General features: G+C 56.4%; 48 protein-coding genes (1 of these 48 running past the window's edge). 30 read left to right on the top strand and 18 right to left on the bottom strand.

The features are described 5' to 3' along the window. From FHW16_RS14985 to FHW16_RS14965, 5 genes are all read left to right on the top strand, one after another. Positions 1-513 carry the 3' portion of an outer membrane protein gene (locus FHW16_RS14985; protein ID WP_182550025.1) on the top strand. It extends 201 nt beyond the left edge of the window, so only the last 513 of its 714 coding nucleotides appear in the window; its start codon lies beyond the left edge, outside the window; the stop codon is at positions 511-513. Positions 514-573: 60 nt separating this feature from the next. After that, positions 574-1,758: a Hint domain-containing protein gene (locus tag FHW16_RS14980; protein WP_182550024.1), complete on the top strand. Its 1,185-nt coding sequence runs from the start codon at positions 574-576 to the stop codon at positions 1,756-1,758. A 158-nt stretch (positions 1,759-1,916) separates the two neighbouring features. Continuing rightward, positions 1,917-4,238 carry a glycosyltransferase family 4 protein gene (locus tag FHW16_RS14975; protein ID WP_182550023.1) on the top strand — a complete coding sequence of 774 codons (2,322 nt, stop codon included), beginning with the start codon at positions 1,917-1,919 and terminating at the stop codon, positions 4,236-4,238. A 154-nt stretch (positions 4,239-4,392) separates the two neighbouring features. After that, the gene (locus FHW16_RS14970; RefSeq protein ID WP_246711789.1) at positions 4,393-5,193 is read left to right on the top strand and encodes a hypothetical protein; all 801 of its coding nucleotides are present in this window, start codon (positions 4,393-4,395) and stop codon (positions 5,191-5,193) included. Then, positions 5,190-6,026, top strand: coding sequence for a tetratricopeptide repeat protein (locus FHW16_RS14965; protein ID WP_182550021.1), 837 nt, complete (start codon positions 5,190-5,192; stop codon positions 6,024-6,026). The genes FHW16_RS14970 and FHW16_RS14965 overlap by 4 nt, the downstream gene beginning before the upstream one ends. 35 nt (positions 6,027-6,061) lie before the next feature. On the opposite strand, the gene FHW16_RS14960 is transcribed toward FHW16_RS14965, so the two are convergent. Further along, positions 6,062-7,117 carry a capsule biosynthesis protein gene (locus FHW16_RS14960; RefSeq protein ID WP_182550020.1) on the bottom strand — a complete coding sequence of 352 codons (1,056 nt, stop codon included), beginning with the start codon at positions 7,115-7,117 and terminating at the stop codon, positions 6,062-6,064. A gap of 282 nt (positions 7,118-7,399) precedes the next feature. Here FHW16_RS14960 and FHW16_RS14955 point away from each other — a divergent pair, with 282 nt between their 5' ends. Both FHW16_RS14955 and FHW16_RS14950 read left to right on the top strand, forming a co-directional pair. Further along, positions 7,400-8,209: an ABC transporter permease gene (locus tag FHW16_RS14955; RefSeq protein WP_182550019.1), complete on the top strand. Its 810-nt coding sequence runs from the start codon at positions 7,400-7,402 to the stop codon at positions 8,207-8,209. Between the two features lie 56 nt (positions 8,210-8,265). Continuing rightward, positions 8,266-9,024 carry a class I SAM-dependent methyltransferase gene (locus FHW16_RS14950; protein ID WP_182550018.1) on the top strand — a complete coding sequence of 253 codons (759 nt, stop codon included), beginning with the start codon at positions 8,266-8,268 and terminating at the stop codon, positions 9,022-9,024. Positions 9,025-9,043: 19 nt separating this feature from the next. Here FHW16_RS14950 and FHW16_RS14945 read toward each other — a convergent pair whose 3' ends face one another. Then, the gene (locus tag FHW16_RS14945) at positions 9,044-9,790 is read right to left on the bottom strand and encodes an ABC transporter ATP-binding protein (RefSeq protein ID WP_182550017.1); all 747 of its coding nucleotides are present in this window, start codon (positions 9,788-9,790) and stop codon (positions 9,044-9,046) included. Next, positions 9,787-10,989, bottom strand: coding sequence for a Wzz/FepE/Etk N-terminal domain-containing protein (locus tag FHW16_RS14940; RefSeq protein WP_182550016.1), 1,203 nt, complete (start codon positions 10,987-10,989; stop codon positions 9,787-9,789). Before FHW16_RS14940 ends, FHW16_RS14945 begins: the two co-directional genes overlap by 4 nt. A 464-nt stretch (positions 10,990-11,453) precedes the next feature. Between FHW16_RS14940 and FHW16_RS14935 the strand changes: the two genes are divergently transcribed. The 5 genes from FHW16_RS14935 to fae all read left to right on the top strand — a co-directional run bounded on the left by FHW16_RS14935 (position 11,454) and on the right by fae (position 17,787). Further along, on the top strand, positions 11,454-12,779 hold the full coding sequence (locus FHW16_RS14935) for a capsular biosynthesis protein (protein ID WP_246711788.1): 1,326 nt from the start codon (positions 11,454-11,456) through the stop codon (positions 12,777-12,779). 5 nt (positions 12,780-12,784) lie between these two features. Further along, on the top strand, positions 12,785-14,905 hold the full coding sequence (locus FHW16_RS14930; protein WP_182550014.1) for a capsular polysaccharide biosynthesis protein: 2,121 nt from the start codon (positions 12,785-12,787) through the stop codon (positions 14,903-14,905). After that, positions 14,902-16,170 (top strand): glycosyltransferase family 4 protein, encoded by a 1,269-nt coding sequence (locus FHW16_RS14925; protein ID WP_182550013.1) that lies wholly within the window; start codon positions 14,902-14,904, stop codon positions 16,168-16,170. Before FHW16_RS14930 ends, FHW16_RS14925 begins: the two co-directional genes overlap by 4 nt. A gap of 54 nt (positions 16,171-16,224) precedes the next feature. Beyond that, a complete protein-coding gene (locus FHW16_RS14920; RefSeq protein WP_182550012.1) occupies positions 16,225-17,232 on the top strand; it encodes an FkbM family methyltransferase in 1,008 nt (335 codons plus the stop codon). 72 nt (positions 17,233-17,304) lie between these two features. Further along, positions 17,305-17,787: a formaldehyde-activating enzyme gene (gene fae / locus FHW16_RS14915; RefSeq protein ID WP_182550011.1), complete on the top strand. Its 483-nt coding sequence runs from the start codon at positions 17,305-17,307 to the stop codon at positions 17,785-17,787. A 20-nt stretch (positions 17,788-17,807) separates the two neighbouring features. On the opposite strand, the gene FHW16_RS14910 is transcribed toward fae, so the two are convergent. The 4 genes from FHW16_RS14910 to FHW16_RS14895 form a co-directional block, all read right to left on the bottom strand. Beyond that, complete coding sequence (locus FHW16_RS14910; protein ID WP_182550010.1) at positions 17,808-18,920, bottom strand: (5-formylfuran-3-yl)methyl phosphate synthase; 1,113 nt, start codon at positions 18,918-18,920, stop codon at positions 17,808-17,810. Between the two features lie 102 nt (positions 18,921-19,022). Further along, on the bottom strand, positions 19,023-20,060 hold the full coding sequence (gene tdh / locus FHW16_RS14905) for an L-threonine 3-dehydrogenase (RefSeq protein WP_182550009.1): 1,038 nt from the start codon (positions 20,058-20,060) through the stop codon (positions 19,023-19,025). 10 nt (positions 20,061-20,070) lie between these two features. Next, positions 20,071-21,261 (bottom strand): glycine C-acetyltransferase, encoded by a 1,191-nt coding sequence (locus FHW16_RS14900; RefSeq protein WP_182550008.1) that lies wholly within the window; start codon positions 21,259-21,261, stop codon positions 20,071-20,073. Between the two features lie 80 nt (positions 21,262-21,341). Next, the gene (locus FHW16_RS14895) at positions 21,342-22,520 is read right to left on the bottom strand and encodes an ROK family transcriptional regulator (RefSeq protein WP_182550007.1); all 1,179 of its coding nucleotides are present in this window, start codon (positions 22,518-22,520) and stop codon (positions 21,342-21,344) included. A gap of 122 nt (positions 22,521-22,642) precedes the next feature. Between FHW16_RS14895 and FHW16_RS14890 the strand changes: the two genes are divergently transcribed. From FHW16_RS14890 to FHW16_RS14880, 3 genes are read left to right on the top strand one after another with little or no spacing between them, the layout of a single operon-like run. After that, positions 22,643-23,380 carry a glucosamine-6-phosphate deaminase gene (locus FHW16_RS14890; protein ID WP_182550006.1) on the top strand — a complete coding sequence of 246 codons (738 nt, stop codon included), beginning with the start codon at positions 22,643-22,645 and terminating at the stop codon, positions 23,378-23,380. Further along, complete coding sequence (locus FHW16_RS14885) at positions 23,377-24,396, top strand: N-acetylglucosamine-6-phosphate deacetylase (protein WP_182550005.1); 1,020 nt, start codon at positions 23,377-23,379, stop codon at positions 24,394-24,396. The genes FHW16_RS14890 and FHW16_RS14885 overlap by 4 nt, the downstream gene beginning before the upstream one ends. 30 nt (positions 24,397-24,426) lie before the next feature. Then, positions 24,427-25,623 (top strand): extracellular solute-binding protein, encoded by a 1,197-nt coding sequence (locus tag FHW16_RS14880; protein ID WP_182550004.1) that lies wholly within the window; start codon positions 24,427-24,429, stop codon positions 25,621-25,623. 5 nt (positions 25,624-25,628) lie between these two features. Here the strand turns inward: FHW16_RS14880 and FHW16_RS14875 are convergent, their stop codons facing one another. Both FHW16_RS14875 and FHW16_RS14870 read right to left on the bottom strand, forming a co-directional pair. Beyond that, complete coding sequence (locus FHW16_RS14875; RefSeq protein WP_182550003.1) at positions 25,629-27,479, bottom strand: ABC transporter ATP-binding protein; 1,851 nt, start codon at positions 27,477-27,479, stop codon at positions 25,629-25,631. Positions 27,480-27,519: 40 nt separating this feature from the next. Beyond that, a complete protein-coding gene (locus tag FHW16_RS14870; protein WP_182550002.1) occupies positions 27,520-28,731 on the bottom strand; it encodes an aminotransferase class V-fold PLP-dependent enzyme in 1,212 nt (403 codons plus the stop codon). 134 nt (positions 28,732-28,865) lie between these two features. Here FHW16_RS14870 and FHW16_RS14865 point away from each other — a divergent pair, with 134 nt between their 5' ends. Continuing rightward, on the top strand, positions 28,866-29,678 hold the full coding sequence (locus FHW16_RS14865; protein WP_182550242.1) for an IclR family transcriptional regulator: 813 nt from the start codon (positions 28,866-28,868) through the stop codon (positions 29,676-29,678). Positions 29,679-29,680: 2 nt separating this feature from the next. Here the strand turns inward: FHW16_RS14865 and FHW16_RS14860 are convergent, their stop codons facing one another. From FHW16_RS14860 to FHW16_RS14830, 7 genes are all read right to left on the bottom strand, one after another. Further along, positions 29,681-30,178, bottom strand: coding sequence for an Atu1372/SO_1960 family protein (locus tag FHW16_RS14860; protein WP_182550001.1), 498 nt, complete (start codon positions 30,176-30,178; stop codon positions 29,681-29,683). A gap of 9 nt (positions 30,179-30,187) precedes the next feature. After that, entirely contained in the window at positions 30,188-31,399 is a 1,212-nt protein-coding gene (locus FHW16_RS14855; RefSeq protein WP_182550000.1) for an amidohydrolase/deacetylase family metallohydrolase, read from the bottom strand. Positions 31,400-31,401: 2 nt separating this feature from the next. Continuing rightward, complete coding sequence (locus FHW16_RS14850) at positions 31,402-32,271, bottom strand: ABC transporter permease (RefSeq protein WP_182549999.1); 870 nt, start codon at positions 32,269-32,271, stop codon at positions 31,402-31,404. Continuing rightward, positions 32,271-33,212 (bottom strand): ABC transporter permease, encoded by a 942-nt coding sequence (locus tag FHW16_RS14845; RefSeq protein WP_182549998.1) that lies wholly within the window; start codon positions 33,210-33,212, stop codon positions 32,271-32,273. The genes FHW16_RS14850 and FHW16_RS14845 overlap by 1 nt, the downstream gene beginning before the upstream one ends. Positions 33,213-33,294: 82 nt before the next feature. Next, positions 33,295-34,824 carry an ABC transporter substrate-binding protein gene (locus tag FHW16_RS14840; RefSeq protein WP_182549997.1) on the bottom strand — a complete coding sequence of 510 codons (1,530 nt, stop codon included), beginning with the start codon at positions 34,822-34,824 and terminating at the stop codon, positions 33,295-33,297. A gap of 145 nt (positions 34,825-34,969) precedes the next feature. Then, on the bottom strand, positions 34,970-36,262 hold the full coding sequence (gene rhaI, locus FHW16_RS14835; protein WP_182549996.1) for an L-rhamnose catabolism isomerase: 1,293 nt from the start codon (positions 36,260-36,262) through the stop codon (positions 34,970-34,972). Between the two features lie 62 nt (positions 36,263-36,324). After that, positions 36,325-38,415: a bifunctional rhamnulose-1-phosphate aldolase/short-chain dehydrogenase gene (locus FHW16_RS14830; protein ID WP_182549995.1), complete on the bottom strand. Its 2,091-nt coding sequence runs from the start codon at positions 38,413-38,415 to the stop codon at positions 36,325-36,327. 215 nt (positions 38,416-38,630) lie between these two features. On the opposite strand from FHW16_RS14830, the gene FHW16_RS14825 reads away from it, so the two are divergent. The 7 genes from FHW16_RS14825 to FHW16_RS14795 all read left to right on the top strand — a co-directional run bounded on the left by FHW16_RS14825 (position 38,631) and on the right by FHW16_RS14795 (position 45,769). Further along, positions 38,631-39,443: a DeoR/GlpR family DNA-binding transcription regulator gene (locus tag FHW16_RS14825; RefSeq protein ID WP_182549994.1), complete on the top strand. Its 813-nt coding sequence runs from the start codon at positions 38,631-38,633 to the stop codon at positions 39,441-39,443. A 46-nt stretch (positions 39,444-39,489) separates the two neighbouring features. Beyond that, positions 39,490-40,485: a rhamnose ABC transporter substrate-binding protein gene (gene rhaS / locus FHW16_RS14820; RefSeq protein ID WP_182549993.1), complete on the top strand. Its 996-nt coding sequence runs from the start codon at positions 39,490-39,492 to the stop codon at positions 40,483-40,485. A 70-nt stretch (positions 40,486-40,555) separates the two neighbouring features. Further along, positions 40,556-42,073 (top strand): sugar ABC transporter ATP-binding protein, encoded by a 1,518-nt coding sequence (locus FHW16_RS14815; protein WP_432652036.1) that lies wholly within the window; start codon positions 40,556-40,558, stop codon positions 42,071-42,073. A gap of 8 nt (positions 42,074-42,081) precedes the next feature. After that, a complete protein-coding gene (locus FHW16_RS14810) occupies positions 42,082-43,083 on the top strand; it encodes an ABC transporter permease (protein ID WP_210278145.1) in 1,002 nt (333 codons plus the stop codon). Then, on the top strand, positions 43,080-44,081 hold the full coding sequence (locus tag FHW16_RS14805; RefSeq protein ID WP_182549991.1) for an ABC transporter permease: 1,002 nt from the start codon (positions 43,080-43,082) through the stop codon (positions 44,079-44,081). The genes FHW16_RS14810 and FHW16_RS14805 overlap by 4 nt, the downstream gene beginning before the upstream one ends. Further along, positions 44,078-44,401, top strand: coding sequence for an L-rhamnose mutarotase (rhaM, locus tag FHW16_RS14800; protein WP_182549990.1), 324 nt, complete (start codon positions 44,078-44,080; stop codon positions 44,399-44,401). The genes FHW16_RS14805 and rhaM overlap by 4 nt, the downstream gene beginning before the upstream one ends. Before the next feature lie 6 nt (positions 44,402-44,407). After that, positions 44,408-45,769: an FGGY-family carbohydrate kinase gene (locus FHW16_RS14795; RefSeq protein ID WP_182549989.1), complete on the top strand. Its 1,362-nt coding sequence runs from the start codon at positions 44,408-44,410 to the stop codon at positions 45,767-45,769. A gap of 47 nt (positions 45,770-45,816) precedes the next feature. Here the strand turns inward: FHW16_RS14795 and FHW16_RS14790 are convergent, their stop codons facing one another. Continuing rightward, the gene (locus FHW16_RS14790) at positions 45,817-47,142 is read right to left on the bottom strand and encodes a dicarboxylate/amino acid:cation symporter (protein WP_182549988.1); all 1,326 of its coding nucleotides are present in this window, start codon (positions 47,140-47,142) and stop codon (positions 45,817-45,819) included. Between the two features lie 244 nt (positions 47,143-47,386). On the opposite strand from FHW16_RS14790, the gene FHW16_RS14785 reads away from it, so the two are divergent. Then, positions 47,387-49,243, top strand: a complete 1,857-nt coding sequence (locus tag FHW16_RS14785; protein WP_246711786.1) for a sensor histidine kinase — start codon at positions 47,387-47,389, stop codon at positions 49,241-49,243. Between the two features lie 2 nt (positions 49,244-49,245). Continuing rightward, a complete protein-coding gene (locus FHW16_RS14780; RefSeq protein ID WP_182549987.1) occupies positions 49,246-50,613 on the top strand; it encodes a sigma-54-dependent transcriptional regulator in 1,368 nt (455 codons plus the stop codon). Here FHW16_RS14780 and FHW16_RS14775 read toward each other — a convergent pair. Next, positions 50,582-51,733, bottom strand: a complete 1,152-nt coding sequence (locus FHW16_RS14775) for a LacI family DNA-binding transcriptional regulator (protein WP_246711785.1) — start codon at positions 51,731-51,733, stop codon at positions 50,582-50,584. The two genes, FHW16_RS14780 and FHW16_RS14775, sit on opposite strands and share 32 nt — an antisense overlap. 174 nt (positions 51,734-51,907) lie before the next feature. Here FHW16_RS14775 and FHW16_RS14770 point away from each other — a divergent pair, with 174 nt between their 5' ends. From FHW16_RS14770 to FHW16_RS14750, 5 genes are all read left to right on the top strand, one after another. After that, positions 51,908-52,888 (top strand): ABC transporter substrate-binding protein, encoded by a 981-nt coding sequence (locus FHW16_RS14770; RefSeq protein WP_182549986.1) that lies wholly within the window; start codon positions 51,908-51,910, stop codon positions 52,886-52,888. A 103-nt stretch (positions 52,889-52,991) separates the two neighbouring features. Continuing rightward, on the top strand, positions 52,992-54,530 hold the full coding sequence (locus FHW16_RS14765; RefSeq protein ID WP_246711784.1) for a sugar ABC transporter ATP-binding protein: 1,539 nt from the start codon (positions 52,992-52,994) through the stop codon (positions 54,528-54,530). After that, positions 54,527-55,525 carry an ABC transporter permease gene (locus FHW16_RS14760; RefSeq protein ID WP_182549985.1) on the top strand — a complete coding sequence of 333 codons (999 nt, stop codon included), beginning with the start codon at positions 54,527-54,529 and terminating at the stop codon, positions 55,523-55,525. The genes FHW16_RS14765 and FHW16_RS14760 overlap by 4 nt, the downstream gene beginning before the upstream one ends. Further along, the gene (locus tag FHW16_RS14755; RefSeq protein WP_182549984.1) at positions 55,522-56,499 is read left to right on the top strand and encodes an ABC transporter permease; all 978 of its coding nucleotides are present in this window, start codon (positions 55,522-55,524) and stop codon (positions 56,497-56,499) included. Before FHW16_RS14760 ends, FHW16_RS14755 begins: the two co-directional genes overlap by 4 nt. 2 nt (positions 56,500-56,501) lie before the next feature. Then, the gene (locus tag FHW16_RS14750; protein ID WP_348643896.1) at positions 56,502-57,524 is read left to right on the top strand and encodes an aldose epimerase family protein; all 1,023 of its coding nucleotides are present in this window, start codon (positions 56,502-56,504) and stop codon (positions 57,522-57,524) included. Positions 57,525-57,671 lie beyond the last annotated feature (147 nt).

The following is a 57,671-nucleotide window of genomic DNA, read 5'->3' as shown; positions in this document are numbered from 1 at the left end:
CAGTATTTGGGCGATGTCGATAAGTTGGAAAACAGTGGCTTCTTCGGCGGTGCGCAGGTCGGCTATAACTATCAGATGAACAATTTCGTTCTGGGTCTGGAAGCAGACTTCCAGGGTGGCGACGTCAATGATGACTTCACAACCCGCTTCACCAGTTTAGGTCAAAGTGCTGATGTGCATGCCAGTTCCAAAATCAATTGGTTTGGTACAGTCCGCCCCCGCCTCGGTTATGCATGGGATCGTACGTTGATCTACGGCACAGGCGGTCTGGCATTTGGCAATGTTAAATACAAAGTGGATGTTGACGGTGCCAATTTCATTGACGAAAGCAAGACCCGTGCAGGCTGGGTCGCCGGCGCTGGTGTGGAACATGCATTCACGGACCATCTGACTGCCAAGCTTGAATACCAGTACATCAATCTGGGCAGCCGCACTATTGGAGACGATGTCCTCACAACCGAGGCAACATCTGACTTTCACAGTGTACGCATCGGTCTGAACTACAAGTTCTGATCCGATCATTCTGAGAATACAAGAAACGAACACTCAGCTCTTAACAGAGAGGGATTGGCTATGGCTGTCTTAAATATTCAACTACTTCAAAACACCAACACAACACTCAATTCTACAAATGCAACTAACGGAGATACAGTAAATCTCGGTCTGGTCTCAAACGCCACTTTGACCGTCGACGGCGTTAATGTCACTGTCACGAATTTTACGGGCATTACTGCAGCAACGACGACGACTCTTAACGTGATAAATGGTGCCAGTCTGACAGTTAGTGCTCAGCTTGCGGGCGCCGGTGCTGGTTCCACGTTCAACTACAATATAGGCGCGGGCAGTAATCTGACAATCAACCAGGCAGCGCTCAGTGTAGAAGTGCTGAATACCACCACAGTTGACTTTGCTAATGCAGCTGGCAGTGGACATTTCACTTATCTGCCGTCGACTTTGCTCAGTGTTCCTCTAACGTCGATCCCAACCATTGTGAATGTGCAGAACGGCGACCAGGTTACGATTACAGGCTCGACCAGTGTTACCCAGTCGGGCAATGTCGTTACATTCCATGGCGTGGGTCTTTTGGGACTTTCCACGGTATCCTACACCATTCCTGTCGGCGCGACATACTCTTACAGCAACGCTACCGATACCCTTACCTTCCTCACACCATGTTTTGTTCGTGGTACCATGATTGCCACACCAGACGGCGAAGTGCCTGTGGAGTATCTGAAAGAAGGCGATCTTGTTCTCAGCCTCAACAACGGTGCGGTGAGCGTGAAATGGGTTGGCAATCGCACGGTTGATCCAAAGGCTATGGACAAGCCGCGTGATGAACTTCCCATTCGCATCCATGCTGGAGCAATCGCGGAAAATGTTCCACATCGCGATCTCCTTGTTTCTCCTGATCATTGCATGTTCATCGAAGGCTCGCTCATTCCAGCAAAACTTTTGATCAATGGTACAACCGTCACGCAGCCAATCATCCTGAGCGCGGTGGACTATTTCCATATCGAGCTTGAAGAGCACGATGTGATCTGGGCTGAAGGCGCTCAAGCAGAAACCTATCTGGATCTGGGCAATAGAGATGTATTTTTGGAGCCGGGTGTTCTCCAGTTTACGTCGCCTGAAGCAAAACAGGCCAAGGCTTGCTATCCTCTCGCATACTGGGGACCTGCAGTAGACAAGGCACGTGCGCTTCTCGCCGACCGCGAAGTAGCCCTCGGCTACGGTAAAAACGAAGCGAAAGCGTCTTAATATTGAAACAAAGTATAGGCCGCACCTGGATATCCGGGCGCGGCCTATAATTTTAACCATTCATAATAATAAACTCTCGTTGAGATAATATATATCCCATTTACAAATCATTCTTTTCAGTATGAAATCATTTCGATAGATGCTTTGGAGAGCAGTGAATGCGTAGTGAACTATTGGTTTCACCTTATACGCTCGATGAAAACAAGAATGACTTGAAAAGTTTGCTTGGAAAATTCGCTGGCAAACGCATTTTTTTTGATGGTGTTTTCAAGGGTGACTACAGCCTGGCCATCGTCAACCGTTGTCTTGCACAAGCACTGATCGCCACCGGCGTTGAAATTGTCTGCCACACGCCAGAGTCTCACTGGCAAACGGACGCACGTCTTGATGCCATGCCGGAAGTGAAACGCCGTATTGTCGCTCAGTATCCGGCCGGTGAAATGTTCGACGTCCATCTGCGCAATACATGGCCTCCAGCAACACATGATATGCTCGGGAAATTCAACGCCTACGTCAATTTCGCCTGGGAGGAGCTTGAAGTTCCGCAATATCTGGTTTCGCGTTTCAACCGCGATCTTGATCTTGTGATGGTCACATCAAACTTCGTCAAACAGGCCTTTGTTCAATCGGGCCTGACAATTCCTGTCGAAGTGGTCGGCAATGGAACAGACCACATAAAACCCCATGCCGGTCTTGCGGCCGATTCATCTTTGCCATCCAATGGTAAAGCACGGATTCTTCATGTCTCATCGTGCTTTCCGCGCAAGGGCGTGGATGCGCTTGTCGAGGCATATGCCCGTACCTTCGAGAAGGATGAAGCGGTCGAGCTGGTCATCAAGACCTTTCCCAACCCTGATAATATCCTCTCGTCGGTCATGGCCAGATTCGAGGAGCAGTTAAAAAGCGCGCCGCCGGTCATTCTCATCGAGGATTATTGCAATCCCGAGCAATTGCTTGGCCTGTATAGGACAGCGTCGCTTGTTGTCGCTCCCAGCAGGGGCGAAGGTTTCGGGTTACCACTAGCCGAGGCAATGCGTCTGGGAATACCTGTGGTAACGACTGGATTCAGCGGTCAGATAGACTTCTGCACACCGGAAACCGCGTGGCTGGTCGACTATCACATGGCCCCATCTGTGGCACATGTATCCGGATCATTAAGCCTGTGGGCCGAGCCGTCTGTTGCCCATCTTGGCACACAAATGCGCGCAGCACTTACGAATGAGGAGGAGGCACGCATGCGCAGCAAAAATGCGCAAAAATTTCTGGATGAGCACACCGGGTGGAACTCGGTTGCCGGCAGGGTTCTCGCGGCTATAGCCAAACCTGTAAAGCAGATGGTCGCTTCCAAGCGGCCCTGGACAATTGATCTTGTCTCATCGTGGCAGCAACAGTGCGGTCTTGCGACCTATTCCGAGCATCTGTACTCAACCCCGGCGCTGGCGGGCCGTTTCTCGCATATTTATGCACGCCGTATCGTTGACGACGCTTTGCCGGAAAGCGCCGCTGGTCATGCTGGCGAGACAGCAGATATTCTGACACGGCCGTGGGGTTATGATCTCTCCTCGCTGACGCGTTTCATAGCAGAAATGGAGAACGCGCGCGGTGACGTTCTGTGGATTCAACATCATCCGGGACATTTTTCCACGCCCGACATGGAATTGCTGCTGAAGACACTTCAACAGACCAGTCACAAGCTCCGTGTCATTACCATGCACAGCGTCAAGGAAACGCTTCGCGGTGGAAATCTTGAATGGACGAAAGCCTTTGACGTTGTTTTCGTTCATTCGGCCGAAGACGCCGGGCTCCTGGCCAAAGCAGGTCACACAAACCCGGTTGTCGTGCCGCATGGAGTGCGCGAAGCGCAAGACAATGCGCTGCGGCCGGATCCATCGACATTCACAATAGGCTCATTCGGCTTTTTGATGCCACACAAGAACGTTGACGTTCTCGTGCAGGGTTTTGCAAAAGCCCGTCTTTTCGAGCCGCGTCTGCGTCTCAAACTCCTCAATTGCATGGTTCCCAACGATGAATCACGCGCATCGCGCGTCCTGATTGAAAATCTTCTGAGCCATTTTGATTTGCATGATGTTGCTACCGCCAGATTTGATTTCATCGACGAAACTGAGCTGGGCAGCGAACTTTCCCGCTGTGATCTGCTTGCCTTCCTCTATGGTGCATCGACCGAGACAGCAACCGGCGCGGCGCGTGTTGCCATGACTGCCGATCGCCCTCTCCTGTGCTCGCGTTCACAGGTACTGCGGGATATGTGGCCAATCAGCCATGTCGTACGTTCAGTGGACGTCGATTGCGTTGCGGAGGCGCTCGTAAGTCTTGCGCAAAATACTGACCTTCTTGGTTTACGCGACGTCGATCGCCGTCAGGCAGCACAATGGAATTCTTATCCGCGCGTTGCTGCGCGACATGTTGTGATTATCGAACAGATGTTAGGGCGCAAGTATGACAATCGCCGAGCTGCATAAAATTCCTCTTCAGGCGCTACCAAAGGACGTTTTTTCTTTGCCGGCAGACGCGTTTGTCGAAGCGTGGGCGTCCGCATTCAATCTCGCCGATTCGGATCTAAGCGCCGATCAACGCAACAATCTGGCGCAAGCGATCCGGAATGGAACCAGCAGAATGAAGATCATTGATGCTTTGCGGGCTGCATCGCCTGAAACAAATGGTAAGATTGGTGACTTTTCCGCGCAGGTCGTGCGACGCCCTGCCGATCAGTTCGCGTTGCTTGAGAATTTTACCCGTTTTGCCCCTGACAGTGATGTCGCATTTCTCCGTTATAGTTTCTCCAAAATTCTTGGCCGCGAGCCAACGGATAAGGAACGCCTTGCGTTCGAATTCGATCTGAGGCGCGGCACGCGAACACGCGAAGAGGCTGTGAAGCAGATCGTCGGTATTGCGCGTCGTGACGGCGGTGTCTCACTTTGGGACACACTCACGGAAACAGGTGACTTGCCGGGTAAAGCCGACAACAGTGAAGCGCGCACGCTGCCTGCCGGCCTTTCCTATGATCTGAATGGTCAGGAGACCTTGATCTTCGTTCGGGAAGCTCCCGGTTCGGGCTGGATGATCGGTCCCGATTTGCTGCGCCAGCCGGTCAACGTTGTCGACGACGGCTGGAGAGTGAGCCCGGGCTGGCTTCTGGTCGGACCCAAACGCAGCCTGCAAGCGGGATCATGGCGTGTCCAGATTGATCTTGTTCAGGAAATGAACGCAAAACTCGCAATACAACTTGTTGCCAATTCGGGCCTGGATGTATTGCAGGAGGTGACCATAGCAGGGTCATTCGTTGGCAATCTTTCAACAGAGATCGGTACGGAACACCGGTTTATCGAGCTGCGTGTGAAAGTCATCGAGACAGGCAACGAAACCTCCTGGGTCCGTCTTCGTGACATATCAATGGTTCGCGAGGGACAATCATGATCCGGCTGCCATTTTCCGGACAGGCGGCAAGGCGCGCGATCAAATTGTCCGATAGCGACGCACCACCGGTAGAGATGACCCGGACAGCCGTTGCTCAGGCGGATGCGGCGCGTAATCGGGGTGATTGGCAGACTGCCGCCACGTTTTACCGGCGTGCTATCGCGGACAATCCCGCCAGAACGGATCTTCTGGTGCAACTTGGACATAGCGAAAAAGAGCTGGGGAACTATGATCAGGCTGAAACTGCCTATCGTAAGTATCAGGGGCTCCATCCGCGCGACGTCGACATACACGTGCAACTCGGCCATCTGTTCAATCGGAAGGGCGATTTGAAGACAGCATTCACCTGGTATGAAAAGGCCCTCAAGCTTTCACCTGATAATCTTGAGATCGCCCGGCATGTAAGCATCGCGCGCAACGGCTCCAGCCGACCCGGACTCGAACAGAACCGTCGTGACGCCATGCGCCTTGTCGAAGAGAATAATTGGCCCAGTGCCCGGGCGGCTTTGCGGGAACTTGTCGTTGAGAATGGTCAAGTTGACATGATCGCTGTCTATGCCAACGTGACAAAGGAAGACGGGGATTTTGACGAAGCATTGACGCTCTACGGGCAGTACCGGGAGTATGCCAACGCTTTCAATCCCGCCAGTCTGGAAGATGTAGAAGTTCAGCTGGGTCATCTGCACAAGATTGCCGGGGATTATCGGACCGCCTTGGCGCACTATATCAAAGCCCGTAACCTTCAGTTTGAGCGCGTGGGCTATGTGGATGCAATCTCGGCGTATGAGCACGAAATCCTAGGTTGCATCAACGAAATCTATACCTGCTTTTAAATATTCATCTGACTGCCATTCAAAACAGCCACGCCCTAATTGCTGTGGTCCCGGATTGCCGTGAGAAGCAGCCAGGCGAGCAAATAGCCGATGGATGTAACAAGCAGAACAATGGTGATATTCCTCAATTCCGTTGGCAATTCTGCCTTGTCAGGACGATTGCTTGGAACCACCACCTCGAGATAGAGCTGTTGCCGTCTGGCATCCGCTCTTGCGGTCTTGAGGGAGTCGAGCGCCGAGAGCAGCGCTTTGTTGGAAAACTCCCGCTGCAGCATCAGCGCTTCATAATCGGCAATCCTCGGGGCGATGGAGCCGTCAGTTCCGGCCACTTTCTCCTGCTCGAGTTTCAATTGCTCTTCAAGTGCACTGATCCGGCTGTTGATAAACGGAATGGAACTCGAATCAGGCGCCGTCTCCCTGGTCTCGGCGAGAGTTGCGCGAGACGCGGCCAACTCGGCACTCAGCCGGCTCATCAGTTCGACAAGGGATACCGAGTTCTGTCCGGGATCGATCATCAGTTCCTTGTTGCGGAATAGTGTAATCCCCTTTTGCGCATCGATCATCCGTTGTTCGGCATTCTCGACTTCAGCAGTGGCGAAGCGAATTGCATCGCTCCTCGCCCGCTCATTCATTTTGGAAAGTCGCTCGCTACCAAGTTCAAGCAGCTTCTGGTTCATGGTGTAGGCGTCGTCGGGACGAAAGGCCGAGGTCTTCAGAACCGTTATGCCCGTCGTATCGTTGTGAATAACCTGCACCCGTTGTGAATAATATTGAAACAGCTCCTCGAACAGACCCGTTTGCCAAGGGGCCGGAAAACGCGCGAATACATCCGCTTCGGGCCGGTCGAAATAGCTGCGTACGGGCAAATCATCGATCATCCGCTGCAAGGCATCGCGCGACCTGATGTATTCCTGTGCTGAAAACGTATCATCCTGCGAGCGGGTAATACCGCTGTTCTGCAATAGATTGCCGAAACTCGACGATGATGGCGGCGCAGAAACGCGTACAACAAACGACGACTGCGAAACATAGATCGGTGCCGCGATAAAGATATAATAAATACAAACCGACAGAACCGGGATGACGATCACGATCAATGCAAAGCGGATTCGCCAAAGCTTCGATATTATTCCTCGCTTTGTCTTCCTTGCAGTCGGAATGAAAGAATTGGGTGCCAGACTATTTATGATATTAATCCTTCACGGCATTGATACGGAAGCAGTTAATGTATCATTCCCATTCAATGAAAAGCAAAATTAGTATAGTTCAGAAATATATGACTTGTGAAGTACTTAGATCATCCTTGCGTTGATCAAAAGAACGTATATTGTTCATTTTGTCGCTCAGTGGCTATAATTTGAAGAAGACATTGAATGGAAACTGTTTCGTCGAAATCCAATAAGGATTCACTTTTTTTAACTGGACTGCGAGTGCAGGCGCGTGTTTTAGGCGCGCTGGTCATGCGCGAGATGATAACCCGGTATGGACGCGAGAATATCGGCTTCCTCTGGTTGATTCTGGAGCCAATGATTCTGACGTGTGGCGTCATGCTGATGTGGACGCTTTTGAAGCACGAGGCCCATGGGTTGACTGTGATCGGCTTCGTACTCAGCGGGTATATGCCACTGACTTTATGGCGCCACGTTTCATCCCATATGGTATCCTGTTTGCGCCATAACATACCCCTGATGTATCACAGGCAGATTGGTCTCGCGGACGCATTGATCGCACGGGCCCTGCTCGAAATCGGTGGCACCACCTTTGCTTTGGTTGTGGTTTATACCGGTGCATCCCTGGCGGGATTCATTGAACCGTTTAAAGACATTGGTCTCATTCTGGCCGGCTGGCTATTCATGGCCTGGTTCTCGTTTGGAGTGGGCCTCATTCTGGCAGCCCTCTCGGAAATATTTGAAGTTGTCGAAAAGTTCGTGGCGCCCTTGCAATACTTGATGTTGCCCATCTCAGGCATGTTCTTCATGGTGGCCTGGCTGCCGCATGATGCACAAAAGCTCGCGCTTTATGTACCAACTGTCCATTGTTACGAAATGTTCCGCGCAGGAACATTCGGGAATGCGGTCAAGCCCTTTTACGACATCTCCTACCTTTTCACCTGTTGCCTGCTCACCACAGCGGTCGGTCTCTATCTTGTTGAACATGTCAAAAAACACATCAAATTCGAGTAAGCCGAAGAGCTTGGTCCTTAGTGAACCAATCCAATTACTGCCGATGGAGGATACTTATGCGCGATACGAATGAAGACTGGGAAAAACTGGCGCAAGACAATGCCTATTGGGCAGTTCTGACCGAGGACGAATTCAAGTCAAAAAAACTTACAAAGAAGCATCTGGATACCTTTTTTGCGACAGGCCGCGCTGATATTGCCAATCTTACCACGGTAATCAAAGGTCTCTTTCCTGACTTTTCGACACCCGTGGAGTCTGTCATCGATTTTGGCTGTGGTGTCGGGAGACTGCTGATACCTCTGGCCGAGCGCGCTAAAACTGCTATCGGCATCGATATCTCGGAAACGATGCGTTCCATCAGCCTTCAAAATGTTGCCAATCACGGGTTGAAAAACGTTCGATGCGTCGAAACCCCGGAACTTCTCGTCAAGGAAGGTGTAAAAGTTGATTGGCTGAACAGCTACATCGTGTTGCAGCATATCGAACCTCGCCGCGGCTATTTCATCATCAATGATCTCTTGCAATGCGTGAAGAGCGGCGGCATCGCGTCATTGCACGTCCCGCTTTTCAAGACGGCAAATCGCGCCGAATACTATAATGATCGCGTCATGTATTTCCGGAACGACTACTACAAGAACGAAACTGTGTTTATCGACAGGGACAATTACGGCCACCCCGATATTCAGATGTATGACTATGATGCGAACACGGTTCTGGCCCTGTTTCACAAGAACCAGATGACCAATGTCCACCTTCTTCATGATCGGTCAACGACAGGTATTCACGCCTACTACTTCATAGCCCGGCGTGACTGAATTCCGATTGTCGTGCGGCTTACAAAGACGCGTAAATATCAAAGGCAAATTTAACATCGTCAAAAACGCGGCCACGGCCATTTTTGAGGACGAGAGCTGATTTGCACTGATCGGCGATAATATCGAGGCTGTGGCCGACGATAATCATCGCCCGGTTTTTACGCTTCACAAACAATTCCTCGAACGACCGGCGTTGAAAGCGCTGGTCGCCAACGGCGATTACCTCATCGATCAGATAACAGTCAAAATCGATCGCAAGCGACAGGCCGAAGGATAGACGCGCACGCATGCCGGAGGAATAGGTTTTGATAGGCATCTGGAGGTATTTGCCCAGATCGCTGAACGTCTCGACGCAATCACGGATTTCATCGAACGGCTTGTGATAAATGCGCGCCAGAAACCGCATGCAATCGAAACCGGTCATCGAGCCACCAAAGCCACCACTCAATGCGATAGGCCACGACAGGGACATGGATCGTGCCACGCGACCGGATGTCGGTGTTTCAATGCCGGCAATCAATCTCACAAGTGTGGATTTACCCGCACCGTTATGACCAAGTATGGCGATCTTTTCCCCCGGACGCACTTCAAAATTGATATTATCCAGAACCCGTCGGGTACCTCCATGGATCGGATATTCCTTGACCAGATTATAAGCACCCACAACGCCGGTCTGCGACAAGCCGTTGGGTGACACGGTGTTGGTCGTCAACTGCACCGGCGACCCGTCAGAACCCTTGAAAACAATGGTGTCTGGATTGGTCATGATTCAGCGTGATCGTAAATCTGGTTGAGAAGGAAGCGAACAATCCAGAACGCTGAAAAGCACAGGGCAAAGAGCAGCAGAACCGAATAGAGGCGCTTTGGATAGAGCGCATAGTCCGGGCGGTTGGGATTGACGATGCGTTCAAGGTAAAGTTGCTGCCTCTGCGCATCGATCTTCGCATTCTCAAGCGATGTCGCTGACGATTCCAACATCCGCATGCCGAGTTCACGCTGCAGGAGCAATTGCTCATACTGGGCGATGAGGGGAGCCATGGAAGCATCACCGCCAACAATCCGGGCGCGTTCCGTGCTGATCTGAGTTTCCATGGCGTCAATATTGCTGCGCAATGACTGTATCTGCGGACTTTGCGGAGCCTGCTGGATAAGAGCCGTATACTGAGCCTTGTTCTTGGCCACATCGTCAGACAGCCTGGCAATCATGTCGAGCATCACTGCAGACTGCTTGCTGGGGTCAACCATCGCCACTTTGTTGCGGAAATCTGTCAACGACTTCTGCACCGCTGCCATCCGGCCTTCACTGTCCGCAACCTCAAGCTTTGCATACCGAATGGCATCCTGCCGTGCCCGCTCATTAAGCTGGTTAATAAGTGTCTCGGCGCCAACGAGCAGTGCTTCCGTCAGCTTCTGCGCATCATCAGGCCGTGACGCGCGAACTTGAAGGGTTGTCACGCCTCCGCTCGAGTCCGTATCAATCGTCATGATCTTGAGATAGTGCTTGTAAAGTGCTTCTTCAGTCGTGCCGCCCCAGGGGCGTGGAAACCGGGTGAGGAAATCTGCCTCGGGTCGCGAGAGCATTGCTCTCAAATCGCTTGTTTCTTCCAGTGTGGTGAGCGCTGCGCGTGACTCAATATATTCCATGATCACATAGCTGTCGTCCTGTGCGCGGACGAAACCCGTGCTTTGCAAAAATCCACTGAGCATACCAGCTGCGTTTCTGTTTGGACTTCTGACAACAAAGCGCGTTTCTGACGCGTATTGGGGTGAAGCGATAACACCATAATAGACGCTGGCGAATGTGGTCGGGAGAATGACCATCAGGATAAGCAGCGCATGTCTGCGCGCCAGCGCTAGCAGCCGACCCAACTGCTTGCCTTTGCGTGCCTCACCAACCTCCGACTGCCCGAGATCGACCAGGGTCATGTAATCGAGGAATTCGTCGTTGGGACTGAGTCGCGTCATGCAATCACACGCGCATAGGTCGAAAGGCAGAGTCTGTAATGTTTGCTCGGCAATACCAACCTCATATTGATCTCCACAAGAGCACCAGAGCCGTCTACTACGGCATAAGATATAGTGAAACTAAAAATTCCGCAATTATAACCAACTGGAACTATTGATATAATTAAAGTTATTACAATACAAATGTACGTTAGCAACCATGAAAACATAAATACATATCTTATTGTCGTAATTATACTTGTTCTGGCGGAATTAGTATAGCGCCATAAAAAGCGTGGTGAAATAACTATCTGAAATTGCGTTTGTTTTGGGTTCCAGCGGCGTATCGTCAGACCGGGACCGATTGCGAAGGGGCTTGACGACCTGTGGGGGAGAAATCCGGGCAATCTGGTATAATCGTTCCTTTTCCGATCCGCGGACGCGGAATCCGCTGCACTACTTCTCAAAAGCCATTGATTCTTTTATTGCAGGGGCCTGTCGGTCCATTTTTCCGCACACTCGCCAATACATTTGAAGCTAGCGGCTTCGATGTCCTCAAGATTAATTTCAACGGTGGCGATTGGCTGTTCTCCCATGGCCCCGGCACGCTCAACTTCTGCGGCTCAATGGATGCCTGGTCCGATTGGCTCGATGCGTTCATACGCAGCAGACGGCCAGAGGCCATCGTGCTTTTCGGGGACAGCCGTCCCTATCATCGTCAGGCGATCATGGTTGCCCTGCGCGCTGGCGTGCCTGTCTCGTCCTTTGAAGAAGGATATGTGCGTCCCAACTTCATTACCTGTGAATGGGATGGCAACAATGCCTTGTCGCCGCTGCGCAGGCCCCGGCCGGCGCGCCATGAAAGTCCTGCAGCGGACGCTGTGGAGCCCGTCAGGGGGAACCTGTTTCGGGCCATGACTTTCTTCGCCATCCGCTACTATCTCGCCAAAACTGCAGGCGCGGTCTTCTTTCGTGGCAATGTGCATCATCGAAGCCGTGGAATCCTGTCGGAGTCCATTCTCTGGACACGAAATTTCTACCGCAAGATTCGTCATTATCCGGCAAACAACGAGATGATGCTGAATCTCATCGAGAACCTCGAAAACCAGTATTTTGTGGTGGCGCTGCAGGTTCATGACGACCAGCAATTGTTGCGGCATGGTCGCGGCTGGACAATGGAAAAGCTCATCACCGAAAGCATACGCTCCTTCAGGAGATTTGCGTCGCCGGAGCATCATCTGGTGATCAAGGTACATCCAATGGATCGGGGACATAAAAGCTATCGTCCGTTCGCAATGGAACTTGCCCGTATTGCCGGCTGTGATGACCGGGTGCATATCGTCGACGATGGCTCTATCGGTTTGCTGATACGCCACTCCCTCGGGCTTGTAACCGTTAACAGCACGTCGGGGCTGCTCGCGCTGAACCACGGCAAGCCTGTACTTTCTCTCGGTGAAGCCATCTATAACAAACGCGACCTCGTCTGGACCAGATATGGCGATGATTTGGATGGCACGTCGGGAATTGACGGTTTCTGGCTCTCGCCGGCTCCACCCAAGCGCGATGCAGTCAAAGCATTCAACAAGCGAATGCACGAGGAAAGCCTGGTCAATGGCAGCTTCTATTTACGCAATCTGATCGACGCCACGACCAAGCGCGTTGTTCAACGTATCCAGGGTGATCTGAAGGTCATCTCTGTCGGCGTCCCCTCAGCATTGTCCGAGCATCCTGTCGAGGTCCCAACGGAGAAAAATGGGGCCGCGCAGCAGCAGGATATCTTCCCCTCACTGTCTCCCGATCTTCCGAATTGATCGCCATGAATTTTGCGAGAACACTCACCCTTCCCGAGACAGTTCAGGCAAGCTCCGCTGATATTGTCATCGAGAAGGTCAAAAAAACCAGCTGGTTGCCGCCACAAGGGTCAGAACTCCTGGCTTTCCTGCCAACACGGCTACGTTTTCCTCTCATAGGGCCAGCCCTTGATGCAGCCGCCATCAAATCGGCCGAGCTGACCTGGAATCGTGCCGATGGGATCGTTGGTTGGGGCATAAAGCCACTCGCCCGCATGGCTCAGCGCCTCGCTTCAATCCGTGGACTTCCCTACTGGTCTCTGGAAGACGGCTTTCTCAGGTCGGTCGGCCTTGGTAAGGCAGGCGCACCGCCCGTTTCGATGGTTGCGGACGATCTTGGTGTCTATTTCAATGCGGCCACGCCTTCACGACTGGAAGAGTTACTGCAGCGCGGTGCAGAAAAGCCGGATCTCGAGCGCGCCCGCAATGTGCATGCGCTGATCGTCGGGCACCGGCTTACCAAATACAATCACCTGTTGGATTATCGTATTTCCCTCCCCGCATGCCATGGCAGGCGGATCCTCCTCATTGACCAGGTCGCCGGCGATTACTCTGTACCGGGCGCCGGGGCTGATGAACACGCGTTCCTGCGCATGTGGAATGAAGCACGCGCTGTGCCGGGGGCGATGATCCTAGTCAAAAGCCATCCGGATATCGTTGCAGGCTATGCCAAAGGTTATCTCAGTGATCTTGCCCGGCAGCCGAACGTTCACTTCATCAATGAAAGTATTTCACCGCACGCACTGCTGGACGTTGTCGACGAAGTCTGGACGGTCTCGAGCCAGTTTGGTTTCGATGCAATACTGCGCTCCGTGCCGGTGACGACGTTTGGCGCTCCCTTTTATGCCGGATGGGGCCTGACCCGGGACTGGGCGGAGGGCGAGATCGCCACTGCCGCTCTGAAGCGTCGTACGTGCAAAGTCAGTCTTGACGCATTCGTCGCGGCAACGCTGCTGCAATACCCGGTTTATGTGGATCCGGTAACACAGCACCCGGTGATTGCCGAGAAGGCCATTGATCGGCTTGTTGCTTGGCGTCACCATGCACTGGAAGGACGCGGAAATTACCTCTGCGCCGGTTTCTCGCGCCACAAGCGATCAACCGTTCGCCATCTGCTTCAGGGCCCGTGGTCAAGCGTCACCTTCTGCGGAGATACACCCAGCAAAAAGCAGCTGGCGCAAGCTGATTACGTCGTGCGCTGGGGCCAGAACGCAAGTACGCCCGCGCCAGATGCGCTGCATTCCTCCTCCGCTCCAGTTCTTTGCATGGAAGACGGCTTTATCCGGTCCGCCGGTCTCGGCTCCCAGCTCACCCCGGCGTCCTCGGTCTGTATTGACCGGGAGGGCATCTATTACGATGCGACACGCCAGAGCGGACTGGAAAAACTGCTGCGGACCGTACAATTTGACCAGGCGCTGCTGGTGAGAGCCGCCCGCCTGCGCCAGCGAATCGCCGAGGACGGCATTACCAAGTACAATCTTCAGTCCACTATATCTCCCGACTACCGCGCACTTGCTGCAGGCCGCCCCGTCATCACGGTCGCCGGGCAGGTCCCCGATGACGCCTCGTTGCGGTTCGGTCTGACCAACGGCATTTCCAATATTGAATTGCTGCGGATCGCAAGAAAGCGGCGTCCGGGTGCTTTCCTTGTCTACAAGGAACATCCCGACCTGCTTGCCGGGAAGCGCAAGGGTCGGTCCGACACTGCTGCTCTTGGTGAAATCGCCGACCTGATCGTCGGCAATGTGGCGGTCGATCGCCTCCTTGATGCCAGCGACGAAGTGCATGTGGCAACGTCACAGCTGGGTTTTGAAGCCCTGATCCGGGGATGTCCTGTCTGGTGTTACGGATTGCCATTCTATGCGGGCTGGGGGTTGACCCATGATGGCGTCACGCCACTTCGCCCGCGCCGCAAGCTTTCGGTCGATGAGCTGATCGCCGGAGTCCTCATTCTCTATCCGCGTTACCTGTCCGGTGAAACCGGACTGTCCTGCGAGGTCGAAGACGTTATCGACGAGATTCGCGCAACACGACACGACAAACGCAGTCTTTTACGCCGGTCGCTGCACCGGATTGGGTGGGCATGATGAATGCAATTGCAATGGACATTTCCCGGCTGATCGGGCGGTCACACTATTCGACACCGACGGGTATTGATCGTTTTGAGCTGCAATATGCCCATTGGGCTAAGGCCCGTAGTTCCTTCTTTGTCGAAATGGGGCGCAACAAGCCAATTGCTATCAATCAGGGCCGTGCATCAGGGCTCATAACCGATCTCAGCGCCCGGTGGTCGGGGACTGCCTTGAACCCGAAGCAATCGACCGAACTTGAAAAAATCTATGCGGCGATCGACGGGCTTGTATCCTGGCATGACCTCAAATGCGCCTCCAATACTGCACAGCCGACAAAAGTAAAACAGTGGAGCCTTTCGGCAAGAAAGGCGTTGCGAACATTTCTTCCAGCCGGCCCGATGGAACGAAACGCACCCTTTGTGCACGTCTCGCACACCAATCTCGACAGACCCGCAGCCTTTTCCTGGCTCGACGCAAAACGGCAAAGCGGCGTCTTCTACGTCCATGATCTTATTCCGGTCACCCATCCGGAATTTGTCCGCGAAAGAGAACCGCAGCGACATCTGCGCCGAATGGAGACGGTGTTGCGCCACGCCGGGCTTGTCCTGTGCAATTCCCAAACGACAGCCCGCTCGCTGCGCTCTTTTGCAGAGGAACGCGGGCGCACTGCACCGCCCATCGCGATTCTGCCGCCAGGTATCGAGAATAGCTTCCGTTATGCCAGCCGAACCGGCGCGCGCCGCACGAAACACCCCTATTTTGTCATCGTAGGCACGATTGAGCCTCGCAAGAACCACATACTGCTTTTGCAATTGTGGCGCTGGCTCGTCGACCGTGATGGAGAAAACGCACCGCGGCTGGTGATAGCTGGCAAACGCGGCTGGGAAAATGCGCAGGTCTTTGCCACATTGGACCGATGCCCGCAGCTGCGTAACATGGTGATCGAAGTATCGGATCTGGGGGATGCAGCATTGGCAGATCTGATGTCTGGAGCGGCGGCCTTGCTGGCACCTTCCTTCGTTGAAGGATATGGCATGCCGGTTGCCGAAGCCATGGCCACTGGCACTCCTATCATTGCCTCCGACATTCCATCGCACAGGGAAATCATAGGTGATCAGGCGACATTGCTTGACCCCTGCGACGGACTCGGCTGGCGCGCAGCGATAGATGCGCATACCAGTGAATATCGCAATAAATCACGCCATACATCACAAGATTGGAATGGACATTTTCAAGTATTGGATGAATTGTTAGCAAGTGTTGCACATACTATACGGTAACAGACTTAAATTCACCTGATGTAGCAAACGAATTCTAATGAATGTGAAGGCGTCATGACGAGTTACAATGATATTCTGAATTGTTACAAATTTATCCTTGGACGCGAAGCAAACACTGAAGAGAGAAAAATCATATCCGAACATTTATTGAACATATCGGATATTTCATTTGGAGAGCATCGGAGAAGGTTTCTCTCTTCGACAGAATTTCATCAAAAGCATGCAGAAGTTATTTTCGAGAATTTTGTGCCGAGAAGCATCGAGGTGCTGTTCGAGACAAAGAATAATTTCAAGATTTACCTCGATCTGCGTCAGTACCACATGACATTCGGTATCTTTAACGGCGGTTATGAGAAGTTTGATATCGACATCATAAAGGCTGTGACTCCAGACAAAGGCGTGTTCTTCGACGTCGGCGGTAATGTCGGCTATTATTCGCTCTCGGTTGCGACCAAACCCGGATTCTCTGGCAGGATCGTTTCGTTTGAACCGCTGCCGCATCTTTGGAGCTTGTTCAGCAAATCAATTGTTGAAAACAAGCTTTCGAAAGTCATCACGGTGCACAAACTTGCGCTTGCTGATGCGCCCGGCACCATGGAACTGAACACTGCTGAACATACAGTCAATGCTGGGGCGACAAGCCTTGTGGCTGGCTCTGGAAACACAAAATCCGAACGTAGCACGAAAGTGGAAACACTGGATAAGATGGCAAAAGGCTTGAAGCCTGATTCCATCAAGATCGACATCGAAGGCGCGGAAGGCCTGTTCTTCGCTGGAGCCGTCGAAACCATTCCTGCATCAAACCCGACAATGCTTGTTGAGGTGAACCGGCAAGTGCTTGCGACGCTCTCCAAAACAACGCCCGGTACCATTTTTAACAGACTGGCTGGCTGGGGTTATGAGGTGTGGGAAGTTCTAGCGGATTCCGTGAGGCAATTGCCGACGGCTCAAGCCATCGACACGGCTTTCCCGGCCGGTCGGGTGGCCAACATTCTGGCCATCCACCCTGATCGCAAGCAAGACGTGGCCGAACGGCTGAAGACACTTAATCTTACGCTTTGATTGGCGGCCGAATACAATTCTTTCCCCACTTCTCCATCTTGGGCTATAGCTGCGCAAAATGGAGGAATCGGCATGCAGATCATCAACAGGGTCATGGTGGGAGAATCTCTGGTCGGCGAAGGCAACGAGGTCGCTCATATCGACCTGTTGATGGGCCCTCGCGGCAGTGCGGTGGAAACCGCTTTCTGCAATGCGCTTACCAACAACAAGGACGGCTTCACCTCTGTTCTGGCAGTAATCGAACCAAACCTGCCATGTAAACCCAATACGGTAATGTACAACAAGGTGACGATCCGCGGCGCCGGACAAGCGATGCAGCTCTTCGGCCCGGCACAATCAGGGATCGCCAAGGCGGTGCGCGATTCCGTGGCGGAAGGCGTGATCCCGCAAAATGAGGCAGACAACCTCTTTATTTGTGTTGGTGTTTTTATTCACTGGCAGGCGAGTGATGACACCAAGATACATGACTACAATTACCAGGCGACCAAAGAAGCCATTCTGCGGGCGGTCACCGGCCGCCCCACAGCAGCGGAAACACTGACAGGGCGCCAGTAGTCCGGACCCTGAAACAATGCTCAGTGGTCGCGGCGACGCTGCGACACGGATACATCTGGATAAGCTGGATTGACCGGAGCGATTTGCGCCTCCCGCTTGCGTTCGATCTCGACACCAACGCCCCCCGGTCCAAGCTCCAGCTTTTCGGCGCGGACCACCACACGCACAACGCGTGGATTTTCGAGAATGAATGCTGCTACGCGCTCGGCAAGGGTCTCGGATAGCTCAATATGCCCGCGTGCAACAATCGTGCGAATACCATCCATTATCAGATCGTAGGAAACGATGTGGCGCATATCTTCAGGGTTGCGGGTGACCCGCAAGACTTCGGCCGTTACGTCAAAACGCATCTTCTGGGCAACGCCGTGCTCGAAACTATATGCACCGATATGAACGGGCAGGACGAAATCGCGAACGAAGATTTTGTCGGTACCGAGCCCCTCTTCTGCCGGATCAGGGAAATAACCCCGCGCCGCCAGCAATTGATAGTCGACACCGGGAGCAAGGTTCGCTTGCCGCTCTTCAGGAATGAGCGCGCGAATTCGTGTGGCTGCCTGCACGTCGATTGCGTCTGCCACAGCGCCGTTGAAAAATGCCTCCTTGAAGCCCAGAATATCGAGCTGAAAACTGAGAAGCCGCGGAATATCCGGCGTCTCGAGCGCACCGGCTATACCAACGAGTATCGAAAGGGCATGGCATTCCCGAACATAGGCATCGATTCTTGCAAGTGACAGATGATTCAAAAGTCGCGATCCGTTGCTGGTGTCCAGCATGATCACTGCAAAACCCTGAGACCCGAGGCTGGATGCTTCAGGCAGATCGCTCGCCAGATCCACATGAACAACGGCCATCCACTTCGTGGTGCCATGCAAAGCGGGCAGAGAATACGAAGACGTGGAGCTTTCAAACGGAATCTTGATGAACCCGAGACCAAGATCCGCCAGTTCCCGGGCATGGGACGGCAGCACGGTCTGCGGCAGGGTTGCGGACAGCGCGGCCTTGCCCTCTGCAGCTTTTGCATAGGGCCGCAACGCTTCCAGATCAGAGACCAGCACATCGATGACGTCGGCGCCGCTTTGAAGAATGATATTCGCCTCTTCAAGCGTTTTGACGGTTGCGAGCATCTTGGTCATGGGCAAAAACCTCCGAATGCACCATGAACTACACATATTGGCGCATTGTTGCGCCGATTATGACGCCATGAAATGGCGTCATTGCGAAGCGCGGCTTTCATTTCAGTGCCAGCTCAGAACCACCTTGCCCGAGCTTCCCGAGCGCATGGCATCAAAACCGGTCTGGAAATCGTCAATCGGCAGACGATGGGTGATGATTTCGCTGAGATCAAGACCGCCTTGTACGAAAGCAATCATCTTGTACCAGGTCTCGAACATTTCCCGGCCGTAAATGCCCTTCAGATTGAGCATCTTGAAGATGACCTTGTTCCAGTCGATCTCAAAGCCTGTCGGCGCAATGCCCAGAATGGCAATCTTGCCACCATTGTTCATCTTGTCGATCATGTCGCGGAAGGCGGGCGCAGCACCCGACATTTCAAGACCGACGTCAAAGCCTTCCGTCATGCCGATCTGGCGCATGACATCCGTAAGGTTCTCTTTTGACGCATCGACGACGTGATCGATGCCCATCTTCTTGGCGAGTGCAAGGCGGGACGGGTTAATGTCGGTGATAACAACCTTGCGTGCGCCGGAGCGCTTGGCAACCATGGCGCCCATGATGCCGATTGGCCCGGCACCGGTAACGAGCACATCTTCGCCCACAAGGTCAAAGCTCAATGCGGTATGAACCGCATTTCCGAACGGATCGAAGATCGCGGCAATCTCATCAGAAACATCATCCGGGATCGGAACAACGTTGTATTCCGGAATGCAGACATATTCACCGAACGAGCCTGGACGGTGCACACCCACACCGAGCGTGTTACGGCAAAGATGCCCTCTGCCCGCCCGGCAATTGCGGCATGTGCCGCAGACGATATGACCTTCGCCGGAAACCCGCTGGCCAACTTTGTATTTGGTGACAGCCGAGCCGATGTCGGCAATCTCGCCGCAGAATTCATGCCCGACAACCATAGGCACGGGAATTGTCGCCTGCGCCCACTGATCCCAATTGTAGATGTGAACGTCGGTGCCGCAGATCGCGGATTTTTTCACGCGGATCAGCACATCGTTTGGACCCGGCTCCGGCACAGGAACGTGTTCCATCCAGATGCCGGGTTCAGCCTTGGCCTTTACCAGTGCCTTCATCATGTTCGACATGGTGTTTTTCCTATTTGATGATGCCGAGATCACGCCCGACTTGCGCAAAGACGTCTATCGCGCGGGCGACGTCTTCCGTGGTGTGGGCAGCAGACATTTGCGTGCGGATGCGCGCCTGGCCTTTCGGGACGACGGGGAAGGCAAAACCGACGACATAGACGCCTTTCTCCAGCATGCGCGAGGCCATTTCCTGTGCCAGCGACGCATCGCCGAGCATCACAGGAATGATCGGGTGATCGGCACCGGCAAGCGTAAAGCCGAGCTTGGTCATATCCTTGCGGAAATGCGCTGCATTGGCGCTGAGGCGCGCACGCAGGTCGGCGCCCTGATCGATCAGGTCGAATACTTTCAGCGAGGCGGCGGCGATAACCGGCGCCAGCGTATTGGAGAAGAGGTAGGGCCGCGACCGCTGACGCAACCAGTCAATCACTTCGGCTTTGCCAGAAGTGTACCCGCCCGACGCACCGCCCAATGCCTTACCGAGCGTGCCGGTGATGATGTCGACCCGGCCCTCGACGCCGCAATGCTCGGCGGAACCGCGGCCATGCTTGCCGACAAAACCAACCGCATGGCTGTCGTCGACCATGACCATGGCGCCGTATTTTTCGGCGAGATCACAGACACCTTTCAGATTGGCGATAATGCCGTCCATGGAGAAGACGCCGTCCGTGGCGATCAGTTTGAACCGGCTGCCTTCGGCTTTCTTCAGTTCTTCTTCCAATGCCGCCATATCGTTATTGGCATAGCGGAAGCGCTTTGCCTTCGACAGGCGTACGCCGTCAATGATCGAAGCATGGTTCAACGCATCGGAAATGATCGCATCCTCTTCGCCCAGCAACGTCTCGAACAGGCCGCCATTGGCATCGAAACAGCTGGAATAGAGAATCGTGTCTTCCAGACCAAGGAAGCTGGAGATGCGCGACTCGAGCTGCTTGTGCTCTTCCTGCGTACCGCAGATGAATCGGACCGAGGCCATGCCGTAGCCATAACGATCGAGCGCGGCTTTTCCGGCTTCCGCCAGCTCTTCATTGTTGGCAAGACCGAGATAATTGTTGGCGCAGAAATTCAGAACCCTGGCACCGCCGGAAACTTCGATTTCCCCGGCCTGCTTGGAGGTGATGATACGTTCGGACTTGTAAAGCCCGGACTCCTTCAAGCCTTTCAGCTCAGTCGTAAGGTGATCGATGAATTGCTGGGTCATGATCCGTATGGTGTCCTGCTGTGTTCTTCCGGCAAGGAGCCGTGTATTGGTGCAATCGGATATTCGCAGCCAGTGTCATCTCACGATCGGATGAATGTCTCAAGCCCCAGATTGAACAGCGGGCGTACAGCGCCAAGAATGGCAAAATCCTCGCTTGATCTATCGGCGAGCAGGGCCGGTAGTTCCAGCGTTCCAATCAAGCCTTCGGCCTGAAAGGCTTTTTCAAATGTCTGCCAGATATCCGCATTGGCAATGAATGGGCCTGTAACGATGACGCGCTTCGGGAAAAGCAAACGGCAGACATTGGCCAGAGACCGCGCCATGAGTTGCAATCCGGTCCGCATATCCGGCATGTCGAGTAAAGGCAGCCCCGACATTTGCCCGGCAAGCAGTTCTTCGTCTTCAGAAAGATCCGGCCAAATTTCGCGCATCCGGGGCAGCAGGGCCCAGAGCGATGCGGCGGTTTCCAGACAGCCGTAATTACCGCAACCACAGGCACGGTCTTCCAGCAGATTGAAACGCCAGTGGCCGATTTCACCGAACGGACCACCGGCACGGATGAAGGAATCGCCGTTCACACTGTACGCCAGACCAATGCCCCAGCCCCAGTGCAGAAGCAATGTATTGTCCGTGCCGAAAACGGGGTCCTGCAGCAGGCGGGCATTGAGTTCGGCGTCGAGATGACGGCAGACCAGAACCTCCGGCGTGACCGGCGCCAGCGCCGTGGCCAGATCAAAATCACGGATATTCGGCCAGCGGGAGGTAAGCAGCCAGGTCCGGCTTTTGACATCGACAACGCCGGATACGGATACCGATGTGCCGATATGCTGCATGCCGGGCGGACACTTGCCAACCAGGGATCGGATCAGGTCCCGCATCGCTGCGGTCATCTGATCGCGGTCCACATCATCCGGAATGTCAACACCCGCACGCTCAAGCGCCCGGCCCCCGAAATCCACCAGCGTACCGCGCAATGAACGGCTGGACACGTGTATGACGGTTGCCCCCAAACGCCGGGCATTGAGGCCAATCCGGATAGCTGGCCGACCGCGCCCGCTTTTTTCACCCGCAGTCTCCACCAGCAGTCCTCGGGCAATCAGGTCGCCTACCACTTTTGACGTGGTGGTCGAAGTCATATCGAGCGCTTCGGCTATACTAGGCCGCGAATACTGGCGGCCATTTGAAATCAGCGCGATGACGCGGGCACAATCGCGCTGATGAGCGTCATCATAGTGCGTCTCGTCAACGGTTAAAATCATGCGGAGAAAGCCTCGTTCCTATTTTTGAATAATATTATTCTAAAATACCTTGCAGTGCCAGGGATAGCTATGCTTACAATGGCTCCACGGTGAAAGCATATGCAAGAAGGTCGGCAAAGCCCATGGTTGATACGCGTATTTTATCTGACAAGCAGGTCCTAGGTGCAACTGGCGCCGCACTTGGTGCGGAGGCCATCCGCCAGGCCATTGCACAAAAGGGCAAGGCTTCAATCATTGTTGCAACGGGTGCCAGCCAGTTTGAGCTTCTGCAGAACCTCGTTGCAGCCGATGACATTGATTGGGCGCGGGTTACGGCGTTTCATCTCGACGAATATGTCGGCATGGAGATCACCCACCCAGCCAGCTTCCGCAAATATCTGCAGGAGCGGTTTATAGCGCCGCTTGGCGGCAATATAACGTTTCATCCGGTCAACGCCGAAAGCGATCCGGAGGAGGAAGCAAAGCGGCTCAGTGCTGTGATCGCCGAACACGATATCGATGTCTGCTTTGCCGGTATTGGTGAGAACTGCCATCTGGCATTCAACGATCCGCCTGCCGATTTCGATACGGAAGAACCTTACATTGTGGTGACGCTGGATGAAGCATGCCGCAAGCAGCAGATGGGTGAAGGCTGGTTTCCGTCATTGGAAGCCGTGCCGCAGCAGGCCATCTCGATGAGCATTCGGCAAATCCTCAAAAGCCGGCTGATCATCCTTTCAGTGCCGGACGAGCGCAAGGCGCAGGCCGTAAAGGACGCTCTGGAAGGCCCGGTGGACCCTCGCCACCCCGCCTCGATCATTCAGACTCATCCGCAGACCGTTTTGCTGCTCGATCCGGACTCGGCGTCGAGACTGTCATGATCACGGGAGGCCTTGTCGATATCCAGGTCAATGGATTTGCCGGTGTGGATTTCAATTCTTCCGACCTCACACCGGAAGTGCTGGATCACGCATTGGAGGTAATGCTCGCAACGGGTGTTACCACATGCCTGCCCACGATCATCACCGCCTATCCCGATGAACTGGAAGCCCGGTTCACGGCTCTGGATCGTTGCGTCAACTCCAGCCGACTCGGCCCGCTGATGTGTCCGGGGTATCATCTGGAAGGTCCTTTTCTCAATCCCGCACAGGGCTTTTCCGGATGCCATCCGGCAGGCGCAATGACGGCAGCTGATCCGGCGCTGGTCACACATCTTCAAAGCAAGATCAAACGGCCCATTCTCCTCACAACCGTTGCGCCGGAGATATCGGGCGGGCTCGATTTCATCCGGGCCATGGCGGCACAGAGCATTCTGGTTTCGATCGGCCATTCATCCGCGGATTTTGCCATGGTCGAGGCCGCGGTGCAGGCGGGAGCAACCATGTCCACCCATCTCGGCAATGGCCTGCCGCAGAGCTTGCCCAAGCTTGACAACCCGCTCTTCGCACAGCTTGGGGAAGACCGGCTGCTGGCGACATTCATTGCCGATGGTATTCATCTTCCGCCAAAGGCGCTCAAATCCCTGATACGAGCCAAGGGCTTCGAGCGTTCCGCTTTGGTAACAGACGCTGTTGCAGCAGCCGCTGTTCCGGCAGGAACCTATGATTTTGCCGGCATGCGCATTGAGCGCACCGGAGATGGCATGGTGCGTTTGCCTGGGACAACAGGGCTTGCCGGATCGTCTCTTCGTCTTGATGAAGCGGTGCGCAATCTCGTCCGCTGGAACATCGCCTCCTTCGAACAGGCGATTGAAATGGCGTCCACGCGATTACTGGGCGCACTCGCACCGGCGCTGCGCGCCCGCAAAATTACCCTCCCGCATACGGAAATCGAATGGTCCGACAGCATGGCCATTCGCAGCGTCCGCATCGGCAGAAAGATCAGAAACTACAACTGAAATATCCAAGAACAATAAAGGGGAATGCAAATGGGAAATAACCAGTATCGAATGAGCCGCCGGGTATTGCTTGGCGGCATGACCGCATCGGCTATGGCAGGCGCAATGCCTGCCTGGGCAAAGGCACCCGCCCTGCCCTCTGCACCTGTCGTGATCACCGTCATGGATGTAGGCGGTGCGCTCGCGCTGATCCAGCCTGCATTCGAAGAATACGCCAAGACCTATCCCGAACGGGCTTCACGCGTCATCTTCACCAAGGCGCCGGTGACAGAACTCGCTGGCAAGCTCAAGGCGCAGCAGAGCGCGGGCCGCGTCGATATCGATATCGTGCTGACGGGCAGTGATGGACTTGCCGCCGGACTTGCCAACGAAACATGGCTGAAAATCCTGCCTGAATTCGCCGACAAATTTCCGGGGATCGAGGAGAACTACGAACCCGCCGCTCTCGCCTTGCACAAGGCACAGGGCGACGGTTTCGGCGTCGTCGTCAACTATTACCCCTCGGGCCCGCTCATCGAATATGATCCGGAACGGGTGAAAAAAGTCCCGACCAGCGCGGAGGAGCTTCTCGCCTACGCCAAGGAAAATCCGGGGCGTTTCATGTATGCCCGCCCGACCAATTCCGGCCCAGGCCGTACTTTCATGATGGGACTGCCCTATATTCTCGGCGATAAGGACCCGCAGGATCCGGTCAACGGTTGGGAGAAGACCTGGGCTTATCTCGCCGATCTCGGCCAGTATATCGATTACTATCCAGCAGGGACCGGTGCGACGATGAAGGAATTCGGCGAGGGATCGCGCGATATCATCATCAGCACTACCGGCTGGGACATTAACCCGCGTGCGCTCGGCATCGTGCCCGAGACCGCAAAGATCGGAACCCTCAAGGGTTTCCATTGGGTTTCCGACGCCTTCTTCATGTGCATGCCCAAGGGGATCGCCGATGACAAGGCGGCCGTCGTCCTTGACCTGATGGCCTTCCTGCTCACACCCAAGGCGCAGGCCTATTCCTATGACGAGGGCTATCTCTATCCAGGCCCGGCGGTGAAGAACGTGCCGCTTTCCATGGCACCACAGCACAGTCAGGACGTGATCAAGCAGTTCGGCCGCGAGGAATATGCCGGACTGATCGCCAACAATCCCATCGAACTGCCGCTGAAGCCGGACAAGATGGTCATCGCCTTCCGCAAATGGGATGAACTGGTCGGATCCAAGAAATCGAAGTAAGCGTTCTACTGCACCTGAACCAGATGCCCCGCCGAGACTTCATTGTATTGCCGCACTGGCACGATGAAGTCCGGCGTGCGCACCGGGCTCTTGATCTCGTCATTGGAAACAGGCCGCTTGTTGCCGCGCCGCGATGGATCGGGAACCGGCACAGCCGAAATGAGCTTTCTTGTGTAAGGGTGCTGCGGGTTCTCGAAGATGGCTTCGCGTGATCCGATCTCGACGATCTCACCGAGATACATGACGGCGATGCGATGGCTGACCCGTTCGACCACGGCAATATCGTGCGAGATGAAGAGATAGGCAAGGTTGAGGCTGGCCTGCAGATCCAGCAGCAGGTTGATGACCTGCGCCTTGATGGATACATCCAGTGCCGAGACAGATTCATCGGCAACGATCAGCTTCGGATCGAGTGCGAGTGCCCGGGCAATGCACACACGCTGCCTTTGGCCACCGGAGAATTCATGCGGATAGCGGCTTGCCATATCCGCCGTCAGCCCGACGCGCTCCAGAAGATCGGCGACACGATCGCGGGCCTGCGCGCGCGTTCCCAGCTTGTGTTCGAGATAGGGTTCGGCAATCGCAGCGCCGACCGTGATGCGTGGATTGAGACTGGCAAACGGATCCTGAAAGATCATCTGCATGGTGCGGCGCATATCGCGCAGCCGCTTCGGCTCCATTGTCAGGACGTCTTCGCCGTTGAGCAGTACCTCGCCGCTTTGCGGCTGCACCAGACGCATGATCGAGCGCCCGGTCGTTGACTTGCCGCAACCGGATTCACCCACCAGCGACAGCGTCTCGCCCGGCTGCAGGGTGAATGACAGGTTCTCCACCGCATGAACGCGACCTTCCAACTGCCCGAACATGCCCGAATGGATATTGAAGCGCGTGGTGAGGTTCTTCACTTCCAGCAATGGCTTTGCTTGCGATTGAACGGTATCGGCAGCCTCTACAGGTATATCCGATGTGCCGGTTGCGCGATCAACCACCGGGAAACGCAACGGCCGTTTATGCCCTTTCATCGAGCCAAGGATCGGCACGGCCGAGAGAAGCGAACGGGTATAGGGATGCTGTGGACGGGCAAAAATATCCTCGGTCCTACCGGTTTCCACCGCCTCGCCGTTATACATGACAACGGTGCGATCAGCGATTTCAGCGACAACGCCCATGTCGTGGGTGATGAAGAGAACGGATGTTCCCTCTTCTTCCTGCAGAAGCTTTATCAGATCAAGAATCTGGCCTTGAATGGTGACATCAAGCGCCGTGGTCGGCTCGTCGGCAATCAGCAGCTTCGGCTTGCTGGCCAGCGCCATGGCAATCATCACGCGCTGGCGCATGCCGCCGGAGAATCGGTGTGGATATTCATCGAAGCGCGATTTCGCCGCGGGAATGCGGACCTTTTCCAGAAGCCGGATTGTTTCGGCTTTGGCTTCCGCCCGCGACATGGATGAATGGCAGAGCAAGGCTTCGCTGATCTGCTGGCCCACGGTGAACAGCGGATTGAGTGAAGTCATCGGCTCCTGAAAGATCATGGCGACATCATTGCCGCGCACCGCCCGCATCTGGTTCTCGGGAAGCGCAAGAATGTCCTTGCCGCCGAGAATGATCCCGCCCTCGATACGGCTCTTGTCCTTCTGCAAAAGCCGCATGATGGACAGCGATGTCACGCTTTTGCCCGAACCGGATTCGCCGACGATCGCCACTGTTTCGCCCGGCGCCACGTCGAACGAGACATTGCGCACGACCGGCCGCCATTTACCGTCGGACTGGAAGGATGTCGTCAGATTGGAGACCGACAGAACAGGAGCAACTGCATTGCTCCCGTTGTCAGAATGGGAAGGCTGGCGATTTTCCATGAGTACAAATCCTTTCCGTTGGCAAATGGCGGCGCGCTGATCAATCAGGCCAGCGCATGAGACCGGCCATGCGGCGCGTGTAGCGATTTTCAACGGGGGTCGAGATGATCTCATTGGAAGCCCGCGCCTTGCCGAGTTCTTCAACCAGACGGCTGGCCACGATGGTCTCTTCACCGGGATGCAGATTGCACGGGTCCATATAGAAATAGCCGTGCTCGACCTCATGGTCCCTGACGATGACAGGGCGCGAACCCACTGCCAGCGCATCGGCAAGATCCCAGGCGGAGATATGGGCCGCCTGCGGTTCAATCGTGACACGCAGGCGGTCGAGCGGATTGTGCGTCGGATCGGCTTCGATGACAGTGGTTACACCCGGCTTGTCTGCAAGTGTCTGCTGCCAGAGATTGAGATAACCAGTCTCTCTTTCACGAATACCGGCATGGTCGCGCTTTTCCCATGCTTCCAGCGCGGCAATTGTTCCGAGGATGCTCTCCTTGCCCACTTTCATGCCACGGCCAATGCCCATGTTCTGCAGGAAGGTGTTGCGTACGAAATCCTTGTTTCCGGCAACGATACCGCCCGTTGGGCCGCCCAGAAACTTGTGCGAGGAATAGAGCGCGATGTCAGCCCCCTGCTCCAGAAAGATCTTCAGATCATATTCCGAAGCCGCATCGACGATGACAGGCACGCCGCGGGCGTGGCAGACTTCGGCAAACTTCTCCAAGGCAACGAGGCCATATTGAACCGTGTGATGTGAGACAACGAACACGGCGGCGGCAGTGCGTTCGTTTATCGCCCCATCGAGATGATAGGGGTAGCAGGACGTAGCCTGACCAACCAGGACAGCCTTGGCACCGGCGAGCCGGATACCCTGATCGACCGGAGCGCCATAGCTGACCACATGGCCCATCTGGATGATGACTTCGTCCTTCAATCCCGTGGTGTCAGGCAGGCGCTCAATGGCGGCAAGATCGCTCCCCGTCATGGCCGCGGCTACAGCAAGACTGATGCCGGCGGAACAGGACGCCGTGACAAACCCCGCTTCTCCGCCCGTTAATCGGGCAATCACCGGGCTTGCCTTCTTCTGCAGGTCATTGACCTCGACGAATTGCGGAAGGATGCCCGTCATGGCGGCAACCGCTTCGGGGACGACGATCGAGGCCCCCAGCGAGGTCATTGTGCCTGATACGTTGATAACGGGTCGCAACCCAAGCGTTTCGCGAATATCGTCGGGGTTATGAGAGTCTGTCATGCTAATCTCCTCGAAATGTTGCCGCTTGCAACACATTCCATTTTCTAGGCATATATGCCATTATAATGTAATAAACAGTTTGAAGACCAATCGAGCCTGCCAGGAGCCTGAACGTGGACGCAAAGACATCAGACATGGGTGCTGCCCCCGGTCTTGAGAAAATCGAACAACCGGAAACGGCCACCCGTCGCTCGCGTGTCAGCGGCATTGACCGGGCCTTGCAGGTTCTGGATCATCTTTACGAAACCGGCAGTCCAGCCGGGGTTTATGGCATTGCCAAGGCCATTGGCGCGCCGCTTTCCACGGTCTATGTCATCATTGACGATCTTGTTGAGAAGAACCTTCTCTCCCGCAACAACGACGGTTCGGTCTGGCTGGGTGCGCGGCTTTACCATTACGGTCTCGCCTATGCCCGCTCGCTGGATTTTCTCGATGTAGCCAACCACGAAATGCACAATCTCAGCCGCGTATCGGGTGAAACGGTGCAGGTTTGTGGTCGGGATGGTGATCACATGATGGTTCTGGCCATGGCCGATGGTCCCGGCCATTTCCATGTCACATCGCGCGTCGGTACGCGCGTTCCGCTCAACTGGACCGCATCCGGCCGCCTGCTTGTCGGCCATCTGCCCGAAGCCGAACGGCTGGAGCTTTTCAAGCGCTGCGCCAAATCCTCGCCCACTGGCCGTGCCGTCATCGAGCCGGCTGCGCTGGCCAAGGCCGCCGGAGAAGCGCTGGAATCGCGCCTCTCCATTCAGGCGGGTGAATCCGACTATGCCGTTGCCTGTGTTGCCTCGCCGGTTTGCGACGACAAGGGTACCTGCGTTGCCACCATCTCCATCGTTCTGCCCGAACAGAAGATAGCTGGAAATCCCGAGCGCTATACGTCCGAGGTCAAGGCATCTGCTGAACGGATCGAAACGGTGATGGGCTGGCGCAGTCATTCCTGATCCTAGTCCCTCAAGGCGATAATCGCCTCGATCTCCACGGTAATATTGCCTGGAAGCGAGCCGAAACCCACAGCTGAACGGGCGTGCTGACCCGCGTCACCGAATACGTCGATCAGGAGATCCGAGCATCCGTTGATAACCAGTGGATGATCGGCAAAGTCAGGCGTGGCATTGACCATGCCGAGCAGCTTAACCACCTGTTTGACGCGGCCGAGATCGCCCAACGCGGACTGCAGGACCGCCAGCAGGTTGATGCCGGTGAGCCGGGCATGGGCATAGGCATCCTCGACACTGACCGTATCGCCCACCTTGCCCGTATGCATGAATCCATCGTCTTCGCGCGGACCTTGACCCGACAGGTACAGCATATTGCCTTCCTGAATGTGGGTGACAAAATTGGCAATCGGACGCGGTGCCGGCGGCAGGGCAATGCCCAGCGCTTTCAGTCTGATGTAAGGAGAAGTGCCAGCGTCAACAGCTGGACTGGATGAAGGGTTCACGCGAGCTCCTTAGCGGTATGAATAGGTATGACGGTGATTGACCAGCTCGGGCTTCACCGGTTGATAGCGGCTGGCCGCAATGGTTTCGGTTCCCAGAACGACCATGCGGGGCTCGAACAGTTTGTGCAGTGTCGCCTCGTAACCCAATGAATCGATCACCTTGAGGTCGGAATCGACCAGTTCAAAAATGGTGAATTCGGCCGGTTTGCCCACCTCAAGGAGATTGTCAGTCGGCAGGCCGATGGCCGATGCCGGTGACAGGGTGACGGCTTCGACAACCTTGTCGAAGGGCATCCCGACGCTCAGCAGCTTCGACATGGTCGTTCCCAGATCCCACACGGAATAGTTCAGGCTATGCAGGTGAATGTCCGTCGAGATGGAGAACGGCAGCAGACCGCGACTGATCGCGACTTCCGCCACCCGGAAGGAGAACGATGCACCGCCATGGCCAATGTCGAGCCGGATACCTTCACCCGCGCAGCGCTCTGCCAGTTCGAACAGATCATCGTCTTCGATGATGCTGCTGCCGACCTTGCCGTTGAAGCAATGGGTGATGATGTCGCCCGGTCCCAGAATCTCCAGTACTTCGTCATAGAGCGCAGGCGGTTCACCCACATGCACCATCATCGGCAGCTTGAGGATTTTTGCCACCTTCTTGCCGACCTTGACCGGTGTCACGCCCCAAGAGCCGGTGATGACATGGCTCGCACGCACCTTCAGGCCGACAATATGATCGCGGTTCTCGTTGACGCAGGCCACGGTGCGATCAAGATCGATCGACCGGATATCGCTGAGTTCGCTGACACGGTTGCAGGCAACAAGACCAATCGAGCCGAGATTGAGGAAAGCCTTGATACGTTCCCTTGCCGGTTCGATGATGTATTCGCGCAGGCCATGGAAATTCGCTTCACCGGCCGAGCCCGCATCGACGATTGTCGTTACACCGCGCTCGACACCGCAAATCTGCGGGCGAACCGAGATATCGGTTCCGCCGTGCCAGACATGGGCATGCAGGTCGGTCCAGCCGGGTGAAATCCATGCACCCTTCATGTCGACGCGTCTGGCATCTCCGCCAACATTCAGCGACGGGCCGAATTCAGCGATTTTTCCATCCGCACCGATCAGGATATCGATGGTGCCGGTGGGTGTATTGGGGCCAAAGGCAACCGCTTTGACATTGGTCAGCAGCAAGCGACCATCGGTTGCAGAGGGGGCGGGCATGATCAGAGATCCTTTCTGAGACGGGGGTCTAGGAGGTCGCGAAAGCCATCGCCGACCATTTGCAGCGAGAGAACGGAAAGGACGATGGCAATACCGGGAAACAGGGTCATCCAGTCGGCCTGACCGACATACTGCCGGCCGGCGGCAATCATGGTGCCCCATGTCGGCACTTCAGGGCTGACGCCGAGACCGAGGAACGACAGCCCTGCCTCTGCCAGCATGGCATGGGCAAACAGGAACGTTCCCTGGACAAGGATGGGCGAGAGGAGATTGCGCAGGATATGGCGCGTCAGGATATGCGGAGTCGATATGCCGAGGGCATGGGCGGCTTCCACATAGGGCAGTTCGCGGATGACCAGCGTCGATGCCCGCACCACGCGGGCAAGCCGCGGCGCATAGACAATACTCAGTGCGATGATCACCGTTGTCAGCGAAGGACCGAGTGCGGCGACCAGAGCGATGGCAAGCAATATGTCAGGGAACGCCATCATCGCATCGATCAGCCGGGTGATCGGTGCATCGAGCTTGTGGAAGAAGCCTGCCAGAATGCCGAGGGTGACGCCGATGAGCGAGGCGAGAACCACAACGGCAAAACCAACCAGCAAGGACAGGCGGGCTGAATAGATCGTCCGCGAGAATACGTCGCGCCCGAATTCATCCGTGCCGAAAATCCATTGCGCACTTGGCGGCTTCAGCCGGTTGACGATCGACAGCTTGTTCGGTGCGTAAGGAGCAATGAGCGGCGCAAGAACGGCAAGCGTAATGAAGATCGCCAGAACAATCAGGCCGAACAGGACCGTCTTGCGGCGCAGGAGAACCCGGAGGAACTTGCTGCGCTCGCTAACGGGTACGGGTGAAATGATGTCGGTCATCAGTAGCGCACCCTTGGGTCAACCACGAGATAAAGCATGTCGATGGCGAAATTGATGAGGACGTAAAGCCCGGCGATGATGAGAAGAGCGCCCTGAATGACGGGGTAATCGCGGCGAAGCACGGCCGAGACAACGAGATTACCGACGCCGGGCAGACCGAACACCGTTTCCGTCACCACCGCACCGGATATAAGGACTGCGGCCGTCAGGCCGACGACGGTGATGATCGGGATCAGCGCATTCTTGAATGCGTGCTTGAGCACGACACTGCGTTCGACAACACCCTTGGCACGGGCTGTTCGGATATAGTCATCCCCCAGCACATCCAGCATCGAAGCGCGGGTAAACCGCATGATCAGCGCCGATGAAACGATTCCGAGGGCAAAAGCGGGAAGTACGAGATGATACAACCGCTCTCCCAGAGTCGTATCCGGCCCGCCATAGCCCGACACCGGGAATATCCCGAAGCGGACGGCAAAGACCTGCATCAGGATCAGGCCGAGCCAGAAACTCGGAATACTGGCTGCGAGCATGGCGAGCGCCGTTGCAGCCTGATCGAAGATCGATCCACGCCGATAGGCGGCATAGACCCCGATAGGAATAGCGATGACACTGGCGATGAGGATGGAGAAGATTGTGAGAAAGAACGTCGGCTCCGCACGTTGCGCCAATGCGGTCAACACGGGCTGGTCGAGAAAGATGGATCGCCCGAGATCCCCCTGCAGCAACTGACCGATGAAATAGACGTACTGGACGAGGATCGAGCGGTCGAGGCCCAGCGCCGTCCGCAACTGCGCGATATCGGCAGCCGTTGCTTCCGGTCCGAGCATGACGGCGGCAGGGTCACCCGGCGTGACGCGAACGATGATGAACACGATGGTCACCACCAGAAACATCACGACAATCATGCCGATAAAGCGTTGGAAGATGTAACGGAGCATTGGGTCGGTTCGATCCTGCTACAGGGATGAGAAAGGACTGTCAGCGGACGGCTTCCGGCCGCCCGCGACTTTTCATTTCAGATTACTGCTTGAGCGACACGTTCCAGAAATACGGCCATGGCGCAGGCGTGAATCCCTCCAGCTTCGGCGATTTGGCCGACAGCGCGTTGAAATCACCGATTTTGATGATCGGTGCTTCCGCGTAGATCACCTTCTGGACTTCAGCCCACAGCGCGACACGTTTCTTTGGATCGGTTTCGGAGTTGAAGGCATCAACCGCAACCTTGCGGGCCGGTGTATCCCAATTGCCGGGCGCGCTGGTCGACAGAGCGCCGATCAAGGCAGGCTCCGGCAGGAACGGGCTATGGCTGATATAAATATCCCAAAGTGTCGGATCGGCACGGCGCTGGGTCAGCGTTGCCCAGTCGACCACCTGCAGATCGACATTAATTCCCGCTGCCTTCAGATACTCGGCGGCGACCTGCGCCATCTTGTAGTGGAACTCATACTGGCGGCTGGTGAGAATGCGCACGGGCTTGCCGTCGTAATTGGCCTTTTTCAAAAGGGCGGCCGCCTTCTCAGGGTCACCGATGTTGTACGCGCCCTCAACACCCGCATCAGTCGCCCAGCTATAGGAAGCCGGATAGAACGATCCATTGAGCGAATAGAAGTCCTTGCTACCGAAAGCCGCAGCCAGCATGTCCTCCACATTCAGCGCAGCGCGGATCGCCAGACGCATATCCTGGTTCTTGGTCAGACCCTGTGCCGTGTTCAGCACAAAGACCGGCCAGCCGAAGGGCTTCAGCAGGACCGGTTCCGTGGTTTTCTGGCCCTTCAGGCGGTCATAGGCTTCTACAGGAACGCTGTCTGCATAATCGAACTGGCCGGAAATCGCGCCTTCAACCCGGGTATTGGCATCAGGGACGGGAACAAAACGGATTTCGTCGAGATATTGATGGCGTGCACCGCCATAGCCGTTCTCTTGGCCTTCGGGAGATTTGTAGTCATCGAAGCGGACGAGTTGGATATACTGATCGGCCTTGCGCTCTTTTACCTTGTACGGGCCCGTGCCGACCGGATCGGTCATCGGGTTCTGCTGTTTTTCACTTGGGAGGATGATCGCCGCGGCATTGTTGAATGCCAGCAGCGACAACAGCGGAGCATGGGGGGCATTGAGCGTGATGCGGACGGTTGAGGCATCGACCGCGTCAATGGATGTGATGAGGGAAGCGACCTGCTTGCCGCGTGAGGCGATCTGCGTCCAGCGCTTCAGCGAGGCGACAACATCGGCGGAATCCATGTCTGTGCCATCATGGAACTTGACGCCTGTGCGCAGCTTGATCGTGTAGATTTTGCCGTCAGCCGAAATCTCCGGCAGGCTTGCCGCCAGCAGCGGGGTCGGATTCCACTTCTCATCAAACGTGTAGAGCGTCTCGAAAATGTGCTGCGAGACAATACCGACCAGATCGGCGGTCGAAGCCATCGCATCGAGTGTCGGCGGTTCGCCAATTGTCGCGACGTTGATGACACCGCCCTTGGTCTGGGCAAAGGCAGCAGGGCTTACGGCGATCAGCGCCGAACCCAGCAGGAGTGCGAGTTTCAATGATTTCATGGCAGTCCCCTTTGTTATTCTATTATTATGTTATATAGTGTTTTATAGTAGAATAAGACCAAATGTATCAGGCGCTGTCAAACAAAAAAGAAAAAGGCAGCGCTGATGGCGCTGCCTTGGTCATGCAATCGATGGACGATCCTCGTCAGATGATACCGCCGCTGCCGCCCGTGCTGGCAGGCCGTATTTTCCCAACCCTTTGCCTGTAGCCACTGGCTCGATACGCGGCGATGGGATCGATGGCCCCCCCTGCCCGGCGCCGAGCCTCAGCGAGTACAGGTTCAACATCCGTCCGGTATGCCCGCTTCAGGGTATCCGATGCCATCAGCGCATCATTGCCGTCCTGATAACCACCCAGTGCCGCCCGATCAACCAGCAGCGCCTGCGCATAGGCGCGGCGGATTTCATTGGCGCTGGAGATCAGGCTTTCAATCGGGTCTGTCACGTTATGCGACTGGTCGATCATATGCGCTGGATGGAAATTCTCGACGCTGCGCTCTTCCGCATCAACAAGTTCGTTGAAAACAAGGAACAGCCGGTATGGATCGATGGAACCCGCATCGAGATCGTCATCGCCATATTTGGAATCGTTGAAATGGAAGCCACCGAGTTTCTTGAATTGGATCAGCCGTGACACGATCATCTCGATGTTAGTGTTCGGCGCGTGGTGGCCGAGGTCTACGAGACAGAACGCTTTCGGCCCCAATGTCTGGGCGATCAGATAATTCGTGCCCCAGTCCTGCACGACGGTCGAATAGAAGGCGGGCTCAAACATCTTGTGCTCGGAGAAGATGCGCCAGTCATCCGGCAGCGCCTTGTAAACCTCCGCCATGGCATCGAGATAGCGCTCGAACGACCGGGCAAAATGGCTCTGGCCGGGAAAATTCGAGCCGTCGCCGATCCACACGGTCAGGGCCTTCGAACCGATCGCGTTGCCGATTTCGATGCATTCGATATTGTGCGCGATGGCCTGTTTGCGCGTAGCTGCATCCACGTGACTGAGCGAGCCGTATTTGTAGGAATGCACCTGATCCGGTGCATCGGAAAAGGTGTTGGAATTCATCGCATCGAAGCCAAGGCCGAGCGCTTCCGCATGGGCTTTGAGCTGTTTCGGATCGGCCTTGTCCCACGGAATGTGCAACGAGACATTGGGTGTCGCACGGCTTAACTGGTTGATGACCGCGCAATCATCGAGCTTGTCAAAAATGCCGCGCGGTTCGCCTTGGCCCGGAAACCGGGCAAAGCGTGTACCGCCGGTGCCGACACCCCACGAGGGAACGGCGACGAAGAAATCGGCCACCTTGGTAGTAATCGCCTCGATATCGATGTTGCGGCGGGCGAGATGCGCGCCCAGCGCCTCGAAGTCGCTCTTCTGTGCCGCAGCAAGCTTGTCGTTTTCGGACGCGATCAGATCGCCTGATATTTGTAGTTCAGCCATGATGTCCTCCCCGGGACTTGGAGCAAGTTTTGTTTCTACGGAGCCTGACAAAACTTGCTCACTTATCGCGTGAAGCTCTGCACGTTGCCAGCATCGACATTGATAATATTGCCTGTCGATTTGGCAGATGCATCAGAGGCAAGGAAATAGATCGCCTCGGCAATGTCTTCCGGCAGCACGTTGAGCTTGAGCAGCGACCGCTTGCGGTAATGTTCCTCAAGCTCGTCCACCTGCAGGTTGGACGAGGCCGCCCGCTGTTCGCGCCACTCGCCATTCCAGATTTTGGAACCGCGCAGCACCGCATCTGGATTAACCGTATTCACGCGGATACCGGCCTCCGCACCTTCCAGCGCGAGGCAGCGCGCGAGATGGATTTCCGCGGCCTTGGCAGCGCAATAGGCGCTGGCATTGGGCGATGCGGCAAGCCCGTTCTTCGATGCGACGAAGACAACATTGCCGCCGATCTTCTGCCGCCTGAACAGGCGAAATGCTTCGCGCGATACGAGGAAATAGCCGGTTGCCAGAATGTCCATATTGCGGTTCCACATGGCAAGCTCCGTGACCTCTATCGGAGCAGACGAGGCGATACCGGCATTGGAAACAAGGATATCGATGCCACCGAATTCAATCGACGCCTCGGCAAAGCTGGCAATCACGGCCGCTTCATCCGTCACGTTGAGCTGGACACCGCGCACCACATCGGTGCTGTAGCGCCCTGCAAAATCCTGATGGGCGGCTTTCAGTGCCTCGGCATCGATATCCGCAAGAACAACACAAGCGCCCTGATCCAGCAACCGCTCCGCCGTAGCACGACCGATACCGCCGGCACCGCCGGTAACAAAAGCGACACGCCCAGCCAGAGATTTCGGCTTCGGCATACGCTGCAGCTTGGCTTCCTCAAGCAGCCAGTATTCGATATCGAAGGCCTCCTGTTCCGGCAGCCCCTGATATTCCGAGACAGATGACGCGCCGCGCATCACGTTGATGGCGTTGACGTAGAACTCTCCGGCAATACGGGCTGTTGCCTTGTCCTTGGCAAAGGACAGCATGCCGACGCCGGGAATGAGGAAGATCACCGGGTTGGGATCGCGCATGGCAGGCGAGTTGGCATGTTTGCAGGCGTTGTAATAGCGGGCGTAGTCGGCGCGGTAAGCTTCCAGCGCCACATCAAGCGTTTCGACAGCGGCTTCGGGATTGGCCGGATCGACATCCAGCACCAGCGGGCGAATTTTCGTGCGCAGGAAATGATCGGGGCAGCTTGTCCCCAGCGCCGCAAGCGGACGCAGGTTACGGGAATTGACGAATTCCAGCACCGCCGGCTGATCGTCGAAATGGCCAAGCTTGCGTTCGGATACACCGATCTTGCCGCGAATTTCCGGCATCAGCCGCGCGGCGATGGTACGGCGTCTGGGCGCATCAAGGCTCTTCGCCACCTCCCCGCCGAATGCCGGTTTCCCTGCCGTCTTGGCATCAAACCAGACAATCGCCTTGTTGATGATATCAAGTGTCAGTTCATAGCATTCCTTGGCATCATCGGCCCACGTAAAGAGTCCATGGCTTTCCAGCACAACACCCTTTGAATTGGGATTGGCCGCCACGTAGGCGCCGAGATCGAGACCGAGCTGAAACCCCGGGCGGCGCCATGGCAGCCAGCCGATTTCGTCACCAAAGACCTCTTTGGTCAGCTCTCGAGAGTTCTTCGACGCAGCAATGGCAATGATCGCATCAGGGTGCATGTGATCCACATGCCTGAACGGCACAAAACCATGCAATGGCGTATCAATCGATGCGGCGCGGCCGTTGAGATTGAATGTGCAATGGGGCAGAAAACCCACCATCCGGTCTTCGTCTTCCACACCCCGGTAGATGGACTTCAGCGATTCCAGCTTTTGCATGTAGAGAGTGGCAAAACCGTCGAGCTTGATCGTACCGACATCGCCGCCCGATCCTTTTACCCAAAGCACCTCAACCGGCTTGCCGGTCAGCGGATCAGTTTCCGAAACCTTGGCCGAGGTGTTGCCGCCACCATAATTGGTAATGCGCTTGTCGGCGCCCAGAAGATTGGAGCGGTAGAGCAGCTTGCCGGGCTCGTCCAGCATGGCAGCCTTTTGATCATCCCAACGATTATCCAGAAGTTGGACCTTGTTTGCCATGCTTGCCTCCCGAAGACGTTCTGATGGCCGGACATCGCGCCGCAGCCATGTGAATTTCCTCTAGCTATGAAACAGGGAGACATTTGCTGTCAATCATAAATGATCAAATTCAATCATAAAATTGCATTTGTGCAGTGCAATATGAATAAATTTGACTGAAGTTGATTGACACCGCCCGTTTATTTGCGCAATGTTTGCGATAGTGGAGGGAAGAAATGCACGAACGTGAGCGCCAACGTATTATCCTGAGTGCCGTCCAGGAAAAGCCGTTCATCACCATTCAGGACATTGCGGAACTGACGGAAGCGTCGGAAGCAACGATCCGTCGTGACATCGCCTCCATGCACGTACAGGGCAAGCTGCGCCGGGTGCGCGGCGGGGCGGAGGCCATCCACCCGCCGCAGCAGACCGCGCTTGCCGGCAGGCCGTTTCGCGTCTCCGAAGCCGAGAACATCGACAAGAAGCGAGCGATTGCCCGCGAAGCCGTGGGCCTCTGCAGTGAGGGTGACGCCATTATTCTCAACGGCGGCACCACAACATTCCAGATGGTGCATTACCTCGCGACGCGCCGCCTTCAGATCATGACCAATTCCTTCGCCATTGCCGAACATCTGGTGAAGAACTCCAAGAGCACCGTCATCATTCCCGGTGGCATGATCTACCGCGAGCAGAGCATGATCCTCTCGCCTTTCGACAATGACGTGACCCGTAATTTCTACGGCAAGCGCATGTTCATGGGCGCCGTCGGCGTCGGTCCGTTCGGTGCCATGGAATCGGACCCGCTGATCATTCAGGGTGAGCAGAAGCTGATCAATCAGGCGGATGAACTGGTGCTGCTGGTGGATTCCACCAAGTTTCAGCGCCGTTCGAGTCTCATCCTGTGCCCGCTTCAGAGGGTCGCAACAATCATCACCGATGACGGCATTTCAGATGCTGACCGGAAGATGGTGGAGGACGCCGGGGTTGAGCTCGTCATCGCAAAGGTGGGAGTTCAAGACAAATCAAGGGATTCCGCTTCGACCGCATAAAAACCAGGCGCCGAAGCGGTGTGTTTCAATCTAGGGAGGATGAAAAATGAAACTGTTGAAGAAACTCGCACTGGGCTCGGCCTTGGCCCTCGCCATGCTGGCATCACAGGCACACGCAGAAACCATCAAAATCGGCCTCGTCGCCAAATCGCTCGGCAACGGCTTCTTTGAAGCGGCCAACAAAGGCGCACAGGAAGCCGCGAAGGAACTGGGCGGGGTCGAGGTCATCTATACCGGACCGACATCGACGACAGCGGAAGGCCAGATCGAGGTCATCAACGCGCTGATCGCCCAGAACGTCAATGCGATTGCCATTTCCGCCAATGATCCCGACGCGGTTGTACCGGCTTTGAAGAAAGCCATGGCGCGCGGCATCAAGGTTATCTCGTGGGATTCCGCCGTGGCCAAGGAAGGCCGCATCGTCCATCTCAATCCGTCGTCGAACGAGCTGATCGGCAAGATGTGCCTGCAGCTTGCCGCCGCCCATCTGCCTGACGGCAAGGGCGACTTTGCCATCCTCTCGGCAACGACCACATCGACTAACCAGAATACCTGGATTGCCGAGATGAAAAAGCAGCTGCCGAATTTCCCCGGCCTCAACCTCGTGACGACAGTTTATGGCGATGACCTCGCCGACAAAAGCTACCGCGAAGCCCAGGGCCTCCTGACCTCGCAGCCCAATGTGAAAGTGATCGTCGCACCAACCACGGTTGGCGTATTGGCCGCCTCGCAGGCAGTATCCGATGCCAAGAAAATCGGCACCGTCTATGTCACCGGCCTCGGTCTGCCATCTGAAATGGCAGGCGCCATCAAGTCAGGTGCCACCAAGGAATTCGCCATCTGGAATCCGATTGACCTTGGCTACTCCGCCACGGAAATTGCTTACCGCTTGGTCAAGGGTGACACCGATGGCAAGCCCGGCAGTGAAATCAATGCCGGCCGCATGGGCAAGATCAAGATTGGTGAAAACGGCGAAGCGGCCATGGCTGATCCCTTCGTCTATGATGCGAAGAATATCGATCAGTTTTCCAAGATTTTCTGATCCGGCAATCGTGTCGCAAAGCCCGGCAGACCTTCTGCCGGGCATTTTTTAACCCTTCGGTATGGCCATGATGACCACAGCTCTTGCTGAAACACCTCCCGCAACCCCCATTCTGGAAATGCGGGCCATCTCCAAGTCATTTCCAGGTGTAAAAGCCCTTGATGACGTCAACATTGCTTTATTCTCCGGCGAAGTGACCGCTCTCATCGGCGAAAACGGCGCGGGCAAGTCCACGCTCGTCAAAATTCTGACCGGTATCTATCAATCCGACGAAGGCGAGATACACATTGACGGCAAGCCCGTCACCTTCGGCAACGCACAGGACGCCATCGATCACGGCGTCACCGCCATCCATCAGGAAACGGTGCTGTTTGATGAACTCTCGGTCGCCGAGAATATTTTCATCGGTCATGCACCGAAGACATCGCTGGGGCTGGTCAACTGGCGGGGCGTCAACGCAAGGGCGCTCGCCCTCCTCCACTCGCTCGAAAGCAACATCGATCCGCGCGCGCGTCTGAAAGACCTGTCCATCGCCCAGCGCCATCTCGTTGCCATTGCCCGCGCACTGTCGGTCGACGCGCGTATCGTCATCATGGACGAGCCGACCGCCGCCCTGTCACGTAAAGAGGTGGATGACCTCTTTCAGATCGTCAAGCGGCTGAAAGCACAGGGCAAGGCCATTCTCTTCATCAGCCACAAATTCGATGAGGTCTACGAGATCGCTGACAATTATGCCGTGTTTCGTGATGGCAGGGCGGTCGGCAGCGGGATTCTTGCTGATATCAACCAGAACGACATTGTCCGCCTCATGGTCGGCCGCTCCATCGAGCATGCCTTTCCAAAAGTTGATATTCCGCTCGGCGAAACAGTTCTCAAAGTCGAGAACTACAGCCACCCCACCGAATTCCGCGACATTTCCTTTGAACTCAGGAAGGGTGAAATCCTTGGCATCTACGGGCTGGTCGGTGCGGGCCGCTCGGAAATCTGCCAGTCCCTCTTCGGCGTGACGCGGCCGTCCGGCGGCAGGCTGGAACTGGAGGGCAAGGAGATCCAGATCCGTTCGCCCGGTGATGCGATCCATGCGGGCATTGTCTACGTGCCGGAGGAGCGCGGCCGCCACGGCGCTGTCCTGCAACTGCCGATCTATCAGAACATTTCATTGCCGTCGCTTGGACGAACATCCCGCTCGGGTTTTCTGCGCGCAGCGGAGGAACTGGCGCTCGCGCGAAAATATGCCGAACGCTTTGACCTCAGGGCAGCCGCGCTTTCGGTGCCGGTCGGTACACTTTCCGGCGGCAACCAGCAGAAAGTAGTCATCGGCAAATGGCTCGCCACACAACCAAAAATTCTCATTCTGGATGAACCGACCAAGGGTATCGATATCGGTTCGAAGGCCGCAGTTCATGCCTTTATCAGCGAACTCGCCGGCGAAGGCCTCAGCATTATCATGGTGTCATCGGAACTGCCGGAAATTCTTGGCATGTCCGACCGCGTGCTCGTGATGCGCGAAGGCCTGTCCGCCGGTCTGTTCGAGCGCGCTGACATGAATGCCGAGACACTGGTTCGCGCCGCAACGGGCAACGCGTGAGGATCGGGATGATCAAGCAACTGTTCAAATTTCGAGAAATGCTGCTGGTGGTGATCATTGCCGTCCTGCTCGGGGTTTTCTCGTCGCGCTCGCCCGGCTTTGCCAGCCCTTCGAACCTCTCGAATATTTTCAATGATACATCAATCCTGATCATTCTCGCCCTTGGCCAGATGACCGTGATCCTGACCAAATCGATTGATCTTTCCGTCGCGGCCAATGTTGCCTTTACCGGCATGGCCGTCGCCATGCTCAACGCGGCGCATCCGGACCTGCCGCTGGCTGTGATCATTCTCACCGCGCTTAGCATCGGCGCGATCCTCGGGGCGATCAACGGCCTGTTTGTCTGGAAACTCGGCATTCCCTCGATTGTCGTGACGCTTGGCACATTGACCATCTATCGCGGCATGGCTTTCGTTCTCTCCGGCGGCGGCTGGGTCAACGCTCACCAGATGACCGAACCGTTCCTGCAAACCCCGCGCCAGCTTTTTCTTGGCCTGCCCATCCTCGGTTGGACCGCCATCGTCATCGTCGCCATCATCTATATCGTCATGTCGCGCACGTTCCTTGGCCGTGCTATCTATGCTTCCGGCGGCAACCCGACTGCAGCGGTCTATGCGGGTATCGATGTCGGGCGCACGCGCTTTTTCGCCTTCGTCATATCGGGCACCCTCGCCGGTCTCTGCGGCTATCTCTGGGTGTCGCGCTATGCGGTGGCCTATGTGGACATTGCCGCAGGCTTCGAACTCGACAGCGTCGCCGCCTGCGTCATCGGCGGCATCTCGACACTGGGCGGCATTGGCTCGGTGGCCGGCGCGCTGCTGGGTTCGCTGTTTCTCGGCGTCATCAAGAATGCCCTGCCGGTCATCAATATTTCTCCCTTCTCGCAAATGGCGATCTCGGGCGGCGTGATCATCGCCGCCGTGATCTTCAATGCGCGGCAAGAACGGCGGCGCGGCCGTATCATTCTGCGTGATCGCGGGGCATCGGAAAAGATCGAGGGTATCGCATGAGCACGGTCAGTGAAAAACGTCATATCCCGGATCGTCTCGGCACATCCACAACGCGCCTGTTTGCCAGTTGGGAAGCACTGCTGCTGGTTGTCGCAATCCTGATTTTCATCGCCAACTCGTTTGCTTCTCCCTACTTCCTCAATGCATGGAACCTCTCCGACGCTACGTTCAACTTCACCGAGAAGGCAATGGTGGCCTTCGCCATGGCGCTGCTGATCATTGCCGGAGAGATTGACCTTTCCGTTGCGGCGATCATTGCGCTTGCCTCGACAGCCATGGGTGCTGCGGCCCAGATGGGCGTTGGTACGCCCGGCCTCGTTGCTATCGGCCTCGCCGTCGGCGCCGGCTGCGGCGTGATCAACGGCATCCTCGTGGCCGGGCTGCGCCTGCCGTCCATTGTCGTGACCATCGGCACGATGAGCCTGTTTCGCGGCATTGCCTATATCGTCCTCGGCGACAAAGCCTATGGCGGCTATCCCGCGTCCTTCGCCTATTTCGGACAAGGCTATGTCTTCTCGGTGATTTCGTTTGAGTTCGCACTTTTTGCCGTTCTGGCCATTCTCTTTGCCGTTCTTCTGCATGCGACCAATTTTGGCCGGCGCGTCTATGCCATCGGCAACAATGAGTTTGCCGCCCGGTTTTCCGGCATCCGTGTTGAACGCATCAAGTTCACGCTGTTCCTGATGACCGGATTGATGTCAGGCATCGCTGCGGTCTGCCTCACCTCCCGCCTCGGCTCGACACGGCCTTCCATCGCGCAAGGATGGGAGCTCGAAATCGTCACCATGGTGGTTCTGGGCGGCATCTCCATTCTCGGCGGCTCGGGAACCATCGGCGGCGTGGTCATCGCCGCCTTTGTCATGGGGCTGGTGACATTCGGCCTCGGGCTTCTCAACGTGCCGGGCATCGTCATGTCGATCTTCATCGGCCTGCTTCTGATCATCACCATCACGTTGCCCATCATCATCCGCCGGATCAGACACAGGAAACACGCATGAGCACCCGGGAAACCTATGCGTTCAAGATGACGCTCAATCCGGGCATGGAAGAAGAATACAAGCGGCGCCACGATGCCATCTGGCCCGAATTGATCGATCTTCTGCACGAGGCCGGTGTGCGGGACTATTCGATCCACCTTGATCGCGATAGCAACACGCTGTTCGGTATTCTGACCCGCCCGGCAGGTCATACGATGGCTGATCTTCCCGGCCATCCAGTGATGAAGAAATGGTGGGCGCACATGGCCGACATCATGGTGACAAACCCCGACAATTCGCCGGTGCAGTCCAATCTGGTCTGCCTGTTTCATCTGGCCTGAGCTGACATGACCAAACCACGCCATATCGCTGTCATTGACGTTGGCAAAACCAACGCCAAAGTCGTTGTGGTTGATGCTGCCAGCGGTGTTGAGCTTGCAGCTTGCGGCACACCTAATCGCGTTGTCACCAGCGGCCCCTATCCCCACTATGGCGTCGACGCACTCTGGGACTTCTTTCTGGCCTCGCTGAAGGAACTCGCAACCACACCGGGCTTCGATGCGATATCCGTCACTGCCCATGGCGCATCGGCAGCGCTACTCGGGGACAACGGGCTAGCCATGCCCGTCATCGACTATGAACACACCTATCCCGATGCCATCCGCCGGTCCTACGCGGAACTGCGACCGGATTTTGCCGAGACCGCTTCGCCCTATCTTGCAGGCGGCCTGAATGTCGGCGCTCAGATTCACTATCAGAAGACGCAGTTTCCCGAATTGTTCAGGGATGTAAAAACCATCCTGACCTACGCCCAATACTGGGTGTGGCGGCTCACAGGCGTTGCGGTGAACGAAGTGACGTCGCTTGGGTGTCACACGGATTTGTGGAATCCCCGGAAGGCAGAGTATTCCAGCCTCGTCGATACGCTGGACCTGCGTCCGCTCCTGCCGCCCATCCGCTCGGCTTTCGACCATATCGGCGATTTGCTGGAATCTCTTCGACATCTGCTCGGTGTCCAGAAACCTGTGCGGGTCTTTTGCGGTATTCATGATTCCAATGCGTCTCTGCTGCCGCATCGGATGACGCGCAGCTCACCCTTTTCGGTTGTCTCGACAGGCACATGGGTTGTGCTGTTTGCCGTGGGCGGGCGGCTGGATCAGCTTGATCAGGAACGCGATACGCTTGCCAACGTGGACGCCTACGGCAAGGCGGTGCCATCGGCCCGGTTCATGGGTGGCCGGGAGTTCAACCTTCTGACGGGTGGCAATGCCATCGCTCCCGATACGGAAACGCTAGAGCACGTCATTCGCGATCAGGTGATGCTGCTGCCAAGTCTCGTCAAGGGAACAGGGCCGTTTCCGGACAGAGAGGCAGTGTGGCCGAACGGCGAAGCCCGAACACCGGCAGAACGAACTGCTGCAGCGTCTCTCTATGCCGCTCTGATGACCCAAATCAGCCTTGAATTGATCGGGGCTGAGGGCGCCACCGTTGTGGAGGGTCCATTTGCCCGCAACGTGGTGTATCTGTCTGCCCTGCGCAGCCTGACGAAGCGGGAAGTCGTCGCGCTGCCGGGCTCAACCGGAACCAGTCTTGGCGCGGCGCTTCTTGCCGGCGCGACAATTCCCACACAGGCGAAGATCGGAAATGTACAACCGCTTGATGCCGCATTCGATGCCTATGCAAAGGCATGGCGTGACCGCCTTACGTGAAAAAGGCGGGCCTAAGCCCGCCTTTCGAATTTATTCATGGCTGGACATCAGCCGGCGAAGGCGAGAGCTTCATCTTCGCTGACGCCGCCGTGCAGCGCACGATCAAGCTGACCCTTGTCCAGTTCGCCTTCCCAGCGGGCGACAACAATCGTTGCCACCGCATTGCCGACGAGATTGGTCAGGGCGCGGCATTCCGACATGAAACGGTCGATACCGAGGATCAGCGCCATACCGGCGACCGGAACGGCCGGAACCACGGACAGCGTTGCCGCGAGCGTGATGAAACCGGCACCGGTAATACCGGCGGCACCCTTGGAGCTGAGCATCGCAACCAGCAACAGCAGAACCTGATCGGTCAGGGTCAGCGGTGTGTTGGTTGCCTGCGCGATGAAGAGTGCAGCCAATGTCATGTAGATATTGGTGCCATCCAGATTGAACGAATAGCCGGTCGGAATAACAAGGCCAACGACGGACTTCTTGCAGCCGGCCTTTTCCATTTTCGCCATCAGCGTCGGCAGGGCAGCTTCCGAAGAACTGGTACCAAGAACGAGAAGCAGTTCTTCCTTGATGTAGCGGATCAGAGCGAAGATCGAGAAGCCGTTGTAACGGGCAACAGCGCCCAGAACGATCACCACGAAAAGGATCGATGTCAGATAGAACGTTCCGATGAGCATCAGCAGGTTTGCGACCGATGCAATGCCATACTTACCGATGGTGAAAGCCATGGCGCCAAAAGCACCGATGGGGGCAGCCTTCATCAGAATGGCAACAAGTTTGAACACCGGTGCGGACAGCGTATGCAGGAAGTTGGTGACCGGCTCAGCGCGCTCGCCGACCATGGCCAGCGAAATACCGAAAAGAACCGAGAAGAACAGGACCTGCAGGATGTCGCCGGACGCGAAAGCACCGACAATGGTCGTTGGAATGATGTTCTGCAGGAAGCCGATGACACTCTGTTCATGCGCCTGCTGCGTATAGGTGGCAACAGCAGCCGGATCAAGTGTTGCCGCATTGATGTTCATGCCTGCACCGGGCTGCACGACGTTCGCGACGATAAGGCCGATGATCAGCGCCAGCGTCGAGAAGGTGAGGAAGTAGATCATTGCCTTGCCGGCAACGCGACCGACCTTCTGCAGGTCGCTCATCCCGGCAATGCCGGTTGTCACGGTCAGGAAAATAACCGGGGCGATAATCATCTTCACCAGTTTGATGAAGGCATCACCAAGCGGCTTCATGCTCGTGCCGATATCCGGATAGTAGTGGCCAAGCGCGATACCGATCGTGATGGCAACGATGACCTGGAAATACAGATGGGTATAGATTGGTTTCTTGACGTGCGGCTGCGGCGCAGCACTGATGGTTACAGGACTCATGTCTTCCTCCATGGTGCGAGCCGCGTCTGGCAGAAACCCTGTCAGCCTCCCGGGCCCTTGTTCTCGAGAACAACCTACGCATTCTCTCCAATCCCATTAGCAAGCGCCGTGCCAACCGGATATTTTTCCATAAACTACTGATTTTCAATAATATTATTCTAAGTGAAAACATTGCTTTGTTTTGAATGTGCGGAATTACGCACAAGCTTATTGTCAATCGTGCGGATCTATGCACAAATAAATCATGGACAATCTGGCAGAGAGAGAGACAGCCACATTGCCTGCAGCCGCAGGGTCAGGTGCAGCGCGCAAAATCATCTTCGGTGCATTGGCTGTTTTCATCATTCTCGGCGCCTTGCTGGCCGCCAATGATTATGGCCGTAACCGTGCTTACACGACCTTGGAAACCAGAGCAGCAAGCGCCGCGGAGCTCAATGCTGTTCTTCTGCGAACCGTGCTGGAAAAACAGCGCTCCCTACCCTTTGTCCTTTCACAGGATCGCGATGTCATCAGCGCACTGACGGCGCGCAGCGAGAGCATGCTGCACCTCGTCGATCGCAAGCTGGAAAGTCTGATCGAAGGGACTCATGCTTCGGTTATCTATCTCCTGGATGCGAAAGGCACGGCGCTGTCCGCCAGCAACTGGCAGGAGCCGACAAGCTTTGTCGGCATAGACTATAGTTTCCGGCCCTATTATCTCCGCGCGATGGCGAATGGCAGTGCTGAACATTATGCACTCGGCACAATCAGCAAGCGGCCGGGCCTTTATATTTCGCGCCGTGTCGATGGTCCTTCCGGCCTGCTTGGCGTCATCGTCGTCAAGGTTGAGTTTGATGAACTTGAAGCGGACTGGCGCCGAAGCAGCGATCCCTCCTACGTTATCGATCCGCGCGGCATTGTCCTGATCACCAGCTTTCCCGAGTGGCGTTTCATGGCACAAGCGCCGATCCCGCCCGATCAGGTCGGCCCGATCCGCGAGAGCCTGCAATTCGGCAGTGCCCCGCTTGCCCCATTGAACGTCACACCAGCCCTGACGCAATCGAGCCCTGACAGGGTAAAGGCGCAGATGCCCGGCACCAGCGAGCAGAAAGAATATGTGCGCGTGCGCGTGCCGGTTCCTACGACGAACTGGACACTGCAGTTGCTGACACCGGCCGGAGCGGCGGTGACGGAATCCATACGATCCGCCCAGCTCGCAGCACTGGCCGTTCTTGCGCCGGTGCTCGGATTTACCGGATTTTTCCTCTATCGCCGCGGCTTGGCATTGCGGCGCCTGCAGGAACAGGAACTGGCCCGGCTCGAGCTGGAGCGCCGCGTTGCGGAGCGGACCGAAGCGCTCAGCACCGCCCATGCCGAACTGGTGATGCAGGCAGAGGAGCGGCAGAAAACCGAAACCAAGTTGCAGACCGTCCAACAGGAGCTTGTGCAGGCCAATCGCCTTGCCATTCTTGGACAGGTGACCGCAGGCGTCGCCCACGAGATCAACCAACCTGTGGCGGCCATTCGCTCCTATGCGGATAACGCCAAGACTTTCCTGTCGCGCAACCAGACTGAGCCGGCGAAAGAGAACCTCTCCGCCATTGCCGGATTGACGGAACGCATCGGCAGCATCACCGATGAACTGCGCACCTTCTCCCGCAAGGGCACCGGTGATGCAGGCCCGGCGGCGGTCAGCGATGTCATCGAAGGCGCGCTTCTCCTTCTTGGAAGCCGCTTCCGCCAGACCGTCGGCAAGATCACCACCGAGACACCTCCGGCAGACGTAAAAGTGCACGGCAATCGCATCCGGCTCGAACAGGTTCTGATCAACCTGATGCAGAATGCCCTGGAAGCAACGGAAGGCGGTCCTTCGAGTCAAATCAGCGTCCGGTGCGCAGTCGCAGATAGCGAAGTACAACTGACCGTGGCGGATAATGGCCCCGGCATTCCCGATGATATCATGCAGGCTCTTTTTACCCCTTTCAACACATCCAAAGATCGTGGTCTCGGACTTGGGCTGGTGATCTGCCATGACATTGTTGCCGAATATGGCGGAAGGATCGAAGTGGAAAGCAGCAGCGCCGGAACCGCGTTCACGGTACATCTAAAGAGGGTTGTTTGATCATGGATTTTCAACCACACATTGCGTTTGTCGACGATGATGACGATCTGCGCAACGCCAACCGGCAAACCCTCGAGCTCGCGGGATTCAGCGTCGTGCCCTTTGCCGATGCCATGAGCGCGCTGCGGTTCCTGACGCCCGATTTTACCGGCGTCGTGGTCAGTGATGTACGCATGCCGCATATTGATGGCCTCGAGTTTTTCCGGCGCCTGCGCGAGATGGACGCGGATCTGCCGGTTATCCTGATTACCGGACATGGCGATATCGAGATGGCAGTTCAGGCCATGCAGGAAGGGGCTTACGATTTCATCGCAAAACCTTATCCGGCCGAGCGCCTTGTCCAGAGCATCCGCCGCGCTGCCGACAAGCGCCACCTTGTCATGGAAAACCGCCAGTTGCGCCAGATCATGGAGTCCGCCGATGAGACAGTTCCGCTCATTGGCCAGACGCCCGTGATGCAGAATTTGCGCAAAACCTTGCGCCATGTTGCCAATGCGGATGTGGATGTGCTGATTGCCGGCGAGACCGGAAGCGGCAAGGATGTAGCCGCCGGGCTCCTGCACGAATGGAGCCGCCGCAAGCAGGGCAATTTTGTCGCGCTCAATTGCGGTGCCCTGCCGGAATCTGTGATCGAGAGCGAATTGTTCGGACATGAGGCGGGAGCCTTCACCGGCGCGCAGAAAAAGCGCATCGGGCGGATCGAGTATGCCAGCGGCGGCACGCTCTTTCTCGATGAAATCGAAAGCATGCCCCTCGCCACACAGGTCAAGCTGCTGCGGGTGCTTGAAATGCGGGAAATCACGCCGCTCGGCACCAATGAACACCGCCCCGTCGACTTGCGGGTCGTGGCCGCCGCGAAGGTAGATCTTGGCAGCCCCGAACAGCGCGCCAATTTCCGCGAGGATCTGTTCTACCGCCTGAATGTCGTCACGGTCTCGATACCGCCACTGCGTGAGCGCAAGGAGGATATTCCGCTGCTGTTCACGCATTTCCTGCACCGCGCGGCCATCCGCTTCAAGACGGAACCGCAGGAAATGACATCAGCCCTGCGCGCACGATTGATGGAGCACGATTGGCCCGGCAACGTGCGTGAACTGGCACATTTTGCCGAGCGGGTGGCGCTTGGCTTGGGGGAAATGGGCGGTGAACGTGTTGCCGCGCATGCCCCGACACCCGTTCATCTGCCTGATGCCATGGAGCAATACGAGGCGAAACTCATCCGTGATGCCTTGTCCGCCAATGAGGGTGACGTCAGAACAACGATCGAAGCCCTGGGGATTCCGCGCAAGACCTTTTACGACAAGCTCCAACGCCACGGCATTGACCGGGCTGATTATATTAAAGGAAAGTCACCCCCGGGCCAGATCTAGAGCCATTCAACCCGGCACGCTCCGTCACCGAGAGACGTTCGACCAGGGGACATTCGAGCTTGGTGACCGGATAGCGCGTGCTGCCTCCCGGACTATAGGTATCGAGCTGTTCGATGGCCCATCGGCCCATCGCCCGGTGCGGCAGAACGGACGTGGTCAATTGCGGATGCAGATGCCGCGAAATTTCTTCATCATCATATCCGATAACCGAAATATCTTCTGGGATGCGGATCCCGGCTTCTTTCAAAGCCTCGTAACAGCCGATCGCGGTCCGGTCGTTCTGGCAGAAAATGGCAGTGGGCCGGTCTTTCAGCGCCAGCAGCGTTTTCGTGGCTTTGTAGCCCGCACTTGCCGACCAGTCGCCCTCGATCACCAGTTCCGGATCAAAGGGGATATCGGCGGTCGCCAGCGCCCGGCGGTAGCCGCGAAGCCGATCTTTTGCCGCTTCCATCCAGGGTTCGCCCGTGATGATCCCGATCCGCTTGTGACCATGCTGGATCAGATGGCGGGTCGAGTGCTGGCCGCCGGCAATCTCACTCGGAATGACAGCGGGAAACGCGTAATCGGCGGTATAACAGTTTAAAAGAATCAGCGGAATATCGAGATCGTAGAGGTAGTCGGGCAAAGTCACCTCGCGGGTGAAAATCGCCATGTAGATCAGCGCGGAAATGCCCTGCTCGCACAGGGCGCGGATGGTGCGCGGCTCCATCTCGGGGTCATTCAATGTCTGGGCAACCAGAATGATATTGCCCGCATTCCACGATGCCTGCCGTGCCCCTTCGATGGCAACCACGGCTTCAGGGCTGGTTGCCAGCTGGTCCACCACAAAGCCGATTTTACCGTCGACCGCAGGAACATAGGTTTCGTTTGCATCCAGGTGGGCAAAATTGGGTGCTGCATAGCCAAGCGAGCGCGCGGCCTCGATCACGCGTTCGCGCGTTTCCGCCGCCAGCTTGATGCCCGGAGTCTTGTTGAGAACGAAGGAAACCGTGGCTTGCGAACAGCCAGCAATGCGCGCAATATCGGTCATCGTCACACGCTTGTTCACACGCTTGCGCCGGGCCGTTGCCCGGGTGGGCTTGTTCTTTTCAGTGGTTGTATCATCCACTGTGTCGTTCATTCGAAGCTAGCCCTCTGCCACGCATAGCGCGTCTGAATCAACCAAACCGCCTGCAATGATTATGCAGCGAACCACCGACTAATCAACATAAATAATTATTGACTAATTTTTATAAATGAAGATGATCAGGCCAGTGGAATTACCACGCTCTGAATTTCTGGGAGGAAAATTCGTATGTCCATTACCCGTCGTACCCTGTTGCTCACGTCGGCCGCCGGCCTCATCGCCGCCATGGCTGCAGGCAGCGTTTTCGCAGCGTCACCGCCCCTGAAGAAGAAAGACACCTACAAGGTTGGCTTTGCCCAGACGGAAAGCAACAATCCGTGGCGTCTGGCCCAGACAGCCAGCATGCAGGAAGAAGCCAAGAAGCGCGGCTGGCAGCTTGTTTATACGGATGCGGCAAGTTCCGCAGCCAAGCAGGTCGCCGACGTCAATTCGATGATCGCGCAAGGTGTTGATCTGATTTTCCTGGCTCCGCGTGAGGAAAAGCCACTGATTCCGGCCATCAAGGCCGCCAAGAATGCCGGTATTCCGGTCATTCTGCTCGACCGCAGCGTTGATCCGTCCCTTGCCAAGGCAGGCGACGATTACGTGACCTTCATCGGCTCCAACTTCATCGAGGAAGGTCAGCGTATCGGCGAATGGCTGGTGGCCAATGGCAAGGGCAAGACCAAGATTATCGAACTCGAAGGCACGACCGGCTCCTCGCCTGCCAACGACCGCAAGAAGGGCTTTGACGACGTCATCGCCAAGCATTCGGATTTCAAGATTGTTGCCTCGCAGACCGGTGATTTTGCCCGTGACAAGGGGCGCCAGGTTGCAGAAACCCTGCTTCAGGCCCATCCCGATGCCAATGTGATCTACGCCCACAATGACGAAATGGCACTTGGCGCGATTTCGGCCATCGAAGCCGCGGGCAAGGTGCCCGGCAAGGACATCCTCGTCCTGTCGATCGATGGCGGCAAGGAAGCCGTGCAGGCGGTGGTTGACGGCAAGATCGCCGCAGTCGTCGAATGCAATCCACGTTTCGGCCCGAAGGCCTATGACACGGCCGTTGCCTACGCTGCCGGAGAGAAGATAGCTCCTAACATCATCAATCCGGATCAGTTCTACGATTCCAGCAACGCAGCAAAATTGCTGAGCTCCGCCTATTGATATCCAACGAAGCCAGCGCTCCAATGGGGCGCTGGCTTTCTCTTTGCCTGACGCATACCTGTGTCAGGCAAAACTTCCGCTGATTTCAGAAATGGCGTAGCAAATGGACACCGATAATCTTCTGTCGATGACAGGTATCGACAAGCGTTTTGCCGGCATCCCTGCCCTTTCGGCCGCCGCATTTACCGTGGCACGCGGCGAGGTTCACGCGCTGATCGGCCAGAATGGCGCGGGAAAATCAACACTCATCAAGGTTCTGACCGGCTATCACAAGCGGGATACCGGCGACGTGACCTTCGACGGCAAGCCGTTCGAGGTTTCCTCACCGCAACAGGCGCAGGCGAACGGCATCAGCACGATCTATCAGGAAATCAATCTGGTTCCCTACCGCTCCCTGACGGAGAATATCTGCCTCGGACGGGAAAAGCGCCGTTTCGGCCTTCTCGACTGGGCGAGCATGCACCGGGAAGCCGAGGGTCTGCTGCAGCGCTTCAACATTCGCGTCGACGTGCGCCGTCCCCTCATGGAATTCAACACGGCAACCCAGCAGATGGTCGCCATTGCCCGCGCAATCGGGTTCTCCGCCAAACTCGTCATCATGGACGAGCCGACGTCCTCGCTGGACGAGCGCGAAGTCGGCGTCCTGTTCAACGTCATCCGCCAGTTGAAACAGGAAGGCGTCTCCGTGGTGTTCGTCAGCCACAAGCTGGATGAACTCTATGCGGTATGTGACCGCGTGACGATCATGCGCGACGGTAAAACAGTCAAAACGGCCCGCATGGATAAGATCGAAAAGATCGATCTGGTCTCGTCCATGCTCGGCCGAAGCATTGAAAAAGCCGAGGGCCATGCGACCGCCTTCACCGCACGCGACGAAAAGAACATCGGCAAAATACTGCTCTCCGCCGACAATCTCGCCGTGGGCCAGATCGTTCAGGACGTCTCATTCAACATCCGCAGCGGCGAGATTGCCGGTTTTGCTGGATTGCTCGGCGCCGGCCGTACGGAAACGGCGCGGCTGGTCTTTGGCATCGACCGTCTGAAGGCGGGCGCCATGACCTACGGCGGCAAGACATTTGAACCCCGGCGCCCATCCGACGCGATTGCTGCGGGTCTGGGCTTCTGCACGGAAGACCGCAAGAGCGAAGGCATCGTGCCTGATATGAGTGTTGCCGAAAACATGATGCTGGCGCTGATGCCAAAGCTCGCAAAATCAGGGGTGATCGACGAGAAAGCACAGCGGGAGATTGTCGAGCATTTCATCAGGAAGCTTGGCATAAAATGCTCCGGTCCGGATCAGAAGGTGCGCGAACTTTCCGGCGGCAACCAGCAGAAAGTCCTGCTCGGCCGCTGGCTCGCGATGAACCCGCGCCTGCTTATTCTCGACGAACCGACCCGTGGCATCGACGTCGGCGCCAAGGGCGAGATTCAGTCGCTGATCAAATCACTGGCGGATCAGGGTCTGGCCGTGTTGATGATCTCCTCCGAGTTGGAAGAGGTCATCGAGGGCGCTGACCGGGTCTTCGTCCTGCGTGACGGCATCAGTGTTGCAGAATTCGACCGGGCCGCCGCCACCGAAGACGCCCTTATGGGTGCCATGGCCCACGGCAATGCGCCTGTTGTCGAGGAGGCCCAGATATGACCGACACGTCCCAAACGGCCCACACAGGGAAACGTTTCGATCCATTCGACTTTCTCGCGCGCTACGGCACGCTCATCGCTCTTGTACTGCTGATCCTGTTCAATCTGGCGTTTACCCGCAATTTCGCAACGATACAGACCCTGAATGTAAACCTGACGCAGGTCTGCACCATCGTCATCGTCGCGGTCGGCATGACACTGGTCATTGCCACCGGCGGCATCGATTTGTCGGTCGGTTCGCTCATGGCCATTTCGGGCGCCCTGGCTCCGATGATTTTTCTCGGAAAGATCATTCCTATCGACAACGTCTATCTCGCCGTTGCCGCCGCGATGGTCGTTTCCATCGCTGTTGCCGGGCTCTTCGGCCTGTTCAATGGCTGGCTCATATCCGCCTTCCGGATTCAGCCTATCGTCGCCACACTTGTTTTGTTCATCGCCGGTCGCGGTATCGCGCAGGTCATGACCAACGGCAACCTGCAGACATTCCGCGTGCCGCAATTCCAGTTCATCGGGCTTGGCCGGGTGCTCGGCATTCCGGTGCAGGTGATCCTGATGGCGCTGATTGTCCTCGCCGCAGCATGGATGCTGAAACGCACGGTCTTTGGCCGTCAGATCATCGCCATTGGCGGTAATGAGCGTGCTGCCGAACTGTCAGGCATTGCCGTCGCCAAGGTCAAACTGCTTGTCTATGCCATCAGCGGTCTTTGCGCCGGGCTGGCGGGGCTCGTCGTCATCGCCATCAATTCATCCAGCGACGCCAATCTGGTCGGGCTTGGCATGGAACTCGACGCCATTGCCGCGGTCGCCGTTGGCGGCACGCTGCTCAGCGGCGGCAAGGCGACCATCATCGGCACGCTGATCGGCGCCATGACAATCCAGCTGGTGCGCTACACGTTGTTGGCCAACGGTGTCCCCGATGCCGCCGCACTGGTGGTCAAAGCCGCGATCATCATTCTCGCCGTCTGGATCCAGCAACAAGGCAGGGCGCACGCATGACCCGGACACGATTTCTATCCCTGCTCGGCAGTTACGGCGTCGTCGTTGCACTCCTGTTGCTGATCCTGTTCGGCTGGCTGCGTTACGATTACTTCCTGGGCTTCTTCAACATTACCAGCGTGCTGCGTTACAATTCGATGTTCGCGCTGGTGGCGCTTGGCATGTGCTTTGTCATCATGACCGGCGGCATTGATCTGTCGGTGGGGTCAACCGCCGCGCTTGGCAGCGTCGTCGCCGCGCTTTTCAGTCCGCAAGGCACGTGGATCGGCCTCGGTGCTGGCGTCGGTGCGGGGCTCTGTGTCGGCCTCGTCAATGCCATGCTGGTGACCCGGCTGAGGATCATGCCGTTCATTGCCACGCTTGCAACCATGCTGGCGGCGAGCGGCACGGCCCTGCTGCTTGCCGACAATCAATCGGTTTCCGTTTCCTATGACAGCGGCTTCACCACCATCGGCCAGGAGAATTTCCTCGGCTTTCCCATCCCGGCATGGATCGCGCTGGCTGCCTATATCGCCGGCTGGGTCGTTCTCAACTTCACCAGCACTGGACGCGGCGTCCTTGCCGTCGGCGGCAATGAAGATGCCACCCGCATGATGGGCCTGCCGGTGGGGCGGATCAAATTTCTGGTTTATCTTGCCAGCGGCGGCCTTGCCGGTCTGGCGGGCGTCATTCTCGCGTCGCAGTTCGGCGCAGGCCAGCCGATTGAAGGCGTGGGCTGGGAACTCTTCGCCATTGCCGCTGTCGTGGTTGGCGGAACCTTGCTGACGGGCGGCGTCGGTTCGGTCGGGGCAACGCTGGCAGGCGTTCTACTTCTCGGCATCCTCTTCAACGTTCTCAATTTTGAAAACGGCAAAGGCTGGATTTCGCTCTCCGCCTACTGGCAGTCGGTTATTCGCGGCCTGTTTCTGCTCATTGTGGTCATCCTGCAGGCGAAACTGTCCTCGCGCGGCAATGCCGCCGCAAGGGATCATTGAGCGTGCGTGCGCTGCTTGGACCCCAGCCATTCGGAATGTTTGCCGGAGAGCCGGTCTTTCAGGCGACAATCCAGTCGCCGTCCGGGGCGCTTGCGCATGTTCTCAACTGGGGCGCAGTCATCCGCGATCTGCAGATCCCTCTGGCGGATGGCACGCCGCAAAGGGTGGTGCTCGGCTTCGAGCAGTTCGATCCCTATCCCGCTCTGTCGCCCTATTTCGGGGCGCTGGTCGGGCGCTACGCCAACAGGATCGCCCATGGCCATTTTACTCTTGACGGCAAAACATATCAGCTCGACCGGAATGAGGGTGGCAAACAGACCCTGCATGGGGGCTCAAAGGGGACATCCCAGCGCCTGTGGACCATTACCAGCTGGAGCGTATCCTCGGTCACGCTCACATTGAAACTGCCCGAAGGCGATCAGGGTTTTCCGGGTGCAATGGAGGTGCACTGCACCTACAGTTTCACCTCCGGTTCAACGCTGCGCTTGGAAATCGAAGCGACGACCGATGCACCGACAGTCGCCAATTTTGCCCAGCACAGCTATTTCAATCTCGATGGATCGGCTGATATCCGCAGTCACAGATTGCAGATTTTTGCGGACGCCTACACGGCCGTCTCCGACGACCTCATTCCGACGGGAGAGATTCTGTCTGTCGATCAGACGCCATTCGAATTCCGTCTGTCCCGCCTGATCGGAGCGTACCCGTCGGTAGCCTATGACCACAACTTCGTGCTGAATGGTGAGATCAGGGACGGCATGCGCCACGCCGCGTCCCTCGCCGCGGACAATGGCCTTGAAATGCAGGTCCATACGAGCGAACCCGGTCTGCAATTCTACGACGGACGGATGATCGATCCCTCGCTGACCGGTCTTGACGGCAAGCGTTATGGTCCGCATGCGGGGCTGTGCCTTGAAGCCCAGCACTTTCCCGACAGCCCGAACCAGCCGCTTTTTCCCAATACCGTGCTGCGGCCCGGCGAGACCTATCGGCAGCACACGGAATTCCGCTTCTTCCATCGCTAGCCAGTTGCCAAGCGCCCGCTCCCGTCCTATGCCGGAACGCAAAACAGCCAGATGAGGAGCGTTTTTGGTATGGCGAGCAATGTAGCACTGACGGGATTGGCGCGGGACATGCAGGCGCGTGCGGATGCGGGTCGTCCGATCCGCATC

The organism is Phyllobacterium myrsinacearum (assembly GCF_014138285.1).
Classification (GTDB): domain Bacteria; phylum Pseudomonadota; class Alphaproteobacteria; order Rhizobiales; family Rhizobiaceae; genus Phyllobacterium; species Phyllobacterium myrsinacearum_A.
This window is presented reverse-complemented; position numbering and strand designations above follow the sequence as displayed.

Bases quoted from the DNA above. Each gene is read 5' to 3' on its own strand.
- FHW16_RS14980 (WP_182550024.1), top strand. From the start codon at position 574: ATGGCTGTCTTAAATATTCAACTACTTCAAAACACCAACACAACACTC.
- FHW16_RS14975 (WP_182550023.1), top strand. From the start codon at position 1,917: ATGCGTAGTGAACTATTGGTTTCACCTTATACGCTCGATGAAAACAAG.
- FHW16_RS14970 (WP_246711789.1), top strand. From the start codon at position 4,393: ATGAAGATCATTGATGCTTTGCGGGCTGCATCGCCTGAAACAAATGGT.
- FHW16_RS14965 (WP_182550021.1), top strand. From the start codon at position 5,190: ATGATCCGGCTGCCATTTTCCGGACAGGCGGCAAGGCGCGCGATCAAA.
- FHW16_RS14955 (WP_182550019.1), top strand. From the start codon at position 7,400: ATGGAAACTGTTTCGTCGAAATCCAATAAGGATTCACTTTTTTTAACT.
- FHW16_RS14950 (WP_182550018.1), top strand. From the start codon at position 8,266: ATGCGCGATACGAATGAAGACTGGGAAAAACTGGCGCAAGACAATGCC.
- FHW16_RS14945 (WP_182550017.1), bottom strand. From the start codon at position 9,790: ATGACCAATCCAGACACCATTGTTTTCAAGGGTTCTGACGGGTCGCCG.
- FHW16_RS14940 (WP_182550016.1), bottom strand. From the start codon at position 10,989: ATGACGCGACTCAGTCCCAACGACGAATTCCTCGATTACATGACCCTG.
- FHW16_RS14930 (WP_182550014.1), top strand. From the start codon at position 12,785: ATGAATTTTGCGAGAACACTCACCCTTCCCGAGACAGTTCAGGCAAGC.
- FHW16_RS14925 (WP_182550013.1), top strand. From the start codon at position 14,902: ATGATGAATGCAATTGCAATGGACATTTCCCGGCTGATCGGGCGGTCA.
- FHW16_RS14920 (WP_182550012.1), top strand. From the start codon at position 16,225: ATGACGAGTTACAATGATATTCTGAATTGTTACAAATTTATCCTTGGA.
- fae (WP_182550011.1), top strand. From the start codon at position 17,305: ATGCAGATCATCAACAGGGTCATGGTGGGAGAATCTCTGGTCGGCGAA.
- FHW16_RS14910 (WP_182550010.1), bottom strand. From the start codon at position 18,920: ATGACCAAGATGCTCGCAACCGTCAAAACGCTTGAAGAGGCGAATATC.
- tdh (WP_182550009.1), bottom strand. From the start codon at position 20,060: ATGTCGAACATGATGAAGGCACTGGTAAAGGCCAAGGCTGAACCCGGC.
- FHW16_RS14900 (WP_182550008.1), bottom strand. From the start codon at position 21,261: ATGACCCAGCAATTCATCGATCACCTTACGACTGAGCTGAAAGGCTTG.
- FHW16_RS14895 (WP_182550007.1), bottom strand. From the start codon at position 22,520: ATGATTTTAACCGTTGACGAGACGCACTATGATGACGCTCATCAGCGC.
- FHW16_RS14890 (WP_182550006.1), top strand. From the start codon at position 22,643: ATGGTTGATACGCGTATTTTATCTGACAAGCAGGTCCTAGGTGCAACT.
- FHW16_RS14885 (WP_182550005.1), top strand. From the start codon at position 23,377: ATGATCACGGGAGGCCTTGTCGATATCCAGGTCAATGGATTTGCCGGT.
- FHW16_RS14880 (WP_182550004.1), top strand. From the start codon at position 24,427: ATGGGAAATAACCAGTATCGAATGAGCCGCCGGGTATTGCTTGGCGGC.
- FHW16_RS14875 (WP_182550003.1), bottom strand. From the start codon at position 27,479: ATGGAAAATCGCCAGCCTTCCCATTCTGACAACGGGAGCAATGCAGTT.
- FHW16_RS14870 (WP_182550002.1), bottom strand. From the start codon at position 28,731: ATGACAGACTCTCATAACCCCGACGATATTCGCGAAACGCTTGGGTTG.
- FHW16_RS14865 (WP_182550242.1), top strand. From the start codon at position 28,866: ATGGGTGCTGCCCCCGGTCTTGAGAAAATCGAACAACCGGAAACGGCC.
- FHW16_RS14855 (WP_182550000.1), bottom strand. From the start codon at position 31,399: ATGCCCGCCCCCTCTGCAACCGATGGTCGCTTGCTGCTGACCAATGTC.
- FHW16_RS14850 (WP_182549999.1), bottom strand. From the start codon at position 32,271: ATGACCGACATCATTTCACCCGTACCCGTTAGCGAGCGCAGCAAGTTC.
- FHW16_RS14845 (WP_182549998.1), bottom strand. From the start codon at position 33,212: ATGCTCCGTTACATCTTCCAACGCTTTATCGGCATGATTGTCGTGATG.
- FHW16_RS14840 (WP_182549997.1), bottom strand. From the start codon at position 34,824: ATGAAATCATTGAAACTCGCACTCCTGCTGGGTTCGGCGCTGATCGCC.
- rhaI (WP_182549996.1), bottom strand. From the start codon at position 36,262: ATGGCTGAACTACAAATATCAGGCGATCTGATCGCGTCCGAAAACGAC.
- FHW16_RS14830 (WP_182549995.1), bottom strand. From the start codon at position 38,415: ATGGCAAACAAGGTCCAACTTCTGGATAATCGTTGGGATGATCAAAAG.
- FHW16_RS14825 (WP_182549994.1), top strand. From the start codon at position 38,631: ATGCACGAACGTGAGCGCCAACGTATTATCCTGAGTGCCGTCCAGGAA.
- rhaS (WP_182549993.1), top strand. From the start codon at position 39,490: ATGAAACTGTTGAAGAAACTCGCACTGGGCTCGGCCTTGGCCCTCGCC.
- FHW16_RS14815 (WP_432652036.1), top strand. From the start codon at position 40,556: ATGACCACAGCTCTTGCTGAAACACCTCCCGCAACCCCCATTCTGGAA.
- FHW16_RS14810 (WP_210278145.1), top strand. From the start codon at position 42,082: ATGATCAAGCAACTGTTCAAATTTCGAGAAATGCTGCTGGTGGTGATC.
- FHW16_RS14805 (WP_182549991.1), top strand. From the start codon at position 43,080: ATGAGCACGGTCAGTGAAAAACGTCATATCCCGGATCGTCTCGGCACA.
- rhaM (WP_182549990.1), top strand. From the start codon at position 44,078: ATGAGCACCCGGGAAACCTATGCGTTCAAGATGACGCTCAATCCGGGC.
- FHW16_RS14795 (WP_182549989.1), top strand. From the start codon at position 44,408: ATGACCAAACCACGCCATATCGCTGTCATTGACGTTGGCAAAACCAAC.
- FHW16_RS14790 (WP_182549988.1), bottom strand. From the start codon at position 47,142: ATGAGTCCTGTAACCATCAGTGCTGCGCCGCAGCCGCACGTCAAGAAA.
- FHW16_RS14785 (WP_246711786.1), top strand. From the start codon at position 47,387: ATGGACAATCTGGCAGAGAGAGAGACAGCCACATTGCCTGCAGCCGCA.
- FHW16_RS14780 (WP_182549987.1), top strand. From the start codon at position 49,246: ATGGATTTTCAACCACACATTGCGTTTGTCGACGATGATGACGATCTG.
- FHW16_RS14775 (WP_246711785.1), bottom strand. From the start codon at position 51,733: ATGAACGACACAGTGGATGATACAACCACTGAAAAGAACAAGCCCACC.
- FHW16_RS14770 (WP_182549986.1), top strand. From the start codon at position 51,908: ATGTCCATTACCCGTCGTACCCTGTTGCTCACGTCGGCCGCCGGCCTC.
- FHW16_RS14765 (WP_246711784.1), top strand. From the start codon at position 52,992: ATGGACACCGATAATCTTCTGTCGATGACAGGTATCGACAAGCGTTTT.
- FHW16_RS14760 (WP_182549985.1), top strand. From the start codon at position 54,527: ATGACCGACACGTCCCAAACGGCCCACACAGGGAAACGTTTCGATCCA.
- FHW16_RS14755 (WP_182549984.1), top strand. From the start codon at position 55,522: ATGACCCGGACACGATTTCTATCCCTGCTCGGCAGTTACGGCGTCGTC.